This is a genomic window from Streptomyces sp. NPDC002133, assembly GCF_040296405.1.
Lineage (GTDB): Bacteria > Actinomycetota > Actinomycetes > Streptomycetales > Streptomycetaceae > Streptomyces.
In genome coordinates this window covers 170,278-224,227 of record NZ_JBEOXF010000007.1, presented here as the reverse complement: position 1 = coordinate 224,227, position 53,950 = coordinate 170,278, and the positions used below count along the sequence as shown (strand labels likewise).

47 protein-coding genes (1 of these 47 cut by a window edge) are annotated in these 53,950 nt (G+C 71.6%); 19 read left to right on the top strand and 28 right to left on the bottom strand.

All coding sequences use genetic code 11. From position 1 onward, the window contains the following. Both ABT078_RS11660 and ABT078_RS11655 read left to right on the top strand, forming a co-directional pair. Positions 1-761 (top strand): zinc-dependent metalloprotease (locus ABT078_RS11660; protein WP_351226405.1); only part of this gene is annotated, 761 nt, incomplete at its 5' end. After that, positions 758-1,279, top strand: coding sequence for an NUDIX hydrolase (locus ABT078_RS11655; RefSeq protein ID WP_351226403.1), 522 nt, complete (start codon positions 758-760; stop codon positions 1,277-1,279). The genes ABT078_RS11660 and ABT078_RS11655, both read left to right, overlap by 4 nt. A 76-nt stretch (positions 1,280-1,355) precedes the next feature. On the opposite strand, the gene ABT078_RS11650 is transcribed toward ABT078_RS11655, so the two are convergent. From ABT078_RS11650 to ABT078_RS11635, 4 genes are all read right to left on the bottom strand, one after another. Beyond that, a complete protein-coding gene (locus ABT078_RS11650) occupies positions 1,356-2,111 on the bottom strand; it encodes an AIM24 family protein (RefSeq protein ID WP_351226401.1) in 756 nt (251 codons plus the stop codon). Between the two features lie 19 nt (positions 2,112-2,130). Next, positions 2,131-2,811: an AIM24 family protein gene (locus ABT078_RS11645; RefSeq protein WP_351226399.1), complete on the bottom strand. Its 681-nt coding sequence runs from the start codon at positions 2,809-2,811 to the stop codon at positions 2,131-2,133. Between the two features lie 13 nt (positions 2,812-2,824). Next, positions 2,825-4,444, bottom strand: coding sequence for a TerD family protein (locus tag ABT078_RS11640; RefSeq protein ID WP_351226397.1), 1,620 nt, complete (start codon positions 4,442-4,444; stop codon positions 2,825-2,827). Between the two features lie 111 nt (positions 4,445-4,555). Beyond that, entirely contained in the window at positions 4,556-5,152 is a 597-nt protein-coding gene (locus ABT078_RS11635; protein WP_351226395.1) for a M48 metallopeptidase family protein, read from the bottom strand. 234 nt (positions 5,153-5,386) lie between these two features. On the opposite strand from ABT078_RS11635, the gene ABT078_RS11630 reads away from it, so the two are divergent. Together ABT078_RS11630 and ABT078_RS11625 are read left to right on the top strand one after the other, a co-directional pair. Further along, on the top strand, positions 5,387-6,541 hold the full coding sequence (locus tag ABT078_RS11630; protein ID WP_351226393.1) for a ThiF family adenylyltransferase: 1,155 nt from the start codon (positions 5,387-5,389) through the stop codon (positions 6,539-6,541). Positions 6,542-6,583: 42 nt separating this feature from the next. After that, positions 6,584-8,020, top strand: a complete 1,437-nt coding sequence (locus ABT078_RS11625; RefSeq protein ID WP_351226391.1) for an ABC1 kinase family protein — start codon at positions 6,584-6,586, stop codon at positions 8,018-8,020. A gap of 42 nt (positions 8,021-8,062) precedes the next feature. Here ABT078_RS11625 and ABT078_RS11620 read toward each other — a convergent pair whose 3' ends face one another. From ABT078_RS11620 to ABT078_RS11600, 5 genes are all read right to left on the bottom strand, one after another. After that, positions 8,063-8,260: a hypothetical protein gene (locus tag ABT078_RS11620; protein WP_351226389.1), complete on the bottom strand. Its 198-nt coding sequence runs from the start codon at positions 8,258-8,260 to the stop codon at positions 8,063-8,065. 124 nt (positions 8,261-8,384) lie between these two features. After that, positions 8,385-8,708, bottom strand: a complete 324-nt coding sequence (locus ABT078_RS11615; protein WP_351226387.1) for a putative WhiB-interacting protein — start codon at positions 8,706-8,708, stop codon at positions 8,385-8,387. Further along, complete coding sequence (locus ABT078_RS11610; protein ID WP_351226385.1) at positions 8,705-9,073, bottom strand: WhiB family transcriptional regulator; 369 nt, start codon at positions 9,071-9,073, stop codon at positions 8,705-8,707. Before ABT078_RS11610 ends, ABT078_RS11615 begins: the two co-directional genes overlap by 4 nt. A 170-nt stretch (positions 9,074-9,243) precedes the next feature. Beyond that, positions 9,244-9,576: a hypothetical protein gene (locus ABT078_RS11605; RefSeq protein WP_351226383.1), complete on the bottom strand. Its 333-nt coding sequence runs from the start codon at positions 9,574-9,576 to the stop codon at positions 9,244-9,246. 165 nt (positions 9,577-9,741) lie between these two features. Further along, positions 9,742-11,922, bottom strand: coding sequence for an ATP-dependent DNA helicase UvrD2 (locus ABT078_RS11600; RefSeq protein WP_351226381.1), 2,181 nt, complete (start codon positions 11,920-11,922; stop codon positions 9,742-9,744). Positions 11,923-12,161: 239 nt separating this feature from the next. Here ABT078_RS11600 and ABT078_RS11595 point away from each other — a divergent pair, with 239 nt between their 5' ends. Further along, the gene (locus ABT078_RS11595) at positions 12,162-12,404 is read left to right on the top strand and encodes a mycoredoxin (protein ID WP_351226379.1); all 243 of its coding nucleotides are present in this window, start codon (positions 12,162-12,164) and stop codon (positions 12,402-12,404) included. 13 nt (positions 12,405-12,417) lie between these two features. Here the strand turns inward: ABT078_RS11595 and nudC are convergent, their stop codons facing one another. The 5 genes from nudC to ABT078_RS11570 all read right to left on the bottom strand — a co-directional run bounded on the left by nudC (position 12,418) and on the right by ABT078_RS11570 (position 22,610). Next, a complete protein-coding gene (gene nudC, locus ABT078_RS11590; protein WP_351226377.1) occupies positions 12,418-13,365 on the bottom strand; it encodes an NAD(+) diphosphatase in 948 nt (315 codons plus the stop codon). A 37-nt stretch (positions 13,366-13,402) separates the two neighbouring features. Continuing rightward, positions 13,403-14,800 (bottom strand): dipeptidase, encoded by a 1,398-nt coding sequence (locus ABT078_RS11585; RefSeq protein WP_351226375.1) that lies wholly within the window; start codon positions 14,798-14,800, stop codon positions 13,403-13,405. A 10-nt stretch (positions 14,801-14,810) separates the two neighbouring features. Next, positions 14,811-18,557 carry a UvrD-helicase domain-containing protein gene (locus tag ABT078_RS11580; RefSeq protein ID WP_351226373.1) on the bottom strand — a complete coding sequence of 1,249 codons (3,747 nt, stop codon included), beginning with the start codon at positions 18,555-18,557 and terminating at the stop codon, positions 14,811-14,813. 46 nt (positions 18,558-18,603) lie between these two features. Beyond that, entirely contained in the window at positions 18,604-22,020 is a 3,417-nt protein-coding gene (locus tag ABT078_RS11575) for an ATP-dependent helicase (RefSeq protein WP_502981204.1), read from the bottom strand. Positions 22,021-22,229: 209 nt separating this feature from the next. Beyond that, complete coding sequence (locus ABT078_RS11570; RefSeq protein ID WP_351226369.1) at positions 22,230-22,610, bottom strand: MGMT family protein; 381 nt, start codon at positions 22,608-22,610, stop codon at positions 22,230-22,232. A 140-nt stretch (positions 22,611-22,750) separates the two neighbouring features. Between ABT078_RS11570 and ABT078_RS11565 the strand changes: the two genes are divergently transcribed. The 3 genes from ABT078_RS11565 to ABT078_RS11555 all read left to right on the top strand — a co-directional run bounded on the left by ABT078_RS11565 (position 22,751) and on the right by ABT078_RS11555 (position 29,001). Continuing rightward, positions 22,751-25,627: a lysylphosphatidylglycerol synthase domain-containing protein gene (locus ABT078_RS11565; protein WP_351226367.1), complete on the top strand. Its 2,877-nt coding sequence runs from the start codon at positions 22,751-22,753 to the stop codon at positions 25,625-25,627. Positions 25,628-25,743: 116 nt separating this feature from the next. Further along, a complete protein-coding gene (locus ABT078_RS11560) occupies positions 25,744-27,372 on the top strand; it encodes an alpha/beta hydrolase (RefSeq protein ID WP_351226365.1) in 1,629 nt (542 codons plus the stop codon). A gap of 87 nt (positions 27,373-27,459) precedes the next feature. Continuing rightward, entirely contained in the window at positions 27,460-29,001 is a 1,542-nt protein-coding gene (locus ABT078_RS11555) for an alpha/beta hydrolase (RefSeq protein ID WP_502981203.1), read from the top strand. Between the two features lie 122 nt (positions 29,002-29,123). On the opposite strand, the gene moeZ is transcribed toward ABT078_RS11555, so the two are convergent. The 7 genes from moeZ to ABT078_RS11520 all read right to left on the bottom strand — a co-directional run bounded on the left by moeZ (position 29,124) and on the right by ABT078_RS11520 (position 37,907). Next, positions 29,124-30,302, bottom strand: a complete 1,179-nt coding sequence (gene moeZ / locus ABT078_RS11550; RefSeq protein ID WP_351226361.1) for an adenylyltransferase/sulfurtransferase MoeZ — start codon at positions 30,300-30,302, stop codon at positions 29,124-29,126. A gap of 63 nt (positions 30,303-30,365) precedes the next feature. Next, entirely contained in the window at positions 30,366-31,124 is a 759-nt protein-coding gene (locus tag ABT078_RS11545) for a spherulation-specific family 4 protein (RefSeq protein WP_351226359.1), read from the bottom strand. Beyond that, positions 31,112-32,083 (bottom strand): SDR family oxidoreductase, encoded by a 972-nt coding sequence (locus ABT078_RS11540; RefSeq protein ID WP_351226357.1) that lies wholly within the window; start codon positions 32,081-32,083, stop codon positions 31,112-31,114. Before ABT078_RS11540 ends, ABT078_RS11545 begins: the two co-directional genes overlap by 13 nt. A gap of 166 nt (positions 32,084-32,249) precedes the next feature. Further along, positions 32,250-33,476 (bottom strand): hypothetical protein, encoded by a 1,227-nt coding sequence (locus ABT078_RS11535; RefSeq protein ID WP_351226355.1) that lies wholly within the window; start codon positions 33,474-33,476, stop codon positions 32,250-32,252. Further along, complete coding sequence (locus ABT078_RS11530) at positions 33,469-35,220, bottom strand: DUF3492 domain-containing protein (RefSeq protein WP_351226353.1); 1,752 nt, start codon at positions 35,218-35,220, stop codon at positions 33,469-33,471. Before ABT078_RS11530 ends, ABT078_RS11535 begins: the two co-directional genes overlap by 8 nt. Before the next feature lie 240 nt (positions 35,221-35,460). After that, positions 35,461-36,936, bottom strand: a complete 1,476-nt coding sequence (locus ABT078_RS11525; protein ID WP_502981202.1) for a DUF3152 domain-containing protein — start codon at positions 36,934-36,936, stop codon at positions 35,461-35,463. A gap of 8 nt (positions 36,937-36,944) precedes the next feature. Beyond that, positions 36,945-37,907 carry an alpha/beta fold hydrolase gene (locus ABT078_RS11520; RefSeq protein WP_351226351.1) on the bottom strand — a complete coding sequence of 321 codons (963 nt, stop codon included), beginning with the start codon at positions 37,905-37,907 and terminating at the stop codon, positions 36,945-36,947. 268 nt (positions 37,908-38,175) lie between these two features. On the opposite strand from ABT078_RS11520, the gene ABT078_RS11515 reads away from it, so the two are divergent. The 4 genes from ABT078_RS11515 to ABT078_RS11500 all read left to right on the top strand — a co-directional run bounded on the left by ABT078_RS11515 (position 38,176) and on the right by ABT078_RS11500 (position 40,094). Continuing rightward, positions 38,176-38,427: an Rv3202a family protein gene (locus tag ABT078_RS11515; protein ID WP_351226349.1), complete on the top strand. Its 252-nt coding sequence runs from the start codon at positions 38,176-38,178 to the stop codon at positions 38,425-38,427. A 164-nt stretch (positions 38,428-38,591) separates the two neighbouring features. Beyond that, positions 38,592-39,233, top strand: a complete 642-nt coding sequence (locus ABT078_RS11510) for a TetR/AcrR family transcriptional regulator (protein ID WP_351226347.1) — start codon at positions 38,592-38,594, stop codon at positions 39,231-39,233. Between the two features lie 153 nt (positions 39,234-39,386). Further along, on the top strand, positions 39,387-39,614 hold the full coding sequence (locus ABT078_RS11505) for a DUF3107 domain-containing protein (protein ID WP_351226345.1): 228 nt from the start codon (positions 39,387-39,389) through the stop codon (positions 39,612-39,614). A 210-nt stretch (positions 39,615-39,824) separates the two neighbouring features. Continuing rightward, positions 39,825-40,094 (top strand): hypothetical protein, encoded by a 270-nt coding sequence (locus tag ABT078_RS11500; protein ID WP_351226343.1) that lies wholly within the window; start codon positions 39,825-39,827, stop codon positions 40,092-40,094. Positions 40,095-40,150: 56 nt separating this feature from the next. Here the strand turns inward: ABT078_RS11500 and ABT078_RS11495 are convergent, their stop codons facing one another. Next, positions 40,151-40,900 (bottom strand): ferritin-like fold-containing protein, encoded by a 750-nt coding sequence (locus tag ABT078_RS11495; RefSeq protein WP_351226341.1) that lies wholly within the window; start codon positions 40,898-40,900, stop codon positions 40,151-40,153. Between the two features lie 459 nt (positions 40,901-41,359). On the opposite strand from ABT078_RS11495, the gene ABT078_RS11490 reads away from it, so the two are divergent. Both ABT078_RS11490 and ABT078_RS11485 read left to right on the top strand, forming a co-directional pair. Continuing rightward, a complete protein-coding gene (locus tag ABT078_RS11490) occupies positions 41,360-42,988 on the top strand; it encodes a DEAD/DEAH box helicase (RefSeq protein WP_502981206.1) in 1,629 nt (542 codons plus the stop codon). A gap of 273 nt (positions 42,989-43,261) precedes the next feature. Further along, positions 43,262-44,104, top strand: a complete 843-nt coding sequence (locus tag ABT078_RS11485) for an alpha/beta fold hydrolase (RefSeq protein WP_351226337.1) — start codon at positions 43,262-43,264, stop codon at positions 44,102-44,104. On the opposite strand, the gene ABT078_RS11480 is transcribed toward ABT078_RS11485, so the two are convergent. Beyond that, positions 44,095-44,991 (bottom strand): NYN domain-containing protein, encoded by an 897-nt coding sequence (locus ABT078_RS11480; protein ID WP_351226335.1) that lies wholly within the window; start codon positions 44,989-44,991, stop codon positions 44,095-44,097. The two genes, ABT078_RS11485 and ABT078_RS11480, sit on opposite strands and share 10 nt — an antisense overlap. Positions 44,992-45,130: 139 nt before the next feature. On the opposite strand from ABT078_RS11480, the gene ABT078_RS11475 reads away from it, so the two are divergent. After that, on the top strand, positions 45,131-45,283 hold the full coding sequence (locus tag ABT078_RS11475; protein ID WP_351226334.1) for a DUF8834 family protein: 153 nt from the start codon (positions 45,131-45,133) through the stop codon (positions 45,281-45,283). Between the two features lie 108 nt (positions 45,284-45,391). Here the strand turns inward: ABT078_RS11475 and ABT078_RS11470 are convergent, their stop codons facing one another. From ABT078_RS11470 to ABT078_RS11460, 3 genes are all read right to left on the bottom strand, one after another. Then, on the bottom strand, positions 45,392-45,997 hold the full coding sequence (locus ABT078_RS11470) for a MarC family protein (protein ID WP_351226332.1): 606 nt from the start codon (positions 45,995-45,997) through the stop codon (positions 45,392-45,394). A 134-nt stretch (positions 45,998-46,131) separates the two neighbouring features. Further along, positions 46,132-46,998, bottom strand: a complete 867-nt coding sequence (locus tag ABT078_RS11465; protein ID WP_351226330.1) for a PHP domain-containing protein — start codon at positions 46,996-46,998, stop codon at positions 46,132-46,134. A 198-nt stretch (positions 46,999-47,196) separates the two neighbouring features. Then, positions 47,197-47,835, bottom strand: coding sequence for a DUF6758 family protein (locus ABT078_RS11460; protein ID WP_351226328.1), 639 nt, complete (start codon positions 47,833-47,835; stop codon positions 47,197-47,199). 184 nt (positions 47,836-48,019) lie between these two features. Here ABT078_RS11460 and ABT078_RS11455 point away from each other — a divergent pair, with 184 nt between their 5' ends. Then, positions 48,020-49,321: an MFS transporter gene (locus tag ABT078_RS11455; RefSeq protein ID WP_351226326.1), complete on the top strand. Its 1,302-nt coding sequence runs from the start codon at positions 48,020-48,022 to the stop codon at positions 49,319-49,321. Here ABT078_RS11455 and ABT078_RS11450 read toward each other — a convergent pair. Beyond that, positions 49,308-49,892, bottom strand: a complete 585-nt coding sequence (locus ABT078_RS11450; protein WP_351226324.1) for a suppressor of fused domain protein — start codon at positions 49,890-49,892, stop codon at positions 49,308-49,310. The two genes, ABT078_RS11455 and ABT078_RS11450, sit on opposite strands and share 14 nt — an antisense overlap. A gap of 450 nt (positions 49,893-50,342) precedes the next feature. On the opposite strand from ABT078_RS11450, the gene ABT078_RS11445 reads away from it, so the two are divergent. After that, entirely contained in the window at positions 50,343-51,458 is a 1,116-nt protein-coding gene (locus ABT078_RS11445; RefSeq protein WP_351226322.1) for a magnesium and cobalt transport protein CorA, read from the top strand. Positions 51,459-51,471: 13 nt separating this feature from the next. Continuing rightward, on the top strand, positions 51,472-52,002 hold the full coding sequence (locus tag ABT078_RS11440) for a hypothetical protein (protein WP_351226320.1): 531 nt from the start codon (positions 51,472-51,474) through the stop codon (positions 52,000-52,002). 220 nt (positions 52,003-52,222) lie between these two features. On the opposite strand, the gene ABT078_RS11435 is transcribed toward ABT078_RS11440, so the two are convergent. Next, positions 52,223-53,011, bottom strand: coding sequence for a hypothetical protein (locus tag ABT078_RS11435; RefSeq protein ID WP_351226318.1), 789 nt, complete (start codon positions 53,009-53,011; stop codon positions 52,223-52,225). Positions 53,012-53,206: 195 nt separating this feature from the next. Between ABT078_RS11435 and ABT078_RS11430 the strand changes: the two genes are divergently transcribed. Continuing rightward, positions 53,207-53,950, top strand: the 5' portion of a protein-coding gene (locus ABT078_RS11430; protein ID WP_351226316.1) for a magnesium transporter MgtE N-terminal domain-containing protein. The gene runs 528 nt beyond the window's last position; the window shows 744 of its 1,272 coding nt (coding positions 1-744); its start codon is at positions 53,207-53,209; the stop codon falls past the right edge of the window.

Here is a 53,950-nt window from a genome sequence, read left to right as displayed (position 1 = left end):
CCGGCAAGGCCGCACTGCTCCCGCTGAACGTGGAGGCGTTCGGCAAGGACCTCGGCGTGACCAAGGACGAGGTGCGGCTGTATCTCGCCCTGCGCGAGGCCGCCCATCAGCGGCTGTTCGCCCACGTGCCGTGGCTGCGCTCGCACTTGTTCGGTGCGGTCGACGGATACGCGCGCGGGATCAAGGTCGACACGACCAAGCTCGAGGACGTCGTCGGCCAGTTCGACCCGACGCACCCGGAGCAGCTGCAGGAAGCGCTTCAGCAGGGCATGTTCCAGCCGGAGGACACCGCGGAGCAGAAGGCGGCACTCGCCAGGCTGGAGACGGCGCTCGCGCTGGTCGAGGGCTGGGTCGACGCCGTTGTCCACGATGCCGCGAAGAACCGGCTGACCTCCGCCGACGCCCTGCGCGAGACGCTGCGCCGACGCCGGGCGTCCGGAGGCCCCGCCGAGCAGACGTTCGCCACGCTGATCGGTCTCGAGCTGCGTCCGCGTCGGCTGCGGGACGCCTCGCGGCTGTGGGCGTCGCTGACGGACGCCCGCGGGCTCGACGGCCGCGACGGCCTCTGGGGGCACCCGGATATGCTGCCGACCGCGTCCGACCTGGACGACCCGGACGGCTTCGTGCACCGCGAGCACCTGGACTTCTCGGAGCTGGACAAGATGCTCGGCGAGGCCGCCAAGGGGCAGGGCACCGAAGGCCGGGGCACCAAGGGTGACGACAAGCCCGGCCGGAGCGACGAGGACGAGACCGACAAGTGAGTCTGTACGACGACGCCGTCCGCGTACTGAAGGAGTACGAGGACCAGGAAGAGCTGCGGCAGACGTATCTGGATCATCTTGCCGCCCATCCCGACGGCATGTGGAAGGCGTGCGAGGCCGGGCATCTGACGGCCAGCGCGCTGGTGATCGATCCGGAGCGCGGCCGGGTACTGCTGACGCTGCACAAGAAGCTGGGCAGGTGGCTGCAGATGGGCGGCCACTGCGAGCCGGGGGACGCGACGCTGACCGCGGCTGCGCTGCGTGAGGCGACGGAGGAGTCCGGGGTGCGCGGCCTGACGCTGCTGACGGGCGGTCCGGTGAGGCTGGACCGGCATGCGATTCCGGCGCCCTGCCACTGGCATCTCGATGTGCAGTACGCCGCGCTGGCGCCGTCGGGCTCCGTGGAGGAGATCAGCGACGAGTCGCTGGACCTCCGCTGGTTCGCCTACGACGACGTGGCGGACGTGGCCGACCAGTCGGTGGTGCGGCTGTTGGAGCGGACGCGCGCGCGGCTGTAGCCGCCGGAGAGTGGGCTGCGAGCCGACGGGTATGGGGTGGTCGCCGATGGCGACCGCCCCATACCCGTATGTGCGGCTAGTTCCAGGCGTTGTTCTGGTTCTGGCCGTGGGAGCCGTGCTGGCCCATGCCGAACTGGGCGCGCGCGCCCTGGCCGATCTGGGCGTTCTGCGGCGGGAGGACCTCGCTGGGCTGGACGAGGGCGAAGCCCTGCCCGAGGAAGCTCAGCTCCCAGCCCTCCCCCGTGTTGCCCCGGCGGCGCCAGACGCCCGTGGAGTGAGTCTGGGACTGCATCTGCACGCGCAGCGAGGACGACCAGGCGACGATCGCGTCGGCGTCCACGTTGACGTACTTGTCCGGGGTGACCTGCATCATCAGCGGCTGGCCCGAGGTCATCAGGGCGACCTTGCCCCGCCCCGAGATGTTGAGCTGGTACTTGCCGGAGCCGGAGATGCCGTACTGGCTGTCCACCGCGATCACCTCGGTGTGCAGTCCGGAGTCGAGTGCCAGCACATACGCGCTGTCGACGGTCATGCCCTCCTGATCGACATCCACCACGTGGATGTACTGCGCGAGGTTGGCCAGGTAGACCGTGCCCTGGCCGGAGCAGCGCATCAGGTCGAGACCCTCGCCGGTGCGCGCGCGGGCGCGCCGCTGGTTGCTCGTCTGGTACTCACCGTCGAAGTCGATCAGTCCCTGGTAGGCGACCATGGCGCCCTTGCGGGCCAGTACGTCGTCGTGCCCGGTGAGCGCGACCCGCAGGAGCTGCGGGTTCTGGACGGCGTACCGCTCCTGGGACTGCTGTTCCGTGTAGCTGAAAAGCGGGCTCTGCATGGTGTGTTCTCGCTCCCCCTCAGCCCCGGATCCGCAGGCGGTCGGTGCTGTCCTCGCTCGGCTGTACGACGACGATGCCCTGGCCGGAGAAGGCCATCTGGTACGCCTCTCCGCTGCCCCGCCCGATGAGGGACGATGCCTTGAAGCTGCGCTTGCCCTTCACCTTCAGGTTCGGCGACCAGGCGACGAGGGCATCCGGGTCGACGTACGTCTCGTCCTCGCCGCGGCCGCAGTCGACGACGATCGGGGTGCCGCGGGAGGTCAGCGCGACCCAGCCGGTGCCCGCGATCTCGACGTTCCACAGACCCTGCCCGGCGAACTTGGCGAGGCCCTTGACGCGCTCGACGCCCCACTGGAGGTGGGCGTCGAAGGCGAGCACGTTGGTGCCGTTGACGGAGATGGAGTCGTTGTTGAGGTTGATGACGACGACGTCCGCGCCGTAGTCGGCGAGGTAGAGCAGTCCGTCGCCGGAGCACTTCATGATGGGGGCCCCCTCGCCGCTCACCCACTGGGAGGCGATCTGCCGGACCGCGGGGGGATTGGGCTCGTACTGGACGAAGCCCTCGTAGGCGACCATCGAGCCGGTGCGTGCGTACAGGTCCTGACCGGTGGCCATGGCGACCTTGAGCATCGTGCGGCCGTGGTTCTCCATGCGGGCCGTGACGGGGGTCGGGGCGTAGCCCGCGAGCTGCTGGTTCATTGTCCGGGCTCCCTCAGACCTCGTACGGCTGGACGACGATGAAGTTGCCGGGAGCGCCCCGGAACTGCAGGTTCACGGTCTCTCCGCTGTGGCCGGGGTAGGCGTTGCGGCGGAGCCGCACCTGGCTGGAGAGGATCACCTGGGACGCGGACGACCAGGCCACGATGGCGTTGGAGTCGGCGAACGTGGTGGGCGTGACGGGGAGCACGACCGGGATGCCGTGCGTCTTCACGACGACCGTTCCGGTGCCCTGGAACTGCATCGTGAACAGGGCTCCGCCGGGGATGCCGTGTCCTTCGATGCGACGGACCTCGTGCTGGAGCGACTCGTCGAACGCGAGGACGTTCTCCGCGGAGACGCAGATTCCGTCGCCCTGGAGCTCGATGGGGTGCAGATGCGCGCCGTCCTCGGCGAGGAAGACCTGGCCGCGGCCCGTACAGCGCATGAGCTGCATCTCCTGGCCCGTGGCGTTGCCGACGACGCGGCCGGCGAAACCGGCGCTCTTGTAGCCGAAGTCGACCTTGCCCTGGTACATGACCATGCTGCCCTGGCGGGCGAGCACGGGCGTGCCGCCCATGGCGAGGTCGACCCGCATGATCTGCTGGTTCTGCGGGGTCCAGCGCTGGCCGGTCGGCTGCTCCTTGTACGGCTGGAGGGCCGCCTGGAGTCCGGCCCCGGTCTGGGGCACTCCCTGCGGGACGCCCTGGGGCACTCCGGGCTGACCGAACGCGGCGGGCTGCTGGCCGTACGGAGCGGGGGCGCCCGGGACCTGCCCGGGGACCTGGCCCGGGACCTGCCCGAACTGCGGCTGCTGCGGGGGCTGTCCGTACGGGGACGGCGGGGCCTGCGGCGGAACCGTGCCGGCGGGCGGGGTCATGGGTGCCGCGATCGTCGGCGCGGCGTGCATCTGCGGGTTCACCGGCGCGGGGGTCGGGGCAGCCGCAGGTGCCGGGACCTGGGCAGCCGGTGCGCCGAACGCCGGGGCGGGCTGCGGGGCTTGAGGAGCCGGGGGCACGGCGGGCGCACCGAACGAGGGAGCCGGGGTCGAAGCCGGCGGGGCGAACCCGGGGGCGGCCTGTTGCGGCTGCTGCGCCGCGGGCTGCTCCTCCGCGACCTCGCCGCCGAAGTTCTTCAGCAGCGCATCGAGACCGCCGTCGAAGCCCTGGCCGACGGCGGCGAACCGCCACACGTCCTTCAGGTAGAAGTCGCCCAGCATCACGGCACGTTCTGTGGAGAACTCCGAGCCCGTGAAGGCGTACCTCACGACCTCCTCACCGCCCGCCACGATCCTGATGTACCCGGGGCCGACCTGGGACATCTGCCCGGCCCCGTCGATCGTCGCCGTGAACGAGAGCTTGTGGATGCTCGCCGGGATGCGGTCCAGCGTGACCCGGAACGACTCGGCGTCACCGGCCTGAGGGCCGAGCAGTTGGATGGACTCCTCGGGCGACTTCGGCTGGTTGAAGAAGATGAAATACCGGTCGTCCGAGAGCTGCTCGTTGGCGTCGAGACCGAAGCAGCTGATGTCGAAGGTCAGTCCGGGCGCGGCGATCTGTACGCCTACGTACAGATCGGTCCCCGGAGTAAGATCACTGATCTTGGCCTTGTGGCCTCGTTGGAATTCCCTGGCCATACGTAACGACCGTCCCCCATCCCGACGAAATACGAACACGTCGCGTCAGGCTAACTGCTGGGAACGACAATGAGCCAAGTCGGGACAGCTTCGATACAGGATCGGTGAAACTCACTCTCCGCGCGCGGCCGGCAGATGCGGGAGACGCTCCGCCGCGACCACACCTTCGAGGTAGCCCCGGGCACGTTCCGTCCGCGGATACGCCTCGAGGAGACGCCAGAAACGTGGCCCGTGACCAGGTACGAGCAGGTGGGCGAGTTCGTGGACGAGCACGTAGTCGACGACGTACTCGGGCATGCCCTGCAACCGGTGCGAGAGGCGGATGCTGCCCTCCGCCGGAGTGCACGACCCCCAGCGGGTGTTCTGGTTGGTCACCCACCGCACCGACGTGGGACGGGCGCGCCCCCCGAAATACTGCTCCGACAACCGTTCGGCGCGCTCGGCGAGTTCGGCGTCCCCCAAGGTCCGCTTGCTCTCCTGGGCGGCGAGCTTGTCGAGCATCACCGACACCCAGCGCTGCTCCTCCGCCTCGGACATCCGGGCCGGGATGAGGACGATGGTCCGGTCGCCCTCCCGGTACGCGGATACCGTTCTCCGGCGCCGGGCGCTTCTGCGGACCTCGACCGCGCTGGTCGCGGAGGAGCGGGGCGGATGTCGGGTCGCGCTGCGCTGCTGGCTTTCGGCGCTGTGCGGTCGGTCGGCGGACACGCCCCGACGTTACCCGCTGCCAGTGCGGTAAGTCCCGCCCCCGGGTCGCTTCACGCTTGATCCACTTGACTCGTGCACCATTTGAACGACTAATACCCCATGCCTGTGGACAACTTTCCGCACCTGCTGCCGGGTCCGTGCATTCTGAGGCCGGAATGATCCGCCCGAAAGACCGACGGGTGGAACGGTGACGGAACAGGGTCCGGAAAGGACCGGTACGGGGGCGGTGCGGATATGCATCCGATGGTCAAGCCGGCGCTTCGGCGTGCCTGGCGGAATCTTCAGTGCGTGCAGTTCGGTGCCACGCCGGCACATGCGGTGGTGGTCGGTCCGGTGGACACGGCCACCGGGAGCCTGCTCTCGCTCTTCGACGGGACGCGCGGGCTGCCGCGGCTGCGCGAGGAGGCCAGGGCGATAGGGCTGCCCGCCGGCCAGGTGGACGCGCTGCTGGGCCGGTTGACGGAGGCGGGTCTGGTCGACGACGCGACGGGCGGCGGACCAGGGGCCGATGCGTTGCGGCGGCGGGCGGGGGCCACGGTCGACCGGCTGAGATCGGACCTCGCCTCGCTCTCCGTCGTCCATCCGGAACCGGGTGGCGGGATGGCCAGATTGGCCGCCCGGGGTGCCATGCGGGTCCAGGTGCGGGGTGCGGGCCGGGTCGGGGCGGCGCTCGCGGCGCTGCTGTCCGCCTCGGGTGTGGGACAGGTCGAGGTTCTGGACGGTGGGCGTGTGCAGCCGTGGGACGTGGCGCCCGGTGTGCTTCCCGCAGAGGCGATCGGCGAGCGCAGGCACGTGGCGGCGGGACAGCTGGTGCGCGGGGCAGCTCCGGTCAAGGCGCCCCGGACGGTGCGGCGTCCGTCCGGTGGTCCGCCGCTCGACGAGCCGCCGCTCTCCCTGGTCGTCGTCGCTCCGCGTGACGGCCTCGCGGCGTACGCACCGGATGCGGCGGCCGCCGAGGAGTGGATCGCGACCGGGACTCCCCATCTGTACGCGGGAGTTGTGGAGGCGACCGGCGTGGTGGGGCCACTCGTCCTGCCGGGCGGCACCGCGTGTGCGGGGTGCATGGAGCTGGCCAGGGCGGAGCGGGATCCGGCGTGGCCGCGCCTGCTGGCGCAGTGGCGCTCGGGCAGCCGCGGCGAGCCGGCAGAGCCCTGCGATCTGGGTCTGGCCACCGCGGTCGCCGGGCTGGCGGCGGCACACGCGACGGCGTTCCTGGACGGCGATCTGCCGGCCAGCACGGGGACGCGGTGGGAGGCGTCACTGCCGCTGCTGGACTGGCAGTCGGAGCAGATCACAGGGCACAGGGACTGTACCTGCGGTGCGGCCGGGCAGACTGAGGGGGAGCGCGCCTCGGGGGTCGGGACACCGCAGGACACAATGGCCGGGTAACCGCCGCACGCGGCACGGCAGTCTGGGTTTTGGAGGGGCGCAATGTCTGATCTTCCCCGGAAAGCGGTCACCCGCACCGCCAAGTTGGCCGCACTGCCCTTGGGTTTCGCCGGCCGGGCCACCTGGGGCCTGGGCAAGCGGATCGGCGGCAAGTCCGCGGAGATCGTCGCCCGCGAGCTGCAGCAGCGCACGGCGGAGCAGCTCTTCAAAGTTCTCGGTGAGCTGAAGGGCGGTGCGATGAAGTTCGGGCAGGCCATGTCCGTCTTCGAGTCGGCGCTGCCCGAGGAGGTCGCCGGGCCCTACCGGGCCGCGCTGACCAAGCTCCAGGACGCCGCTCCCCCGATGCCGACGAGCACGGTCCGCGAGGTGCTGGCGGAGCGCCTGGGCGAGGACTGGCGGGAGCTCTTCCTGGAGTTCGAGGACAAGCCGGCGGCGGCCGCGTCGATCGGCCAGGTGCACCGGGCGGTCTGGCACGACGGGCGCGAGGTCGCGGTGAAGGTGCAGTATCCGGGGGCCGGTGAGGCGCTGCTCTCGGACCTGACCCAGCTGAGCCGGTTCGCGCGCCTGCTGGGCCCGCTGATCCCGGGGATGGACATCAAGCCGCTGATCACGGAGCTCCGGGACCGGGTCTCGGAGGAACTGGACTACGGACTGGAGGCGCAGGCCCAGCGGGAGCACGCGGCGGAGTTCGCGGGCGATCCGGACGTGGTGGTGCCGGATGTGGTCCATCAGGGCGACCAGGTGCTGGTGACCGAGTGGATCGACGGGATACCGCTCGCGGAGGTGATCGGCGACGGAACGCAGGAGCAGCGGGACCGCGCCGGGCAGTTGCTGGCCCGCTTCCTCTTCTCCGGCCCGGCGCGCACGGGGCTGCTGCACGCGGATCCGCACCCAGGGAACTTCCGGCTGCTCCCCGCGGACGACGGCGACGGCGACGCTGAGGTGGACGGGGCCGACGAGCGCGGCGACGGCGGGTGGCGGCTGGGCGTGCTGGACTTCGGAACGGTCGACCGGCTTCCGGGCGGGCTGCCGGCCACGATCGGTGATTCGCTGCGGATGACCCTGGAGGGCGAGGCCGAGGCGGTCTACGGGCTGCTGTGCGAGGAGGGGTTCGTCAAGGAGTCGATCGACCTCGACCCGGACGAAGTGCTCGAGTATCTGCTGCCGATCATCGAGCCGGCCGAGGCGGACACGTTCACCTTCACCCGCAGCTGGATGCGGAACCAGGCGGCGCGGATCGCCGACCCCCGCTCCCCCGCTCACCAGTTGGGCAAGCAGCTCAATCTGCCGCCCGCCTATCTGCTGATCCATCGTGTGACGCTGAGCACCATCGGGGTGCTCTGCCAGCTGAACGCGACGGTGCGCCTCCGCGACGAGTTGGCGGCATGGCTGCCGGGCTTCGTGCCGGAAGCGGAGACGGAAACGAAGATGGCCATGGACCCGGAGGCGGACGACGACGAGGTGCTCGCTCAGGCCTGAGCCACCGATGCCCCGTCACCACGGGTTCGCCACTCGGGCCCGTCACCACCAGGTGGAGTCGAGCCGTCCCTCGATGGCCCTGATGTTGGCGCGGGCGCAGTCGTCGCAGAAGTAGTGGCGCCGGCCGTTCTCCACGGAGCAGATCCAGGTCGGTGGAGTGCCCTCGGCGACCTTGCCGCACCGGGAACACACGGCGTTCTCGGCACCCGGCTGGACAGGGTGATGAGTGTGCTGGTCCACCTCGTGACGATAACCCCGTACGAGGCGGCCGGCGGAAACAACGCACCGCGGGGGCCGGTCCGTTCGGACCGGCCCCCGCGACAGGAGCTGTGCACGGTGTGTGCGGCCGTGCTGTGGCTGTCGGCTACTGCATGACGGCCATGGCCAGCGCACGGCGGGCACGCATCGACACGCGCTCGGCGCGCCGCTGCATCCGACGGGCGGCGACCAGGCGCGCGGCCTGGCGTTCCACGTCGGCTTCCCGCAGGCGCTCGTGCATATGCGCACGAGCCAGGGCTTCTGGGATGAGTTGCATCTCACGGGTCCTGTTCTGACGCGAGGCGTTCGCGCCGATGGTGGTGACAGCTGGGGTGGCGGAGCCGGACGGCTCGCTCGTGGAAGAGGTCATCGGGGCCTGCTTCTGGGGATCGTGCGTGAGGGGACGGTCGATGGTGCCGGCGGCGATCATGCCGCGACCGGGTTCTTGCGCGGGCGGCCACGCGGCCGCTTCCGGGCGACGACGACACCCTGGACGAAGAGCTCTCCGCCCCAGACACCCCACGGCTCACGCCGCTCCTTGGCGCCTGCGAGGCAGGCCTCCATCAGCGGGCAGGTCCGGCAGAGGGACTTGGCGTACTCGACATCCGCCGGCGACTCGGCGAAGAAGACCTCCGGGTCGTAGGAGCGGCAGGGGACGGGTACGCCGAGGTTCTCGATGGCGTCGTCGAGCGCGGTCAGCGCGGTGAGCGGGGTCAAGGTGGAGTCCTCCGTGAGGCCGGGCGGGGGGATCGTTTCGGAAGGCGGTACGGACGGGGCGTGCGCTTCGAGTTGCACGGTGGTGTTTTCCTCGTCTGGTCGGTCCGGTCTGTTGACCGGGCTTCGGCTGGTACCGGGTCTTGCTGGTCCCGAGGCCCCTTCGCTCTGTTTCCTCATCGGGGAAAACAGAAGGGCCGCGGATCCCTGGTGGGGTTCCGCGGCCCTGAAGGCGCCGGCCTGATGGTGGATCAGGCTGGATCACTCCAGGGTTCGAGCCCACGGAAGGCCCACATGGTGTGGTGCTGCGTCGTCTGCTTCTTGGTGCCGGCACTGGCCGCCGCAAAGGCATAGGCCTTCGCCTCTGCCGCTGCTACTCCTGCTTCCAGTGCCTTGGTCGGTCGCTCATTGCGCTCCCGGACGGGCAGACCCGCAGGGACGGAGACCGGAAGGACGGCCGAGAAGCCGGACAGACCGGTGCCAATGAACGCCGAACCGGAGAGACCGAGCGAGCAGGCGGAGACGACCGAGCGATCGGTCATTTTGGCGGTGGTGCGGATGAAGCTGGTGTTGATGCTGATCACTGGAATCGCCTCCTCTCGGCGTCTCTGGGACCGGCCGGGGCCGATCACACGTATTCGGATAAGTACAGCACGAGCGCAGCGCTTCAGAGAAGCCGCTGTTCTCGTGGTTAAGAACCTATGGGGATGACTGGGGCGGGCGCAAACTATTTTTTCGACGAGTTTGCATCAGTCGCTCTCGTCTCCCCTCTCAACCTCCTGGCCTGCACAGATGGCCAGGACGTCGGTCCCGAAGCGCTCCAGCTTCCGCCCGCCGACGCCGGAGATGCCGGCGAGCTCGCCCTCGCTGCCGGGGACGGCCTCCGCGATCGCCATCAGGGTCTTGTCGGTGAAGACGCAGTATGCGGGCTGGCCCAACTCCCTGGCCTGCTCGGAGCGCCACTCGCGGAGCCGCTCGTACAGCGCCTCGTCCATGTCGGACGGGCAGTCCTCGCAGCGCATCAGCTTCATCTCACCGGCGTCGGTGAGCGTCTTGCCGCACACCCGGCACAGAACGGGCCCACGCCGCTTGCGCCGTCCGGCGGAGCCGCCGCCGCGCTCGATGCCACCGTCGCCGCCCGCACGGCCGGCCCCGGGCGCTGCGGAGCCCGGCCGGAGTCCTGCCAGGAAGCGGGTGGGACGGCGGGAGGCCCGGCCGCCCGGCGAGCGGGACAGCGCCCAGGACAGCGACAGATGGAGCCTGGCCCGGGTGACCCCGACGTAGAGCAGCCGGCGCTCCTCCTCCACCTGCTCGTCGGTCTTGGCGTAGGTGATCGGCATCATGCCCTCCGTGAGGCCGACCAGGAACACGGCGTCCCACTCCAGGCCCTTCGCGGAGTGGAGCGAGGCGAGCGTGACGCCCTGAACCGCCGGGGCGTGCTGGGCTGCCGCCCGCTCGTCGAGCTCGGCGACCAGATCGGCCAGCGTCGCCTCCGGCTTCACGCGGGCGAAGTCCTCGGCGAGGCGGACCAGCGCGGCAAGGGACTCCCAGCGGTCCCGGACGGCACCGGAACCGGCCGGGGGCTCGGTCGTCCAGCCCTTGGTCGAGAGCACCGCGCGGACCTGGGACGCCAAGCCCTCCGCGTCGTCCAGCAGCGAGTCGTTCCCCCCGGCCCTGGCGGCGCCGCGCAGGGCGACCCCGGCCTCCCGGACCTCGGCACGCTCGAAGAATCGCTCGGCGCCACGCAGTTGGTACGGCACACCCGCGTCGGCAAGGGCCTGCTCGTAGACCTCCGACTGCGCGTTGACCCGGTACAGCACCGCAATCTCCCCGGCCGGGACTCCGGCGGCGATCAGATCGCGGATGCGGCGGGCGGTGCCCTCCGCCTCGGCAGGCTCGTCCGCGTACTCCGTGTAGGCCGGCTCGGGACCCGGGTCGCGCTGCGAGATCAGCTCGAGCCGGTGCTCGGCTGCGCGTCCGCGGGCCTGGCTCAGCAGACCGTTGGCAAGGTGCACCACCTGCGGGGTGGAGCGGTAGTCGCGGACGAGCTTCACCACCGTGGCATTCGGGTGGCGGGTGCGGAAGTTCAGCAGGTGGTCGGGGGTGGCTCCGGTGAAGGAGTAGATCGTCTGGCTCGCGTCGCCGACGACGCACAGGCTGTCCCGGTCGCCGAGCCACAGATCGAGCAGCCGCTGCTGGAGCGGCGACACGTCCTGGTACTCGTCCACCACGAAGTGCTGGTACTGACGGCGGATCTGGTCGGCGATGTCATGACGGTCCTGGAGGATGCCGACCGTGAGCAGCAGCACGTCCTCGAAGTCGATCACCGAGCGGTCGCGCTTCAGCTGCTCGTACAGCGCATAGATCTGGCCGATCTCCGCCGGGTCGCGCGGAGCGTCCCTGAGTGACTTGGCGACCGCGGCGGGATAGTCGGCGGGCACGGTCTGGGTGACCTTGGCCCACTCGATCTCGCTGGTCACGTCCCTGAGCTCATTACGGTCGAGTCGGATCCGGCAGCGCGCGGCGGCCTCTGCGACCAGCTGGATCTTCCGCTCCAGCAGCCGCGGCAACTCACCGCCTACGGCTTTCGGCCAGAAGTACTGGAGCTGGCGCAGGGCCGCCGAGTGGAACGTGCGGGCCTGCACTCCGCCCGCGCCGAGCTGGCGCAGCCGGCCGCGCATCTCCCCCGCGGCGCGGTTGGTGAACGTGACGGCCAGCACACTCGCGGGCTGGAGTATCCCCGCCCGCACCCCGTACGCGATGCGATGCGTGATTGCGCGCGTCTTGCCCGTACCGGCGCCCGCCAGGACGCACACCGGACCGGTCAGGGCGGTCGCGACCTCGCGCTGCTCGGGGTCGAGCCCGTCGAGCACCGCGTCCGCCGACTCGGGGACCTGAGGGAAGAGTGTGGAGTGCGTTGCTGCTGTCACCCCGCCATGCTGCCAGGTCGGGCGAGATCAACGGGACGGTTGTCCACAGGGGAGCCGCATCGGTCGTACTAATACAGGTTCTCGTGCGGGGCTCATGCACGGCTCGTGCACGCGGCTCGTGTACGGGGCCGCACCCGCGGGGCATCATGTGCGCAGTCCCATGCGGGGCCGGGAATGGTGGCCGGGTCGCGTACGTTCGAGTAACCGGACATCCCACGAGCCAAAGGAGCGGGACGAAGATGCAGGGTTCTCTGACGATGTACAGCACGACCTGGTGCGGCTACTGCCGCCGGCTGAAGAGCCAGCTCGACCGGGAAGGCATCTCGTACGTCGAGGTCAACATCGAGGAGGACCCGCAGTCCGCGGCCTTCGTCGAGAAGGCCAACGGTGGAAACCAGACGGTCCCCACCGTTCTCTTCGCCGACGGTTCGACCCTGACCAACCCTTCGTTGGCTCAGGTCAGGCAGAAGATCGGCGCCTGAGCGCAGCCGGGCGTCAGGCGGCAGCACCCGGCTTCGGCAGGGGCTTGCCGTACCAGAGCTCGATGAGGCGGGCCGCGATCGAGATCCCGTAGGGGGGCAGCACCTCCCCGGACTCGAATGCGGCCCGCAGGTCTTCCCGTGAGAACCAGCGCGCTTCGTGGAGCTCCTCACCGTCGACGTTGATCTCCGACGAGGTGGCGCGGGCCATGAAGCCCAGCATCAGGCTGTACGGGAAGGGCCAGGGCTGGCTGGCTACGTACTCGACGTCTCCGACGGTGACACCGGCCTCCTCGAACACCTCGCGGGCCACCGACTGCTCGATGGACTCACCGGGCTCGACGAAGCCCGCGAGCGTCGAGAAGCGGCCCTCCGGCCAGTGCACCTGCCGGCCGAGCAGCGCGCGGTCCTCCTCGTCCGTGACCAGCATGATGACCGCGGGGTCGGTGCGCGGGTAGTGCTCGGCGCCGCAGGCCGGGCAGCGGCGGATGTGTCCGGCGGCGGCGATGACCGTGCGCTCGCCGCAGCGGGAACAGAAGCGGTGCATCCGCTGCCAGTTCTCCAGGGCGACCGCGTGCACCATCAGCCCGGCGTCGCGCGGGGACAGCAGGAGTCCGGCCTCGCGCAGCCCGGCGGGGCGCGCGGACTGGTCGATGCGCCCGGGCAGGGTGTCCTTCTGCAGCGCGAAGTAGCTGACGCCGTCCTGGTCCGTGCCCAGGAAGTAGCGGTGGGTCTCGGTGACGGGGGCCTCGAAGGCCGGGGTCATGACGAGTTCGGTGCCGCCGTCGGGGGTGTCATCGATGAGCACCTGCCCGCCGGAGACCACGAACACCCGGGTCGTCGGGTGGCTCCAAGCCGCGGCCAGCCATGCCTCGTCGAGTCGGTGATGCGCCGCGCGGTCGATGCCGCTCGGCGCGGTGAGGCCGATCGGACGACCGTCGGCGACGTGATCGAAGGTGCTCACAGGTACTTCCCACTCCCCCTGGCGATTCGGTGGTTTGTCAGCGGAGGGCGCCGGCCATGTCGCCCCAGAGATGGGCGGTGGCCTCGACGCCCTTGAGCAGCAGGTGCAGTTCGACTTTCTCGTTGGGCGCGTGCCATCCGTCGGACGGGACGGAGATCCCCAGGAACAGCACGGGTGCACCGAGCACGTCCTGCAGATCGGCTGCCGGCCCCGAGCCGCCCTCGCGGGTGAAGCGCACTTTCCGGCCGTCGAAGGCGCGGCTCATGGACCGGGCGACGGCCTGCAGGGCTGGGTGGTCCAACGGCGTCAGACAGGGGCGGGTCGCGGCACCGAAGGTGATCTTGTGCCGGACCCCCGCGGGGATCCGGGACGCGACCCAGGCGCGGATCGCCTCCTCGATCCGGTCCGGGTCCTGCCCCGCGACCAGGCGGAAGGAGAGCTTCAGCTGCGCGGAGGACGGAATGATCGTCTTTCCGCCGGGTCCCTGGTAGCCGCCGCCGATGCCGTTGACCTCGGCGGTCGGCCGGGCCCAGACGCGCTCCAGAGTGGTGTGGCCGGCCTCGCCGAGGGTCGCGTACGACGTGGCCGTACGCAGCCACTCGGCCTCGTCGAAGGGCAGCTCGGCGATGAGCTCGCGCTCGGCGTCGGTCAGCTCGGCGACGCCGTCGTAGAAGCCGGGGATCGCGACGTGCTCGTTCTCGTCGTGGAGCGAGGCGACCAGGCGGGCGGCGATCGTGGCGGGGTTGGGCACCGCCCCGCCGAAGGAGCCGGAGTGGATGTCCTGGTCGGGCCCGTACAGCTCGATCTCGCAGTCGGCAACGCCGCGCATGCCGGTGCAGACGGTGGGAGTGGTCTCGGACCACATGCCGGTGTCGGAGACGATGACGGCGTCGGTGGCGAGACGGTCTCTGTGCCGCTCCACGAGGTCGCGGAAGTGGGGCGAGCCGGACTCCTCCTCGCCCTCGACGAGGAGCTTGAGATGGACGGCGGGGGCGGTGCGACCGGTGGCGGCGAGGTGGGCGCGCACGCCCAGGGTGTGGAAGAAGACCTGGCCCTTGTCGTCGGCCGCGCCCCGCGCGTACATCCGGCCGTCCTTGACGACCGGCACGAACGGGTCGGTGTGCCAGCCGTCCTCGCGGGCGGCGGGCTGCACGTCGTGGTGGCCGTAGACCAGGACGGTCGGGGCATCCGGATCGTCGGAGGGCCACTCGGCGAAGACGGCCGGGGCGCCGTCCGTCTCCCAGATCTCGGCGACCGGGAAGCCGGTCTCCTTGAGCTTCACCGCGAGCCAGTCGGCGCTGCGCCGCACGTCCGCGTCGTGCTCCGGCTGGGCGGAGACGGACGGGATGCTCAGCCACTCGGCGAGGTCGTCGAGGAAGGCGGCGCGGTGCTGATCTATGTACGCGCGGACGGCGCCGTCCGGGGTGTCGCTCATGGTGTTGAGCCTAACCGGCGCTCGGAGTGGACTCGTCGGCCCGGTCGTGCGCGGGGGGCTCCAGACGCCGGTCCTCGAGCGCCGGGTGCCCGCCGGCAGGCCCGTCCGCGGGCAGGTCCTCGCCGGCCGGGTCCTGGAGGAGGATGCGTTCGAGTCCGGTCCGGTCCGGGAGGGCGCCGGGGCGGACGACCTCCCCGGTACGTACGTACACGAAGGCCGCGTCGACGGCTTCCGGCGGGATGCCGTGCTGCTCGGCCCAGGCGAGACGGTAGACCGCGAGCTGGAGCGGGTCGGCGTCGCGGGCCCGGCCGGTCTTCCAGTCGACGATCTCGAACATGCCGGTTGCCGCGTCGCGGTAGACCGCGTCGATACGGCCCCTGACGACGCGGCCCGCGAGCGTGACCTGGATCGGCACCTCCACGCGGTAGGGCGTGCGGCGCGCGTACGGAGTGCGCTCGAACGCCTCCTTGAGCGCGGCGAGATCCCGCTCGTCGGCGATCTCCGCCTCGTCCGGGTCGTCCGGGTCGCGGCCCGGCAGCTCGTCGGGCCCGAGCATGGGCAGCGGCAGCTCCTCGAACCGCGACTCCACCCAGGCGTGGAACCGCGTGCCCCGGCGGGCACCGCGCTGCGGCGGACGCGGCATGGGACGGGCCAGTTCCTGGGCGAACCCGTCGGGGTCGGCGGCGAGCCGCAGCAGCTGCGAGGCCGAGAGGGACGGCGGTACGGGTACGTCGCGCACCGCGGCGCGGGCACGGCGGAGCTCGCCGGTGAGGGTTTCGAGATCACGGTCCCAGGACGCGATCGTGCGGGCGTCCTCGGGGGTGAGCCGTTCGGCGCGACGCTGGGCGGGGAGCCGGGGGGCGAGGTCCTGCCCCGGGGCAGCGGCCGGTCGACGCAGGTCCGGGTTGCCCGGGTGGCCCGGGTGGCCCGGAAGGCGGCGCTCCGGCACGGGGGCCCCGGAACCCGCCTCGTCGCCAGGGGCAGGGACATCAGAGGCAGCAGAGGCATCGAGGGCGTCGGGCGCATCCGGGTCTTCGGACCACGGCTCGTCCGCCCACGGTTCCTCGGGCCACGGCTCGTCGGCCCGAGGCTCCTCACGCCGCGGAACGTCGGCCTCGCCGAGCTCGGCGTCCCAGGCGTCCTCCTCGAGAGGGGCGAGCTCGGCCGGCCAGGGGTCGTCCTCAGGCAACTCCCGCCCGTCCGGCGCATGCCCCGAGAGAGCGTCCAGATGCGTGAGCACCAGGTCCGCGGCCGCGCGTCGCCGCGCTGCAGCCGTAGGGTCCAGTGGCAGGGGCCAGACGTACTCCTGTGCATGCTCATGGAGCGCCGGGTTCTCCGCGTCCTCGTCCGGCTCGTCGGCCCATGCCTCGATCTCGCCGAATCCCGCCGCGCAGTGCTTGTGAAGGGCCTGCAGGAACGCGGACGGGCCGCGGCGACGCTTCTGGGTGGGGCCCCACCAGTGGGCCGAGCCGAGGAGCAGCGAGCGCGGGCGGGTGAAGGTCACATAGCCCAGGCGTAGCTCCTCGATGTGCTGATGGTCCTTCATCTCCTCCTTGAAGGCCTTGAGCCCCTTCGCGTCCCAGGACGCGACGTCCGGGAGCGTTCCGGCGTCGCCGCGCAGCGCGTGCGGCAGGACCTTCGCCCGGGCGGTCCAGGACTCACGGGAGCGGGTGCTCGGGAACTGGTCCACGACGAGCCCGGGCACGGCGACGACGTCCCACTCCAGTCCCTTGGACTTGTGGGCGGTGAGGACCTTCACCGTGTTCTCGCCGCCGGGCAGCGCGTTGTCGAGGCCCTTCTCGTACTGCTCGGCGGTGCGCAGGAAGCCCAGGAAGGCGAGCAGAGTCGCCTCGCCGTCCAGGGAGGCGAAGGACGCCGCCGTGTCGAGGAAGTTGGCGAGGGTCTCGCGGCGGCGGGCCGCCAGGGCGTGCGGGGAGGCCGACAGCTCGACCTCGAGTCCGGTGGTGGCGAGGACCCGGTGCAGGACGTCCATGAGCGGGTCGGCGAGCGAGCGGCGCAGGTCGCGCAGCTCCTTTGCGAGGTGGGCGAAGCGGACGCGGGCATCGGCGGAGAACGGCAGGCCGTCGTCCGGTTCGTTCGCCTCCAGGAACGTGTCGAGCGCGTCGGCGAGCGAGATCACCTCGGACGGATCGGTGCCCTCCACGGCTGCCGCCAGACGCTCGTCGGGGTCGGTGCCGTCGTCCTCCCGGGCGCGGTGGACGAGGAGACGAGCCCTGCGGCCCAGGAGGGCGAGGTCGCGGGGGCCGATGCGCCAGCGCGGCCCGGTGAGGATCCGTACGAGCGAGGCGTTGGCTCCCGGGTCCTGCAGGACGTCGCAGACGGCGACCAGGTCGGCGACCTCGGGCAGTTGCAGGAGTCCGGAGAGGCCGACGACCTCGACGGGGACGTCGCGGGCGACGAGCGCGCCCTGGACCTCGGCGAAGTCCCCTGCCGTGCGGCAAAGGACCGCGATCTCACCCGGCTCCTTGCCCGTGCGCACGAGGTGGGCGATCGAGTCGGCGAGCCACTCGATCTCCTCCGCATGGGTGGGCAGCAGCGCGATCCGTGCGGAACCGTCACGCTCGGCACCGGGCGCGGGCCGCAGCGCCTCGACGCCTTCGTGCATCGCGCGCAGGGGCTCGGCGAGACCGTTGGCGAGGTCCAGGAGGCGGCCGCCGCTGCGGCGGTTCTCGCTCAGCGAGAAGCGGGTGGCGGGGCTGCCGTCCGCGTGCGGGAAGTGCTCCGGGAAGTCGTCCAGGTTGGCGACGGACGCGCCGCGCCATCCGTAGATCGCCTGGCAGGGGTCGCCGACCGCGGTCACGGCATGCCCCGTGCCCTCCTCCGCATCCCCGACCCCGCCCTCCGGGACTCCGTCCTGGGGAGACCTCTTGCCGAACAGTCCCGAGAGCAGCAGCCGCTGGGCCACGGAGGTGTCCTGGTACTCGTCGAGCAGGACCACCCTGAATTCGTCCCGCAGGACGCGGCCCACCTCGGGGCGGGTGAGAGCGAGCTCGGCGGAGAGGGCGATCTGGTCACCGAAGTCGAGCAGATCGCGGGCGCTCTTCGCCGCGCGGTAGCGGACGACGAGGTCGAGCAACTCTGCGCGGGCGGCGGCCGCCTCGGGGACCTTGCGCAGGTCGGCGTTGGTGAGCCTGGCGGACTCCAGGGTGTGCAGGAGCCCGGAGTCGTACGCGAGCAGGTCCTCGGGGCGTACGAGATGCTCGGCCAGCTCCGCGTCGAGCGCGAGCAGATCGCTGACCAGGGCGGGAAAGGACTTGGTCAGCGCGGGATACGGGCCCGGGGCCTCGCGCAGCACGCGTGCGGCGAGCTGGAACCGGGTGGCGTCGGCGAGCAGTCGCGACGTCGGCTCCAGGCCGATACGGAGGCCGTGGTCGCTCAGGAGCTGCCCGGCGAAGGCGTGGTACGTGGAGATACGGGGCTCGCCCGGGGGGTTGTCCGGGTCGATCACGTCCGGGTCCGTGACTCCTGCCCGTACCAGCGCGGTGCGGACGCGCTCGGCGAGCTCGCCGGCCGCCTTGTTGGTGAACGTCAGGCCGAGGACCTGCTCGGGGGCCACCTGCCCCGTGCCCACGAGCCACACCACGCGCGCGGCCATCACCGTCGTCTTCCCCGAACCGGCTCCGGCCACGACGACCTGCGGGGCGGGCGGTGCCGTGATGCAGGCCGTCTGCTCCGGGGTGAACGGGATGCCGAGGAGCTCCTTGAGCTGATCGGGGTCGGTGATGCGTGCGGACACCTCAGAGAGGCTAACGGGGGCCACTGACAGCGCTGCCCCGCCGGTCTCACTCCACGACGTGACGCCCCTCGGGCTGCGCGCTGCACGACGCGCGGAAGGCGCACTGACCGCAGTGCGTGCCCGTGGTGGGGGTGAAGCGTTCGTCGAGGACGCGGCCCGCGGCCGTGGCGAGGAGATCGCCGACCCATTCGCCGGTGAGCGCCTCCTGGGACTGGATCTTCGGCAGGGAGTCGCCGCCCTCCTTCTTGGAGGCGGGCTGACGCAGTTGTACGAGTTCGGCGCCACCGGGCTCGGGGCGGCGGCCGTCGAACACGTCGTCGACGGCGCCTTCGCGGACGGCGAGCTGGTAGACGGCGAGCTGGGCGTGGTGGGCGACCTCGTCCCTGGTGGGTGCCTGCTTGCCGGTCTTGAAGTCGACGACGTACGCACGTCCCTGCGCGTCCTGCTCGACGCGGTCCATGGAGCCGCGGATCCGTACTTCGTACGCCCCCGCCGCGAGGGTGACGTCGAAGTCGTGCTCGGTGGCGGCGGGTGCGCGACCGCCACGGTCCATGACGTGCCAGCGCAGGAAGCGTTCGAGGGCGGTGCGCGCGTGCTCCTTCTCCTGCTGGGACTTCCAGGGGGCGTCGAAGGCGAGCGCGTCCCACACGGAGTCGAGGCGCTCCATGAGGACGGCGAGATCGGCGGGGGTACGGCCGGAGGCCACCTCGTCGGCGAGTACGTGGACGACGTTGCCGAAGCCCTGGGCGGCGGTGGCGGGGGCGTCCGCCTTGACCTCGCGGCCCAGGAACCACTGCAGCGCACAGGTGCTGGTGAGCTTCTCGAGCGAGCTCGGGGAGAGTGCCACGGGCTGGTCGCGGTCGCGGAGGGGCACGCTGCTGTGGGTCGGCTCGTTCAGTCCCCACCAGCGGTACGGGTGCGCGGCGGGGACGAGCGGCTGGTCCTCGTCGTCGGTGAGCGCGGCAAGGCGGGCGAGGCGGCGGGCGGCGGCTTCACGCAGCTCTTCGGAGGCTTCCGGATCGACGGTGGTGGCGCGCAGCTCGGCGACGAGCGGGGCGACGGCGAGGGGCCGGCGCGGTCGGCCGGTGACGTCCCGTGGCTGGGCGCCGAGTTCGGTGAGGAAGCGGGAGGGCTGGTCGCCGTCGTCGGCCGGTGCCTTGACCGCGGTGACGACGAGGCGGTCGCGGGCGCGCGTGGCGGCGACGTAGAAGAGGCGGCGCTCCTCGGCGAGGAGGGCGCCGGGGGTGAGGGGCTCGGCGAGGCCGTCGCGGCCGATGCGGTCCGCTTCGAGCAGGGAGCCACGGCGGCGGAGGTCGGGCCAGAGACCTTCCTGCACCCCGGCGACGACGACGAGGCCCCATTCGAGGCCCTTGGAGCGGTGGGCCGTCATGAGGCGTACGGCTGCGGGGCGGGCGGCCCGCCGGGTGAGGGTGTCGGCGGCGATGTCCTGCGCCTCCAGCTCCTCCAGGAAGTTGAGGACGCCGCGGCCGCCGGTGCGTTCCTCGGCGCGCGCGGCGGTCTCGAAGAGGGCGCAGACGGCGTCGAGGTCGCGGTCGGCGTTGCGGCCGGCGGCGCCGCCGCGGAGGGAGGCGCGCTGGAGGCGGTGCGGCCAGGAGGTGCCGTTCCAGAGTTCCCAGAGGGCCTCCTCTGCGGTGCCGCCGCCGTCGAGGAGCTCGCGCGCCTTACGCAGGAGCGCGCCGAGCCGCTGCGCGCCCCGGGCGTACGCGGGGTCGTGGGCGGTGAGTCGCTCGGGCTCGGCGAGAGCGCGGGCGATGAGCGTGTCCGAGGGCGCAGGGAACTTGTTGCCGGCGGCGCGCTCCTCGTCGCGGAGGGCGCGGCCGAGGCGGCGGAGGTCGGCGGTGTCCATGCCACCGAGCGAGGAGGTGAGGAGGGTGAGGGCGGTTTCCGGATCGAGGAGGGTGAGGGCGGTTTCCGGATCGAGGGGGGTGAGGGCGGGGACGGGGTGCCCGGGCGCTGCGTCGGGGTCGTCCGTTCGCCCCTCACCCGGAACAGCGTGGGCCGGAACAGCGTCGGCGGGGACGGACGGGGTGGCCGGGGGCGTCGCCGCGGTGCGGAGGGCGGTGAGGAGGGGGGTGACGGCGGGTTCGTGGCGGAGGGGAAGATCGTTGCCGTCCGTTTCCACGGGCACGCCGGCGGCGGTGAGGGCGCGGCGGACCGCGGGCAGGCTGCGGTCGCCGGCGCGGACGAGGACGGCCATGTCGTTCCAGGGGACGCCGTCCTCGAGGTGGGCGCGGCGGAGGACGTCCGCGATGTTGTCCAGCTCGGTGGACGCCGTCGGGTACGTGCAGACCTCGACCCGGCCGCCCGCACGGGCCGCCGTCAGTTCGCGGTGGGCGCGGACCTTCTCCGAGGGCAGCCGCGTCAGTGGCATGCGCTGCGTGAGCAGGCGCGTCGCGGCCAGGAGCGCCGCCCCCGAGCGGCGGGATGCGGTGAGAACGGCGACCGGCGCCGGACGGCCGTCCCTGCGCGGGAACGTCTCCGGGAAGTCGAGGATCCCGTTCACGTCCGCCCCGCGGAAGGCGTAGATCGACTGGTCCGGGTCGCCGAACGCGACCAGGGTCCGCCCGCCGCCGGCGAGCGCGTGCAGCAGCCGCACCTGCGCGGGATCGGTGTCCTGGTACTCGTCCACGAAGACGGCGTCGTACGCGGGCAGGGGGACGTCCCCGGCCAGCAGCACGGCGCGGTGGACCAGCTCCGCGTAGTCCAGCACGCCCTGCATGTCGAGGACGTCCAGGTACTCGGCGAGGAACGCGGCCGCCGCTCCCCAGTCGGGCCGCCCGGCACGCCGCGCGAAGGCCGCGAGCGCGTCCGGGCCGAGGCCCAGCTCACGGCTCCGGGCGAGTACGGCCCGTACCTCGTCGGCGAAGCCCCGCGTGGTGAGGCAGGCCCGGAGCTCGGCGGGCCAGCGCGCCCCGCCGCGCCCCTCGCGTTCCAGGTCCAGGTGTCCGGCCAGCAGGTCGCGTACCGCCACGTCCTGCTCGGGACCCGACAGCAGCCGCAGCGGTTCCGCGAACAGGTCCGCGTCCTGGTGGGCGCGGACCAGCGCGTAGCAGTACGAGTGGAAGGTGGTCGCCTGCGGCGCCCGCGCGCCTCCCAGCCGCAGCGCCATCCGGTCGCGCAGTTCGACCGCCGCCTTGCGGCTGAAGGTGAGGACCAGCAGCCGCTCAGGATCCGCTCCCCGCGCGATCCGCGCCGCCACCGCCTCGACCAGCGTCGTCGTCTTCCCCGTCCCCGGCCCCGCAAGCACGAGCAGCGGTCCCCGTTCATGGTCAACCACCGCGCGCTGGGAGGCGTCCAGGAGAGGGGGATCCACCGGGCCCGGCGGGGTACGCACCAGCCGGTACGCACCCGGGGTCCTGCCTCGACCCCCTTGCGGGCGTGGGGGGGTCCCCTGCCGTACCCGACGGTGCGGTGTACGCCCGTTGGAGGGGGAGGAACTCACGTGGATCGCCGGTCCTGGTGGGTGTGCTGGTGGTGAGGGGTCAGGGGCCGGTGCGCAAGCGCGGGCCGCGTGGGTACGAAGGTGCCGAAGACGGTTCCGACGACGCTACGCCAGGTCGCGCCCGGGTCGCAGGGAGTCCGGTCCGGACCTTGTCGGGTACTCCGTACGTGTCTCGGAGGACTCATCGCACCGCCGAATGGCGGAAGCTGTCAGGTGTGAGCTTCTGTGTCCGTCGCGTCCGCGTCCGTCGCGTCCGCGACGCCGTCCCAGCGCGCCCGCCGTATGTCGAGGCGGGGCACATGGCCCTCCGTGCTGCGCGAGGCCTCCCTCAGCGGGGTGCCCTCGGCACGGTAGTGCTCCAGAGCGCTCAGCTCGTGGACGGGCAGGAGCACCCCGTCCGCGCGCACCACGCGCCACCAGGGCACCGCTCCGCCGTACAGCGCCATGACACGGCCGACCTGGCGTGGCCCGCCCTCGCCGAGCCACTCGGCGACATCGCCGTACGTCATGACCCGGCCCGGCGGGATACGGTCGGCGACGTCGAGCACCCGCTCCGCGTATTCCGGCAGTTCCGGCACCTCATCGCTCATCCGGCCCATCCTGCACCATGGCACCGACAGCGGGCCTGCACCCTGATGCCCCCCTCTGTCGGTGCGGCATGCCACCATCATCCGGGCGGTGACTGGTGATACGAGACCAAGAAGAGACAGACGCGACGAAGGAGCGGGGCGTGCGGCCTGCGACGGCGGCAAGCACCTCCGGCTCCGAGTCGCGCCCGGAAACGCGGACGCCGGGCCCCGGCAAGGAGGCCGGGCAGGGCCCGGACACGTCCGAAACGCCCGCCGCACCCGAAGCCCCCTCCACACCCGGCCCGCAGGGTCCGCACGGTCCTCCCGACCCGCAGCCCGCCCCGGCCGACTCGTACGCCCAGCAGGCGCCGCACGCCCCTGAGCACGACGAGGACGCCCCCGCCGAGCGCGTCTCCGGTGACGAACCCCTCCTCCCCGCCCGTGTGCACCGCCCCTCCGACCTGACGCGGCTGCTCATGGGCGTCCTGGCGATCGTCGTGGTCCTCGCCATCGCCGCCTTCGCCCACGGCACCACGTCCGGCCTGGAGTCGGACATCTCCAAGGGCACCGGCCAGGCCCCCGACCTGCTGGTCAAGCTCGCAGGTCTGGTCTCCAGCATCGCCGTGCTGCTCGTCCCCGTCGCCTTCGCCATCGAGCGGCTGATCAAACGGGACGGGCTGCGCATCGCCGACGGGGTACTCGCCGCCGTACTCGCCCATGGCGTGACCCTCGCCACCGACCTCTGGGTCGCGGAGGCCGCGCCCGGCCAGATCCAGGACGCGCTGACCCAGCCGCAGACCGGCGGCGGGCTCACCGATCCGGTCCACGGCTATCTCGCGCCCGTCATCGCCTATATGACGGCCGTCGGCATGGCCCGCCGCCCGCGCTGGCGCGTGGCGCTGTGGGGTGTGCTGCTGCTCGACACCTTCGCGATGCTGGTCGCGGGCTACACCACACCGTTCTCGATCATCCTCACCGTGCTGATCGGCTGGACGGTGGCGTACGGCACGCTCTACGCGGTCGGCTCCCCGAACGTACGGCCGACCGGCCAGACCCTGCTGGCGGGTCTTCGCCATGTCGGTTTCCGCCCGGTCACGGCGATGCGCGCCGAGGACGTACCGGACTCTCCCCCTCGCTCCGCCGGCGGGACCCCCACCGACCAGGGCGACCGCGGCAGACGCTACCTCGTCACGCTGGAGGACGGCCCACCGCTCGACGTGACGGTGGTCGACCGGGAGCAGCAGGCGCAGGGGTACTTCTACCGGGTGTGGCGCAGGCTGACGCTGCGCGGCATCACGACCCGCCGCTCGATCCAGTCGCTGCGCCAGGCGCTGGAGCAGGAGGCACTGCTCGCGTACGCCGCGATCGCCGCGGGGGCCAACGCGCCCAAGCTGATCGCCACGTCCGAGCTCGGCCCGGACGCCGTGATGCTGGTGTACGAGCACCTCGGCGGCCGCACGCTGGACTCCCTGTCGGACGAGGAGACCACCGACGACATCGTACTCGGCGCGTTCCGGCAGGTCAGGGCGCTGCAGTCGCGGCGTATCGCGCATCGCAGGCTGACGGGTGACGCGATTCTGGTGGATCGTTCCGGCGCGGTGGTGCTGACCGATCTGCGCGGCGGCGAGATCGCGGCCGGCGATGTGGTGCTGCGCATGGACATCGCCCAGTTGCTCGCCACGGTCGGTCTGCGGGTGGGTGCCGAGCGCGCGGTGGCCGCGGCGGTCGAGGTGCTCGGCCCGGACGCGGTCGCGGACTGTCTGCCGCTGCTCCAGCCGATCGCGCTGAGCCGCTCCACCCGCGCGACGCTGCGGCGGCTCGCCCGGGAGCGTTCGCAGCGCGAGCGCGAGGCGGTGCTGGCGGCGGCGGAGTCTGCCAAGCAGGCCAGGGCCGAGGCCTCCGTCGGAGAGGGTGGCGACGAGGCGGGCGTCAGGGTGGACAAGGGCGACAAGAAGGCCGCCCGCAAGTCGCTGCGCGCCGAGAAGCAGGCCGAGAAGCGGGCCATGGACGAGGCGCTGGACGAGGCCCGCGAGGAGGACCTGCTGGCCCAGATCCGCCGGCAGGTGCTGCTGATCCGGCCGCAGGCGCCGGTCGAGCCGGCCAGGCTGGAGCGGATCAAACCGCGCACACTCGTCAGTCTGATCGCCGGGGCCATCGCCGCGTACTTCCTGCTGTCGCAGCTCACCAGGACCGACCTCACCGTGGTCGCCGAGGCGCACTGGGGCTGGGTGGCGGCCGCGGTCCTCTTCTCGGCACTGAGCTACATCGCGGCCGCGATGAGCCTGCTGGGCTTCGTACCGGAGCGGGTGTCGTTCCTGCGGACGGTCTTCGCTCAGGTCGCGGCCTCGTTCGTGAAGATCGTCGCCCCTGCGGCGGTCGGCGGTGTCGCGCTCAACACCCGCTTCCTCCAGCGCTCCGGCGTGCGTCCCGGGCTCGCCGTGGCGAGCGTCGGCGCCTCTCAGCTCTTCGGGCTCGGCGCGCACATTCTGCTGCTGCTCTCGTTCGGCTATCTGACAGGCACGGAGAAGACGTCGTCGCTCACCCCGTCAAGGACCGTCATCGCCGGTCTGCTGACCGTCGCCGTGCTGCTCCTGGTGGTGACCGCGATCCCCTTCCCGCGGAAGTTCGTGGCGACGCGGCTGCGGTCACTGTTCGCCGGGGTGGTGCCGCGCATGCTGGACGTCCTGCAGCGGCCGGTGAAGCTGGCCACCGGCATCGGCGGGATGCTGCTGCTGAGCGGCACGTTCGTGATGTGCCTGGACGCGTCGATCCGGGCGTTCGACAACGGCAACCAGCAGCTCAGCTACGCCAGCATCGCCGTGGTCTTCCTGGCGGGCAGCGCGCTGGGGTCCGCGGCGCCGACACCGGGCGGCATCGGTGCGGTCGAGGGCGCGCTGACGATCGGCCTGATCGCGGTCGGTCTGCCCGCTGAGGTCGCGGCGCCGGCCGTGCTGCTGTACCGGCTGCTGACGCTCTGGCTGCCAGTGCTGCCGGGGTGGCTGGCCTTCAACCAGCTCACCCGCAAGGGTTCGCTCTAGCGGCTGCGGCCGCCGCTCCCTGTGCAGGGGTGGACACCGGGCCGCCAGGCCCCGTGTCCACCCGCATGGCCCGCCGTCGACAGGCGGACGACCGCGGCACCGCGCACGATGGGCTCATGCCCACCTCCTCCCCCGACGGGCCCACACCCCCCGACCGGCACACCACCCCGGCCACCCGCCGCGCCGCCGGCGTCCGGAGGGCCGGCACCGTCCTCGCCGCCGCGACCGCCGCCGTACTGCTCGTCACGGCCGGCTGCTCGGACACCGGCGACGGCGGCAAGGAGAAGCAGGGCAGTCAGGACCTGGGCGCCCAGAAACTGGACTGGCAGCCGTGCCCGCCCCCCTCGGAGGCGGAGGGCGGCGGCCCGGCCCCCTCGCCGCTGCCCGGCGGGACGCCGTGGGAGTGCGCCTTCATGGACGCGCCCCGCGACTACGCGGATCCGGACGGCGAGACGATCGAACTGGCCCTCATCCGTGGCAAGGCCCGGGACCAGTCCCGGCGGATCGGCTCCCTGATCTTCAACTTCGGCGGCCCCGGCGGCTCCGGGGTCAGTGGTCTGCCCGCATCCGCCAAGGACTACGAGAAGCTGCGCGAACGCTACGACCTGGTGAGTTTCGACCCGCGCGGCGTAGGCCGCAGCGAGGCCGTCGAATGCGCGGACAACAGGCAGCTCGACGAGTACTACGCACAGGACTCGACGCCCGACGACGCCGCCGAGGAGAAGGCGTACACGAACCGGCTGCGCACGTACGCCGACGGCTGTGAGAAGAACTCCGGCGAGGACCTGCCGTACGTCGGCACCACGAACGCCGCCCGCGACCTGGATCTGATGCGGCAGGTCCTCGGCGACGACAAACTCCACTACCTGGGCTTCTCGTACGGCACCGAACTCGGCGGCGTCTACGCGCACCTGTTCCCCAAGAACGTCGGCCGGGCCGTCTTCGACGCCGTCGTCGACCCGAACAGCTCCGCCGAGGAGGGTTCGCTCGGCCAGGCCAAGGGCTTCCAACTGGCGCTCGACAACTTCACCAAGGACTGTGTCGCGCGCGGTGACGCGTGCCAGCTGCCGGGCAGCACTCCGCAGGAGGTCCAGCAGTTCATCATCGATCTGCTCGCGCGGCTCGAGAAGAAGCCGATCCCGGCCACCGGCGACCGAGAACTCACCCAGACCCAGGCGACGAACGGCATCGCCCAGGCCCTGTACTCCAAGGAGTACTGGCCGCTGCTGGAGCAGGGCCTCGACGAGGCGGACGGCGGCAACGGCGCGCTGCTCCTCGCCTTCTCCGACGCGATGAACGGACGCGACAGGCAAGGCCGCTACAGCAACATCCAGGCGGCCAACGCGGCGATCAACTGCGTCGACTTCAAGGAGCGGTACTCGCTCGCGCAGACGAAGGCCAAACTCCCCGAGTTCCGCAAGGCGTCGCCCGTCTTCGGCGACTATCTCGGCTGGGGCCTGATGGGCTGCTCCGAGTGGCCGGTGTCCGGGCAGTGGGAGCACCCCGACGTCTCCGCCCCGGGTGCGGCCCCGATCCTCGTGATCGGCACCACCGGGGACCCGGCGACGCCTTACGCGGGTGCCAAGGCGATGGTCGAGGCACTCGGCAAGGGCGTCGGCATCGAGATGACGTACCGCGGCGAAGGTCACGGGGCGTACGGCAGCGGCAACGCCTGTGTGAAGAACGCCGTGGACGGCTACCTGCTGGAGGGGCGGGTCCCGGCCGCCGGGACCGCCTGTCAATGACGATATCCACAGCGATGGTCACTGTCCGTGATGACACCTAGGATGGCAGGCAGTCGGATCAGTCGGGTGATACTCCGGGGGCCTGGAATGACATGGCGTACGAGGGTGGGGGCAGCGGCCGTCGTGCTGGCGGTGGCCGGCGGAGCGCTGACGGCCTGTGACAGCGACCCGAGGGGCACCGGTCGAGGAGGCGGCACAGGGCAGGGAGCCCCGGCGCCGGTGCGCGACGGCGACGCGGCGAGCGGACTGCCCGACGCGCTCACGAAGCAGCGCCCCGACTGGCAGCCCTGCGAGGGCGGCGGCTGGACCTGCGCCGAGGTGAAGGTCCCGCTCGACTACGACGCCCCGGACGGCGAAACGATCTCCGTCGCGCTCATCCGCCGCGAGGCACGGGACAAGGACAAGCGCCTCGGTTCGCTGCTGTTCAACTTCGGCGGTCCGGGCGGCTCGGGAGTGGACAGCCTGCCCGGCTTCGCGGATGAGTACGGGAAGCTCAACTCCCGCTACGACCTGGTGAGTTTCGACCCGCGCGGCGTCGCGGACAGCTCCGGTGTCGTCTGCCGCGACGACAGGGAGCAGGAGCGGGCCGCGTCCCGCGTCGACCTCACGCCCGACACGCCCGCCGAGGAGACGGAATTCTTCAAGGACGCCGAGAGCTTCGGGGCGGGTTGCGCCGCCCGTTCGGGCAAGGTCCTCCCGCACGTCGGCACGTCGGACGCCGCGCGCGACATGGATCTCATCCGCCATGTCCTGGGCGACCGCAAGCTCAACTACTTCGGCATCTCCTACGGCACGGAGCTCGGCGGCACGTACGCCCATCTTTTCCCGGAGAACGTGGGGCGGACGGTGCTGGACGCGGTGGTGGACCCGACGGCCGACGCGATCGGTCACGCCCGGAACCAGACCACCGGCTTCCAACGGGCCCTGGACAACTACCTCATGAGCAGGGGCGAGGACCCCGAGGCGGGTTCACAGCGCATAGCAGGGCTCCTGGAGCGGATCGATCGCCGGCCGCTGCCCGCCGGCGGCAACCGTGAGCTGACGCAGAGTCTCGCCATCACCGGAATCGCCATGTCGCTCTATTCCACAAGCCTGTGGCCCGAGCTGACCCAGGGCCTCGAAGAGGCCGAGCAGCGCGGCCGCGGCACAAAACTGCTTTCGCTCGCCGACTTCTACAACGACCGTGACAAGAGCGGGCATTACAGCACACAGAGCCACTCGCAGCGGGCCATATCGTGCGCGGACGACAAGCAGCGGCCCACGGCGGCGGAGGCCAAGTCGCTGCTGCCCGAATTCCGGGAGATATCCCCGGTGTTCGGCGAGTTCCTGGCGTGGGACACGGCGGGCTGGTGCGCGAAGTGGCCGGTGCCGGGCGAGCGTGAGACCCCGGAGGCGAGCGCGAAGGGGGCGGACCCGATTTTGGTGGTCGGCACGACCGGCGACCCGGCGACGCCGTACGAGGGCGCGCGGCGGATGGCGGACGAGCTGGGCGAGGGGGTCGGGGTGCTGCTCACCAACAAGGGCGAGGGCCACGGTGGTTACAGCCCCGGGAACCGGTGTGTGACCGCCGTCGTGGACAGCTATCTGCTGGACGGCAAGGTCCCGGAGGACGGCAGGACCTGCGGTTAGGCGCCGCCCGGCCGCTCGCGCGGGGCGCGCGGCTCACGTGTCCCGGCATGCGAAAGGGACCGGCCCTTGTGGGCCGGCCCCTTCCAGCGAAGTCCGGTGCTGTGGAGTCCGGTTCCGACGAGCTAGTAGACGGGCTTGTCCGGCTCGATCTGGTTGACCCAGCCGATCACGCCGCCGCCGACGTGCACCGCGTCCGCGAAGCCCGCGGACTTGAGCACGGCGAGGACTTCCGCACTGCGGACACCGGTCTTGCAGTGCAGGACGATCTTCTTGTCCTGCGGCAGCCCCTGGAGGGCGTTGCCCATCAGGAACTCGTTCTTCGGGATCAGCCGCGCACCGGGGATGGAGACGATCTCGTACTCGTTCGGCTCGCGGACGTCGATGATGTCGATGTTCTCGCCGTCGTCGATCCACTCCTTGAGCTGCTTGGGAGTGATCGTCGAGCCGAGGGCCGCCTCCTGGGCCTCCTCGGACACGACGCCGCAGAAGGCCTCGTAGTCGATGAGCTCGGTGACGGTCGGGTTCTCACCGCAGACCGCGCAGTTCGGGTCCTTGCGGACCTTGACCTGGCGGTACTGCATCTCCAGGGCGTCATAGATCATCAGTCGGCCGACCAGCGGCTCACCGATGCCGGCGAGCAGCTTGATGGCCTCGTTGACCTGGATGGAGCCGATGGACGCGCACAGCACGCCCAGCACGCCGCCCTCGGCGCAGGAGGGGACCATGCCCGGCGGCGGGGGCTCCGGGTAGAGGCAGCGGTAGCAGGGACCGTGCTCGGACCAGAAGACGGAGGCCTGACCGTCGAAGCGGTAGATCGAACCCCACACGTACGGCTTGTTCAGCAGCACGCACGCGTCGTTCACCAGATAGCGGGTGGCGAAGTTGTCCGTGCCGTCGACGATCAGGTCGTACTGGCTGAAGATGTCCATCACGTTCTCGGCCTCGAGCCGCTCTTCGTGAAGGACCACGTCGACGTACGGGTTGATGCCCTTGACGGTGTCACGCGCGGACTCGGCCTTGGAGCGGCCGATGTCCGCCTGGCTGTGGATGATCTGGCGCTGCAGGTTCGACTCGTCGACCTCGTCGAACTCCACGATGCCGAGCGTGCCCACCCCGGCCGCGGCCAGGTACATCAGGGCCGGCGAGCCGAGGCCACCGGCGCCCACACAGAGCACCTTGGCGTTCTTCAGCCGCTTCTGCCCGTCCATCCCGACATCCGGGATGATCAGGTGGCGGGAGTACCTGCGGACCTCGTCTACGGTGAGCTCGGCAGCCGGCTCGACCAGGGGTGGCAGCGACACGGGGACTCCGTTGGTCGTTACGTCAGTACGATTGTTCTGGCTGTAACAGTGCCACGCGCCTTCTCATTCCGAGACACCCGGTCCAATCCGCGAGACGATTTCGTCCCAGTAGCCGGGCAAGGCGTCAAACGCTCCACTTTGTCCGGCGCCCGTGGCCACCCGGTCGGTGAAGAAGATCGTGCCCGCGCCCTGCCAGCGGGCGATCCGCATGGCCTCGTCCAGATGGGTCCGCGGCACACCGTGCACGAAGTGCACGAACCGCTCGGGCGGGTAGTCCGCGGTCCACTCCGCGACCTGCGACCAGCGGTAGTCGGTCCAGGGCCCGGAGAACGTCACCAGTTGGTCTGCCACCTCCGCGTAACCCGGGTATGGGTGTGTCCCGTGGCCGAGTACCAGGTGACCGCCGTCGATGACGGCCTCCAGCGTGGCCGTCACGCGCCGCACCCCGGTGAGATCCGCGCGCTCGACCGGGCAGCGGTCCAGCAGGAAGCCCCCGACCCGGTACCAGTCGAGGTAACGGTGGGCGTCGGCGACGATCTCGCCGAAGGGGCGACCGCCGTGGGCGAGGTCGAGATGGCCCAAGACCCGGACTCCGGCGTTGGTGAGCCTGCCGGCGGCCTCCAGGCAGTGCGGGTCGGGGCGGGTGCCGGGGCCTCGGTCCGAGACATTGAGCACGGCCCAGTGCAGCGGGGTGCCCGGGCGGGTCAGCTCGGCCCATTCGACGGGGGCGAGCAGCGGGTGGGCGTATCCGGGGACACCGAAGCCGAGTCTCTCGGCGCCGGTCGCGGAGAGCGTGTCTCCGGTCGTGATCAGATACGGCATGCCGCCTCCATCCAGATGTCCGCGAGGGACTCCTCCAGGTTGATCCGCGGCCGCCAGCCGAGCCGGTCGCGGGCGGTGCGCACATCCGCCTGCTGCCAGCTGCCGCAGCCGTCGGGGTACGGGTACGGGGTGACGCCGAGGTGCTCGGCGAGGGACTCCGGGCCGCGGGGGGCGCCGATGGCGGCGTGGCCGGGGCGGACCGGGTGCGTGTCGAGCTCGTGGAGGGCGCCCGCGTATCCGGCAACCCTGGCCAGTACGGCGGCGGCGTCCCGGAGCCGTACGGCGCGGCCGGTGCCGATGTTGACGACGCCCTGCGCGGCCGAGAGCGAGGCGGCGTGCACGGCCCGCGCGACATCCCGCACGTCGACGAAGTCACGCTGCACACCGAGACCGCTGAGCTTCAGCTCGCCGTCGCCGGACTGCATGGCGCGCCGCATCGCCTCGGCGAGCCGGCCGAGGGGGGATCCGGCGGGGGTGCCGGGGCCGACGGGCGAGAAGACCCGCAGGACGACGGCGTCCAGTCCCGAGCCGAGCACCAGCTCGGTCGCGGCGAGCTTGGAGACGCCGTACGGGCCGCCGGGCCGCGGGACCGCGTCCTCGGCTGTGGACGAGCCGGGCTGCGAGGGCCCGTACTCGGACGCGCAGCCGAGCTGGACGAGGCGGGCGTCGCACCCGCTGCGGCGCAGGGCCTCGCAGACGGTGGCGACGGCCACGGTGTTGTGCCGGGTCAGGTCGCGGGCGCCGCCGCGGGTCGCGCCGGCGCAGTTGATCACGACTCCGGGGTGGACGGCGTCCAGGAAGCGCGTGAGCGCGCCCGGGCTGCCGCCCGCGAGGTCGAACCGTACGTCGGCGTCGTCGCCGCGCCCCAGGGCGGTGAGGTGCACGGCCGGGTCGGCGAGCAGCCGGTCGGCGACGAAGCGGCCGAGGAAGCCGTTGGCTCCGAGCAGTAGCACCCTCATAGCGCGGCTCCTCGGCGCCGACGGGCCGTGCCGGCCGTTGCCGGCTCTGGGTGGTACGGGTTCATGTCGTGCTTCTCCTCAGCGTGTTGCGCGATGGGTCGATCGGGCGGTACGCCCGCGGCGTCGGCTCCGCGGGAGTGCGTGGGGGGTGTGGGGGTGTGGGGTCTCATGTGGTGTGGGCCGAGGCCCGGGAGAGGGCGGCGGTCGCGTGGACCAGCAGCCCCAGGGCGGCGGCGCCGCAGGCGAGAGCCGGTACCGCCCCGGGGCCCCAGGCCGTGACGGCGGCCTCGACGGGCCGGGCCAGGAAGGCGCAGCCGGGGAGACGTCCGCCGAGGACGGTGGCCAGGGCGACCGTTTCGACGGCAGCCGCGGCGGCGAGCCCGCTGACGGCGGACGCGGGGAATCCGTGGACGGTGAGCAGCCGCGCGAGGAAGAGCAGCAGTCCGAGGGCGACGGCGGGCACGAGGTCCACGGCCAGCACCAGACCGGTGAGCACCAGGAGTGAGGCGAGGGCGACGGCGTACAGCGTGACGGTCGCGAAGAGCAGGGGCCGCACCCCGGCGGCGAACTCCTCCAGTCCACGGCTGGCGCCGAGCCTGCGGCGCGCCTGCACCGAGAACAGCTGGGCGCTCCAGGCCGCGGGCAGGACCGCGAGCGCGAGGCCGACGAGCGGGCCGGGCGTCATCGGCCATGTGTCGTACGGCCCGCCGTCGACGAGCTGCTCCAGCAGGCCGCCGCCGGCCACCGCGTACGCGAGCAGCCAGCCCACCCACAGACCCGCGAGCCGCACTGTGCGCCCCGCGACCCGCAGCGACCCGCGGCGCAGACCGTACGCGAGCGCGCCCGCGAGCCCCATGGCCCCCGCCGCACCGGCACCGGCCCGTGTCCCGCCGCTCGTGAAGTGAAGTGCGACGGCGGCGGCGACGGCGACGGCGCCCGGCAGCAGCGCGGGGAGCACGGCCCGCGCGGGCAGCGCACGCGTGCCCGAGCACGCCCCGAGCCCTTCGCCGGCCATGGGGCCCGGGCCTGCCTCCCCGCGCGGCACGCGCGCATACAGCTCGTCGGCCAGCGAGAACACATCCCGGTGCCGGAACCTCGCGGCGGTCCGGTCGGTCACTCCGTGCGCCTCCAGCCCGGCGGCGATCTCCAGGGGATCGACGGCGCGCTCGCACAGCTCGCGGTGCCGGTGCATGAGCGCCTTCACGGGGTCGGCGGGCCCGCGCCGGACCGGGGCCGGCCGACGGTCGGCGGTCGGCTTGCGGTCGGGGACCGGCGGCTTGCGGTCGGGGACCGGCTTCCCTCGGGAAGCTCCGGCGCTGTCGGCGGTTCTGATGGGCTCCGCCGTTCTGGGGGTCTCCGCGGTTCTGTCGCTGTCGGCGGTGGTGTCAGGCATCGGGGGCTCCTGGGCTGGCCGCGCCGGCCAAGGGAGTTTCCGCCCATGTGGGCTGGGCGGACCGTGCGCCGGTCCAGTGGCCCGGGACGTACGCCTCGGCGGGTGTGGCAAAGGGGAGAGGGTCGGCGTCGCGCATCCGCGGGCTGTGCGAGAGGAGCTCCAGGTAAATGCCGCGAAATGCCGCGAGATTCTGCTCGACCGTGAAGAGTTCGAGCGCCCTCGCCCGCGCCGCGGCGCCGAGCCGCTCGCGGCGCTCCGGGTCACGCAGGAGGGCGAGGCACGCGTCGGCAAGCGCCCGCGGATTGCGCGGGGGCACCACGAGCCCTGTGCCGCCGATGACTTCGACGACCGCGCCGACGTCCGTGGACACCGTCGCGCGCCCGCAGAACATGGCTTCGACGAGGCTGATCGGAAAGCCCTCGACGACGCTCGACAGGACGATCACGGCCCCGGAGGCGTAGGCGTCCGCCAGTTCGGGCGCCTCGGGACCGCCGATCTCCTCGAAGGAGACGGGGTTCTCGCCGACCGCGTGCGCGTCGGCCGCCTCGTCGGGGAAGAGCTGCGCGGCCAGTGCCCGGCAGTGCGCCAGATACGCGGTGGCCTCTGGGCCCTGCGCGGGCGCGCCCAGGATCCGCAGCCGCGCGTCCCGCTCCTCCTTCCGCACCTCGGAGAAGGCGTGGAGGAGCGCGATCAGGTCCTTGGAGGGTTCGATGCGGCCGACCCAGACGAGCGTGTGCGGATCGCCGCCGAACTCCCCCTCCCCCACCGCCGCGAAGCGGTCCGCCTCCATCCCGGGGTAGACCGTGCGCAGGCGGGCGGGGTCCGCGCCGCACTTCTCCTGCCAGCGCCGGGCGTGGGTGTTGCCGGGGGTGATGACGGACGCCTGCCGGTACACCTCGGCGGCCAGCAGCCCGTGGAACGCCGCCAGCAGGGCGCGCACCCCGGCGCTGGCGAAGCCGGGAGCGCCGGGTGACCGGGAAGCCCCGGGGGCCCCGGGGCCGCCGGAGGATCCACCGGACGAACCGGACGGTCCCTGCGCGTCGGAAGCGCCGCCGGCCCCGGTGTCGCCCGACGCGAGATAGTGCGCCCGCAGCTGCACCCCGTACTCCGTGACCAGCAGCGGCACCGCGAAGAAGCGTTTGGCCAACAGCCCGGGCAGCGCGGCGGATCCGCCGGACGCGGCATGGCACAGGTCGACCGCACCCAGCGAGTCGCTCCCGTACCAGTCGAGCGACAGAGGCCGCAGCGCGCGCTCCAACTGGTCCGCGAAGGCCAGGTAGTCGGGCACCGTCGTGCTGTGCAGCGCGCGGCGTGCTCCGGGTGCGCGGCACGCGGACTCCAGGATGCGCACGGCGAGTTCGGAGCGCAGCGCGGCATACATCCCGCCGTGCTCCCTCGCCAGCTCGGCAAGTCCGTACAGCCCGTCGGCGAAACGGTCGAGGCGGCCCTCGTCGCTGCCGCACACCGCCGCCGCCAGCTCCCTGAAGTGCCCGCCGAAGCGCTTCCGCTCGCGCCGTGCATGGCTGCGGCCGTCGTCCTCGGGCGCCCAGAGGGGCGCGGTGTGCACCCGCTGCACCTGCGGTGGCAGCGCGATCCAGCCGCAGTCTTCCTGCTGGGCGCTGCGGCTGAGCGCGTAGACGTCGAATTCGTGCTGCGCGAGCCCGCGCACGAGCCGGTCGCACCACAGCCTGGACTCACCCGTCGCAAACGGATAACCACCATCCGTAAGCAGTCCGATCCGCACGAGCGCACCCCCGATCTCCCTTGTGGGCGGCCGCCTCTGGTCCGGCGGCTCGCGGCGGGACGACGTTATGCGGATATGCCGGTGGCGCGATGGACGGTTGTCCGTCGCGCCACTGGAAGGGGTGAATGCACGTAACTTTCCCGGCACCGTAGCGTTCGGTCGCGCTACGGTCCGGTCTCGTCACGCTCCGTCAGTCGCCACCGGGGAGGCAGAACCGGCCCGGTCGTCGGGCCGGTGCACTCAGTCGTCGCCCGGATGCACCCAGGGGTTCGGGCGGCACTGGACGCCGTTGACGTCCAGCGACTTGGTCTGCTGCTGCATCACGGGGGCGAGCGCGCCGGGTGTGCGGCAGTTCACGTGGCTGTGCCCGAGCCGGTGGCCCACCTCGTGGTTGATCAGCATCTGACGGTACGCCAGCATCGCCTTGGCGCCGTACGTCTCCGAACCCTGCGCCCAGCGGAAGGCGTTGATCATCACGCGCTCGGTGGAGGCGGAGTCGCAGGAGACGTTGTCGACGGTGGTGTCCAGTCCGGACTTGGCGCACCAGGTCGCCGTGGTCCCCGGGCTGGCCAGGGTGATCACGAACTCGGGCTCGCCGGAGGAGATGCGCTCGAAGGTCATGGCGCCGTTGTGCGCCCAGCTCCGGTCGTCGTTGAGCGTCTGCTGGACGGCCTGCGCGAAGAGCTTGCCGTCCAGGCCGAGGCCCTTCTCGACGTCGATCCGGTAGCGGATCCTCTGCCCCTTGCCCGGCGCCTTGTCGAAGCCCGCCACCGCCTCGAACTCACCGGAGCCCTTGAGCCCGGGGTCGAGCGGGAACTGGCCGGCCATCAGCTCCGCATACGTGGGCGGGGCGGCCGGCACCTGCGGTGCGGCCTCCTGCGGCGGGACGAGTCGGTTGTCCGAGCGGGACGCGGAACCGTCCTCACTGCCCCGGTCCGTCTCACCCGCGGCCTTCGAGCCGATCGCCTCCGGACCGGTGTCGGTGACCTGTCCGGCGACGACGACCGCGAGGACGGTGGTGACGGCTGCCGCCGCGATCCCGGTGAACGTACGGCCCTTGGCGGGCTTGGCCGGGGCGTCGGAGTCGGCGGCCGCGTCGGAGTCGGGCGATCCGGTGTGCGGCGGAGCCGCGGAAGCCGTTGTCCGCGCCTCCTGCTGCCGCTCGGGTTCGTCGAAGGCCTCGACGAACTCCCGCCGCGGGCCGGGGATGCGGGCACCTGCGCCGATCGGCGGGCCCTGCCGTCCCTGCGGGGGGATCACGGGGTGCTGCCCCGTCGTGGTGGTGGTCTGGCCACGCGGCACGCCCTGCCAGTCGCCGTAGCGGCCACCGTTCTGCGGCGCTCCCCAGCCGCCGCCGGGCTCCCGCTGCTCGGGATGGCCGCCGCGCACCTGCGGTACACCGTGCGCCGGGGTGCCGTACGCAGGAGTGCCGTGGGCCGGGGTGCCGTAGTCCTGGGATCCGTACCCCTGCGTTCCGTACGCGGGCGTCCCGTGCGCCGGGGTGCCGTACATGGGTGTCCCGTGCGCGGGTGTGCCGTAGCCCCCGGTGCCGGAGCGCTGCTCGGGATCGGCGGGTCCGGACCGCCTGCGCCGGCCCGTGGGCGTCGCCGTCGTGGGCGCCGGAACGGTCGTCGTCGTACCCGTCCCCTGGTTGGTGCCGGGGTTGCTGTTGTCGGCGGCCTTGGGTGCGGGGCCCTTGCGGCTGTGTCGTCCCACGCCCCGGATCAGCTCCTACCGCTGTCGTCGTCGAGCAGTTCCCGTACGGCCTCGGCGACCGTCTCCGGATACTCCATCATGGCAACGTGCCCGGCGTCCGGGAGGGTCAGCAATCGGGAGTCCCGGAATGCCTGGGCCGCCTTGCGGGCCATCCGGTACGCGACGAGCTGGTCCCGGCAGCCGTACACCAGCAGGGTCGGCGCGAGTACGCGCTCCGCCTGCCGCCACAGTCCGTGCTGCCCGCCGAGCGTATAGGCATCCACGATCCCGCGTGTGCTGCGCGCCATCGCGTCCCAGAAGTACGGCAGTTCGAGCCGCCGCTCCATCTCCTCCACGGCGTGGCGGAGGCCCTCATCGGTGGCGTTGCCGGGGTCTCCGTAGCAGAGCGCCACCACTCCGCGGACCCGCATCTCCGCCGTCCAGTCCTTCGTCAGCCGGGTGAACAGCCGGGCGGCGCCCGGCGCCGCGAGCAGCGCGGTGGACCAGGCGGAGCGCTGGACACGGAGCTCGGGCAGGGCCGGGGAGATGAGGGTCAAGGTGCGGACGAGGTCGGGACGGACGGCCGCGACGCGTGTGCAGACGGCACCACCGAGCGAGTTCCCGATGAGATGGACGGGGCCGCGGCCGTCGGCGTCGAGCATGCGGATGACCGCCCGGGCGTGCCCCGTCACCGAGTAGTTGCCGTCGTCCGGTGGCGGGGAGTCCCCGAAGCCGGGCAGGTCGACGGCCTCGCCGTCCACCCGGTCCTCGAGCACGCGCATCAGCACGGTCCAGTTCTGCGACGAGCCGCCGAGGCCGTGGACGTACAGCGCGGGAGGCAGTCCGGTGCGGGCCGGGGGCCGGGCACGCACGGTGAGCGTCAGTCCGGGCAGTGCGACGCGGCGCAGCTCCTCGCCCTCCGCGACCCGGACGGCACGAACCCGCGGAGCCGGTGCGGCGGCGCGGGTCTCCGGCAGCTCGGTCCAAGACATGAGGCAATGTTACGAGACGATCACGCGGCAAATCCTGTGTTCGCAGTCACACACCGCGAAGGCCTCCGCATGGCCCACGGTGCCCCCGCCGATGCGCGCCGCACACCCCGTGCGGCACTCAGCGCGGTGAGTGCGGCACACAGCGCGCCGGACTGCGCGAAGTCCGGCGGATGCCGCATAGCGCTGGGCAGACGGAGCTCCTACGCTCGTAGGACAAGGGCAGACGCCCCGGCCCCTGCTGCACGGAAAGCACAGGAAAGGGATCCAGATGGCTGTCGATCCGACGGACCCGGAAACCTTCTCGGAAGACGATCAGGGCCAAGGTATTGCTGTCGACGACCTCGATGAACTCGCGGATCTCGATCAGGAGGTCCCCGAGGCCGATGCCGCCGAGCAGCACACGGAGCTGCAGCAGCGGAAGGACGAGCCGCTGAAGCGGATCGGCTCGAACGAGGCCAACGAGGCGGATACCGCGGAACAGGCGCGCGTGGTCGCACTCGACGAGGACGACTACCGCTGAATTGTTCGGTTTACCGAGCACCCCCGGCTACCGCGGTCGTCCGGTACGTGAAATTCTGCGCTCGCACCGCGCACACCACGGTTACCCAAAAGTACGATGGCGACCGCGGGGCACGGACCGCGGCACAGGACACTGTGCATGTGACATCGAACGTGGGAGGCGGCGTGACAGCCATCGAGCAGACAGAGGCGGCGCGCCCGCGAGGCACGCGCCTGCCGCGCCGCGCCCGACGCAACCAGTTGCTGGGCGCGGCCCAGGCGGTCTTCGTCGCCCAGGGCTACCACTCGGCCGCGATGGACGACATCGCTGAGCGGGCCGGGGTCAGCAAGCCGGTCCTGTACCAGCACTTCCCCGGGAAGCTGGAGCTCTATCTGGCGCTGCTGGACCAGCACTGCGAGGCGCTGCTGCAGGCCGTGCGGGGTGCGCTGGCGTCGACGACGGACAACAAGCAGCGCGTCGCGGCCACGATGGACGCCTACTTCGCGTACGTGGAGGACGAGGGCGGCGCCTTCCGCCTGGTCTTCGAGTCGGACCTGACGAACGAGCCGGCCGTGCGCGAGCGCGTGGAGCGGGTGGAGCTGCAGTGCGCTGAGGCGATCTCGGACGTCATCGCCGAGGACACCGGGCTGTCCCAGGACGAGTCCATGCTCCTGGCCGTGGGGCTCGGCGGGGTCTCGCAGGTGGTGGCGCGGTACTGGCTGTCGAGCGGGTCGGCGATCCCGCGGGACACGGCGGTGCAGCTGCTGACGTCGCTGGCGTGGCGGGGTATCGCCGGGTTCCCGCTGCACGGCAGCGAAGGCCACTGAGCGGCCCCGTTCGGCGCCTGTTCGCCACGGGCGCGGACGGTGTTCGCTGCGGGCGTGCACGGCTGGGCCGTGGCACGTCCCCTCACCGGGCTAATGTGTGCAGCGTACGGCGCGGCTGACCGCGCATCGCTGACCGTTCGGAGGGACATAGCCGTGGAGGTCAAGATCGGCGTGCAGCACGCGCCCCGGGAGATCGTTCTGGAGAGCGCCCAGACCGCCGAGGAGGTCGAGCAGGCAGTGGCCGACGCGCTGGGCGGCAAGTCGCAGGTGCTCAGCCTGACGGACGACAAGGGCCGCAAGGTGCTCGTACCGGCCGACCGGATCGCGTACATCGAGATCGGCGAGCCGGCCACGCGCCGCGTCGGCTTCGGCGCGCTCTAGTCTCTTCAGTCGCGCTTCGACGCGAGGAAGGGCCCGGCGGGGTTTCCCGCCGGGCCCTTCCTCGTGTACCTGCGCGTGTCCGTCTCCGTGTCTGTATCCGAGTCCGTCTCCGCGTCTCTGCCGGGAACGTGGAGGATTGCGTTCCGGCGGCTTCGGGTAGGACGGGCTACGACCCGATCCGCCCGCCCGGCGTCCGTGAGGTGATCCGTGGTGATCCTGGAAGCTCTCGGCTCCCTGCTGCTCGGAATCGCTCTCTCCTGGGCAGCTGTGCGGCGGCTTCCGGACCGGCTCCCCGCACCGCGCGTGGTGTATGTCACCGGTACGCTCGGCGCTCTCTTCGGGGCTTATCTGACGCACTCGGCGCTGGGGCCCGGTTATCTCCTCGGCACCCTGCTGGGGGCGCTGTTCGTCGGGGGCGTCACGCTGTCGCTGCTGATCCGTCCGAGGGCCCGCCGACTGCGGCGATCAGCCGCGGCCTGACACGGGCCCCTCCCTCGTCATCTGCGTACGGACACACCCACGCGAGCAGGCACGGCTCAGGACGCGAGTCCCAGCGCGGCCATCCGCTTGGTGTGCGCCTTCGTGATCCGGGCGAACATCTCGCCGACGGCCGCCAGGTCGAAGCCGTCCGCGACCCCGCCGACGAGCATCGTGGAGAGCGCGTCCCGCTCCGCGACGACCCGCTGCGCCTGCGACAGCGCCTCGCCCATCAGCCGGCGCGCCCACAGCGCGAGCCGTCCGCCGACCCGCGGGTCCGCCTCGATCGCGGCGCGCACCTTCTCGACCGCGAAGTTGCCGTGGCCGGTGTCGTCGAGCACCGCCAGCACCAGCTTGCGGGTGTCCGAATCCAGCCGGACCGCGACCTCGCGGTAGAAGTCACTGGCGATCGAGTCGCCGACGTACGCCTTGACCAGGCCCTCCAGCCAGTCCGACGGCGCGGTCAGGCGGTGGAACTCGTCCAGCGCCGCCGCGAACGGCTCCATCGCCGTGGTCGGCTCGACGTCGATCGCGGCGAGCCGGTCCCGCAGCTGCTCGAAGTGGTGGAACTCGGCGGAGGCCATCTTCGCCAGCTCCGCCTTGTCGGCGAGCGACGGTGCGAGCTTCGCGTCCTCGGCGAGCCGCTCGAAGGCCGCCAGTTCGCCGTACGCGAGGGCGCCCAGAAGATCCACGACCGCAGCGCGGTACTGGTGGTCGGCGGAGGCCGCGGCCCAGTCCTGGGCGGCGATCCCGGTGGGTTCTTCGGCGGTGTCGTTCGCCGGTGCGATGGCGTTGTCAGGCGTCTCCATGAAGCGCACAATAGCCCGCCGCCCCGGCGGCGGAAGGCCCTGGTCAGCACCCGCCGCGACACGGTTCGCAGGAATTCGCCCAACACACATGCGCGATTCCGGGGTACAGTGGTATTAAGCCTGCCGGATATCTCGGCGGGCGTCTGAATGAGGATGCCCGGTCGGTGGCCCGATCGGCTCCGACCCGACAGCCCTCTGTGCGCATTTCGCCACACGAGGGACCCCTCAGCGGCACGAGCGCTCGAGCGACGGCAGTGGTCCCGCGCCTTCCGGCCAACCCACGGCCGGTCCGGTTCCCAGGAGCGGTTGGACCCCCAGCGTTCGCCTCGCGCCGCGTCTCACAGAAGAGGCAACACCCTGACTACCCAGGCCATGACTTTCCGAGAGCTCGGGATCCTTCCCGAGACCGCCGAGGCCCTTGAGGCCGTCGGCATCATCAACCCCTTTCCCATCCAGGAAATGACGCTCCCTGTCGCGCTCGCGGGCACGGACGTCATCGGCCAGGCCAAGACCGGCACAGGCAAGACCCTCGGTTTCGGCCTTCCGCTGCTGGAGCGCGTCACCGTCCCCGCGGACGTCGAGGCGGGCCGGGCCAAGCCCGAGCAGCTTACCGACGCCCCGCAGGCGCTCGTCGTCGTTCCCACCCGCGAGCTGTGCACGCAGGTCACCAATGACCTGCTGACGGCCGGCAAGGTGCGTAACGTCCGCGTTCTCGCGATCTACGGCGGCCGTGCGTACGAGCCGCAGGTCGAGGCGCTCAAGAAGGGTGTCGACGTCATCGTCGGCACGCCCGGACGCCTCCTCGACCTGGCGGGCCAGCGGAAGCTCGACCTGTCGCACGTACGTGCGCTCGTCCTCGACGAGGCCGATGAGATGCTCGACCTGGGCTTCCTGCCCGACGTCGAGAAGATCATCCAGCTGCTGCCGGCCAAGCGCCAGACCATGTTGTTCTCGGCGACCATGCCGGGCGCGGTCATCGGTCTCGCGCGCCGCTACATGTCGCAGCCCACGCACATCCGCGCGACCGCGCCGGACGACCAGGGCGCGACGGTCGCGAACATCACACAGCGCGTCTACCGCGCGCACTCCATGGACAAGCCGGAGATGGTCTCGCGCATTCTGCAGGCCGACGGCCGCGGTCTTGCGATGATCTTCTGCCGTACGAAGCGCACGGCGGCGGACATCGCGGACCAGCTCGCCCGGCGCGGCTTCGCGTCCGGCGCCGTCCACGGCGACCTGGGCCAGGGCGCGCGCGAGCAGGCGCTGCGTGCGTTCCGCAACGGCAAGGTCGATGTGCTGGTGTGCACCGACGTCGCCGCGCGCGGCATCGACGTCGAGGGCGTCACGCATGTCATCAACTACCAGTCGCCGGAGGACGAGAAGACGTACCTCCACCGGATCGGCCGCACCGGCCGCGCGGGCGCGTCCGGCACGGCCGTGACACTGGTCGACTGGGACGACATCCCGCGCTGGCAGCTCATCAACAAGGCGCTGGACCTGAACTTCAACGACCCGGTCGAGACATACTCCACGTCGCAGCACCTCTTCGAGGAGCTCGGCATCCCCGCCGGGACGAAGGGCGTCCTCCCGCGCGCCGAGCGCACCCGCGCCGGTCTCGAGGCGGAGGAGCTGGAGGACCTCGGCGAGACGGGCGGCCGCGGGTCGCGTTCCGGGTCGCGTACGAAGACGGAGGAGCCTCCGGCTCGTACGCGCACGCCGCGCCAGCGGCGCCGTACGCGCGGCGGGACGCAGCTGGACGAGGCGGCACCGGCGACGCCGGCCGAGGCCGTGGAACCCGCCGAGCCCGCCGAGCCCGACGACGCCCCGCGCACGCCGCGCCGTCGCCGCCGCACCCGTGTGGGTGCGGGTGCGGGTGCAGTTGTGGCCGAGGCTCCCGTCGCCGTGGAGGCCCCTGCTGCCGAGCCGACCGCGGACGAGCCCGCCACGCCGCGTCGCCGCCGCACGCGCTCCGCGGCCGCCGCGCCCGCCGCGGAGGCCACTCCGGTCGAGGCGGCCGTCGCGGAGGAGCCCGCCAAGCCGCGCCGCCGCCGCACGCGCTCGAAGGCCGCGACCCAGCCGGAAGCCTGATCGACCGTCGGCTCCGCCTGCCCCACGAGGGCCCGCACCCCGAGGTGCGGGCCCTCGCGCACATCCGGCACCGTGTCACCATCCCTCGGTCCCGGGCGGCCCGGGGCTCTGTCCCGCGTGGCGGAGCCGCAGCCGATGCCGCCGGGAAGGGCGGCGGTGCCATGTCCTGTTTCGGCTGTTCCGCCGCGGACGCCCGCCTGCCCGTGCCCGGCACAGGCGCGCTGGGCGGCCCGAGGCACTGGACGGGACTTCGGGGTCGGTAACCTCGTCCGCATGAGTCGGCCGCCCACCTTCGTGCCCCCCGTCTGCGCCCGTGCCCGGATGCTCGAGACCTCGCGCGGCGCTTTCGCCGTGCTGGACGCCCTGCCGGGCGCAGGGCGGGAGGTGAAGGGCACCGCGATGCTCCTGCCGGGCTACACCGGGAGCAAGGAGGACTTCATCGCGATGCTGGAGCCGCTGACCGCCGCCGGATACCGGGCCGTCGCGGTCGACGGCCGCGGGCAGTACGAGAGCGACGGTCCCGAGTCACAGGAGGCGTACGCCCAGGAGGAGTTGGCGCGCGACGTGCTCGCGCAGGCCGACGCGGTCGGCGGACCCGTGCATCTCGTCGGGCACTCGCTCGGCGGACAGATCGCCCGCGCCGCGGTGCTCACCGATGCGCGGCCGTTCGTCACGCTCACCCTGATCTCGTCGGGGCCCGCCCGGATCACCCCGGGCCAGCGCAGCAAGGTCAAGCTGTTGAGCGACGCCCTCGTCACCATGAGCATGGCCGAGGTCTGGGAGGCGATGCGCGCAATGGATCCTCCGGAGGAGGCCGAGACCGACGGTGAGGATCTGCGGCGGCGCTGGCTGCGGCACAACCCGTCCCAACTCCTCGCCACAGGAGGCCAATTGACCGTGGAGCCGGACCGCGTCGACGAACTCGCCGCCATACCGATCCCCAAGCTCGTCGTGTCGGGCAAGCGCGACGACACCTGGCCCGTACCGGAGCTCGACGACATGGCGGTACGGCTCGGCGCGCATCGCACGGTGATCGCGGGCGCGGAGCATTCGCCCAACACGGACCGGCCGGCGGGGACGGCCGACGCGCTCATCGCCTTCTGGCGTCAGTACTGACCCTGGAGGTGCTGCCAGAACCCGTCGCGCAGGGCGCGCCGCAGGTGCGCGTATCCACGCAGTGAGTGCTGCAGCAGCTTCTCCGCCTCGATGAGCAGATCCTGGTCGACCGGGCCCGGCAGATACGGATGCCCGGGCAGCAGCTCGGCCATCGGAGCCCTCCCGCGCTCGGCGAGCCAGGTCGCCGCGATCTGCGCGCCGACGAAGCGGACGTCCTCGCGGGACGGCGGAGGCGTGTCGTCCTCGTACGTGGTGACGGGTCGCCGGGTGACGTACGGCCGGCAGAAGTCGAGGTCGAAGGTGCGCTGGCTGTCGACCTCCCAGAGCAGCGGCTCCGCCTGGTTGCGGCCGTCGGCCGCCTCGATCCCCCACAGATGCACCCGCGCCCCGTACCCCTGGGCGGCCTCGACGGCGGAGACCAGGTCCTCGTCGCCGCCGACGAGTGCGGCGTCGCTGATCGCCCGGTGACGGGCGAGCGACTCCAGGTCGGAACGGATGAGGGAGTCGACCCCCTTCTGCTGGTTGTTCGCGTTGAGGTTGCCGAGCCGGACCTTGACGTCGGGGAGCTCGGCTATGGACTGCTGCTCGGACGTGTGGATACGGCGCCTGGCGCCGTCGTACCAGTAGACGCGCAGCAGCCGGCTGTCCGCGAAGATCGTGCGGGCCTTGTCGATGAATGCCTCGATGAGCCCCTCGGCGTCGAGATCGAAGTTGCGCCGGTCCTCGGTTCCCGTCACAAGCAACCCGGCCGCAGCATAGACGTAACCGGCGTCGACGAAGATGGCATGCGTGGACGGGGTCTTCGCGACCTCGGCGAGCATGCGCTTGAGCAGCTCGTTGGTGCGCTCAAGGCGGGCGCTGATGCTGGTGAGCTCATCGTCGTTCATTTGGAACCCATTGTGAGCAGGCCCGGCGATACCTGCCAGTAGTTAGCCATCCGAAAAATTTCTTTAGCGTAGGGAATGTTTGCACTCTGCATCCCGTTGAAGCCAATGGAACACAGACGGACAGAAGGGAGAAGCCTTTATGCGCTTCGAGATCATGCGACTCGACGACGTCGACGGCACCGCCGTGGACAGCACCGTTGTGGACGCTGCCTCCGTCAACCGGATGGTCCAGCAGGCCGCCGCGATCGGCCAGCGTATCTACATCCGGCCCGCCGACACCTGCGCCTCGTAACACCTGGCAGCGGTCCGGTCGGCAGCCTGACAGCAGTTCGCCCCGTACGGAAGCTTCCGTACGGGGCGATGTTCTGCCCGGACCCTGCCGGGACGAAGCCAGGACTCCTCAGGAGCCCTGGATCACCTGGGTGACACCGTTGATGATCTGCTGCACGGCGATCGCCGACAGCATCATGCCCGCGAGCCTCGTCACCAGGACGACACCGCCGTCCTTGATGACCCGGATGATCAGCAGCGAGTACCGCAACGTCAGCCAGAGCACGACGTGCATCGCGACGATCGCCGCCCACACCGAGATCTGCTGCCCGGCCCCGTCCGCGTGCTGCACCGCGAGGATCACCGAGACGATCGCACCGGGCCCGGCCAGCAGCGGCATGCCGAGCGGGACGAGCGCGACATTGACGTCCTTCGTCTGCTTGGGCTCGTCGGTCTTGCCGGTCAGCAGGTCGAGCGCGATGAGCAGCAGGAGCAGACCGCCCGCGATCATCAGGGCGGGGACGGAGACATGGAGGTACGCGAGGATCTGCTGGCCCAGGATGCCGAAGACGGTGATGACACCGAAGGCCACCGCGACCGCCTGCCAGGCCATCCGCCGCCGGACCTTCGCGGGGCGGCCGGAGGTGAGAGCGAGGAAGATCGGGGTGATCCCGGGAGGATCCATGATCACGAAGAGGGTGAGGAACAGGGAGCCGAAAACGGCGACGTCGAACACAGTGCTGCCTTGCGGGGTGATGTCGGGGTGTCGGGGTACTGGATGGCGCCGGGGCGCAGCAGAGCGCCGAAGGGCGCGAGGGCGCAGAGACCCGCGCACGGGCAGCCCAGGGAGCCCGCGCGAGGGGGCCGCTGTCAGCGGCCGGATGTTCCGCCCGTGCCCGGGACCGGGAACGCGCCGGTCGCACGGCGCGTGATCTCGCCGTAGATCTCCGGGTCGGTCGTGAAGTCGCCGAGCCGGCAGGTCTTGCGGCTGCCGTGGTAGTCGCTGGAGCCGGTGGCCAGCAGGCCGAGGTCGGCGGCAAGTCCGCGCAGCCGGGCCCGCGTGGGCTCGTCGTGGTCCATGTGGTCGACCTCGATGCCGTCGAGACCTGCCGCGGCCAGCCGCGCGATGGTGTCCTCGGGAACGACCTCGCCACGCGTGACCGCAAGCGGATGGGCGAAGACGGTGACGCCGCCGGCCGCCTTGACCAGGCGGACGGCCTCGAACGGGTCGAGCTCGTGCTTCTCGACGTATGCGCGCCCGCCGTTCGCGAGCCAGTCGGGCGTGAAGGCGGCGGAGACATCGGGAACGACGCCGAGTTCGACGAGCGCGGTCGCGACGTGCGGGCGGCCGACGGCACCTTCACCGGCTATCCGGGCCACCTGCTCCCAGGTGATCGGCACACCCAGCTCCCGGAGCTTGGCGACCATGCCCTGGGCGCGCGGCACCCGGTCGTCCCGTACGAGTTCGCGCTCGCGCGCCAGTTCGGGCTCGTCGGGGTCGAACAGGTAGGCCAGCATGTGGAGGCCCACACCCTCGGTGCGGCACGAGAGTTCGGCGCCGGTGACGAGGGTGAGGCCTTCGGGGAGCGCGGCGATCGCCTCGGCGTGGCCGCCGACGGTGTCGTGGTCGGTCAGCGCGACGACGTCGAGCCCGGCGGCCGCGGCGTTGCGGACCAGCTCGGCCGGGGTGTCCGTACCGTCCGATGCCGTGGAGTGGGTGTGCAGATCGATGCGCACGACGCATGACTCCAGGACTCGGGGCGGGCAGGGGGACACTCAATCCTAACGGGGAATCGAACATCTCCCGGACCACGGCATGGCGTGAAAGCCGTCACGACTCACGACCGCGGGCGCCGCGCGACCGGCCTCACGGCCCACCGCCTGCCGCGCCGGCCGGGCCGGTCGCACGGCCGGCCGTACGAGACCGGCGCTTCGTCACGAAAGCAGCCGCGGCGACAGCGCCCCGCACGGCAGCAGCTCCACCTCCGAGCCCGCCTCCCGCAGATCGGTGAGTATCAGCTCGTCGTACATCAACAGGCCGGTCGACTCGGGCCACACGATCGCCCACAGCCACAGCCCCATCGCCTCGCCCGCGAAGACCGCGCGGTCCTCCGGCGCATCGTTGACGTGCCAGAGCGGTGTCGGCCTGCCCGCGGCGAGGACCTTGGCCTGGGGTGGCTTGTCCACGGTCATGTGCGGCCCCGGGTCGGGCCCGTCGATCCCCGCGAAGCGGGCGCCGAGGCCGACGCCGAGTTCCTCGGCGACCAGCAGCAACTCCCCCACACCGCCGAGCGGTCCGGGACCCGAGCAGGCGACCGCGGTCGCGCGGCCTCCGCTGCGGTCGTCACCCGCGTACGCGACGCCGGTGAAGAGCCAGCCGACCGGAAGCGGCCAGGGCATCCACACCGGCACCTGGGCACGGGCGACCACGACGCTGAGGGCTTCGACGCTGGGCGGAATCACCGGCTGCAGCGGATGCACGGAACCGTGCACATCGCACTGCCACGTGTCGGCGAAGAGACCGGGCGCCCTCACCCGGCCACCGCACTTCGGGCAACTGGGTTCGCCCCTCATAGCGCCCAACGGTCCTACCCGCTCGGCGTCGCGTCAAGGACGATCACCCGTCCGGCACTTCGGTTTCACCCGGCCTCACCAGGAAGAACTAGATGCATCTTGCATTTATTAGATTGTCTAACTTATTATTTGCATGGCACACCGAATTGACCGGGCAGGCACCCGGAGAAGCGGAGGAGCACCCATGCGCGGAGAGGACCCGTTCGACGGAGGCGGCATCCTGCGCCAGCCCAAGGCCGTCTGGGCCACGGCCGGGGCGTCCGTCGTCGCCTTCATGGGCATCGGCCTCGTGGACCCGATCCTGCCCTCCATCGCCGAGGGCCTGGATGCGACACCGAGCCAGGTCTCGCTGCTGTTCACCTCGTACTTCCTGATCACCGCGGTGACCATGCTCGTGACCGGTTTCGTGTCCAGCCGGATCGGCAGCCGCAGGACACTGCTGGCCGGACTCGCGCTGGTCGTGGTCTTCGCCGCGCTCTCCGGCACGTCGGGGTCGGTCGGCGAACTCGTCGGCTTCCGGGCGGGCTGGGGACTGGGCAACGCGCTCTTCGTGTCGACCGCGCTCGCGGTCATCGTCGGTGCGGCCGCCCATCCGACAGGGGCCTCGCGAAGCGATGCGGCCCCGGGCGGTGGCGGAATGAGGGAGGGAGCCGCCGCGATCCTGCTGTACGAGTCGGCACTCGGCCTCGGCATGGCCTGCGGGCCGCTGCTCGGAGCCCTGCTCGGCGACGCCAGTTGGCGCTACCCGTTCTTCGGCACGGCCGCCCTGATGGCCATCGGCTTCCTGTGCATCGCGGCCTTCCTCAAGGAGCAGCCGAAGCCCGAACGGAAGACCTCGCTGCTCGATCCGCTCAGGGCGCTCGGCCACGGCGGGCTCGCGTCCGTGGCCGCCGCGGCCTTCTTCTACAACTACGCCTTCTTCACGGTGCTGGCGTTCACCCCGTTCGTGCTGGGCCTGTCGCCGTACCGGTCGGGGGCCGTCTTCTTCGCCTGGGGCGTCCTCCTCGCGGTCTTCTCGGTGCTGGTCGCGCCACGGCTGCAGGAGCGGTACGGCTCGCTCAGGGTGCTGGGCGGCTCACTGTTGCTGCTCGCGGCGGACGTGGTGGTGCTCGGGTACGGGGACCGCACGACGGCCGTCGTCTGCACGGTCCTGTCCGGCGCCTTCATCGGCGTCAACAACACCGTCTTCACGGAGCTGGCGCTCGGCGTCTCGGACGCTCCGCGACCGGTGGCGAGCGCGGGCTACAACTTCGTCCGCTGGTTCGCGGCCGCAGCGGCCCCGTATCTGGCGCCGAAGATCGCGGAGTGGAGCGACATCCGCACGCCGTTCGTGGTCGCCGGCGTCGCGGCGGTGATCGGCGCGGGCGTCGTCGGGGCGCGGCGGGCGTCGCTGGTCGACCGCGCCGAACGGCCATCGGGCCGATCGGGGACCCAACTCGGCCATGAGATACGTCACTTCGCCGGCTCTGACGTCACGTCAGGGTGACGGATGCGCGGTGCGGATCGCGCAAGTCCGTCCCGTGCTTCAGCCACCGCCCCTGGAGCTCCCCGGCACCGTGCACCCGCTTCCACGCGGCCTCGTTCGGCGTCATCGGCAGCAGCGGCAGGAAGCGCACCGGATCCATGGGCGGATCCAGCTCCAGGTCCTCGACCAGACCACCGGACTCGGCCACCAGGACGGACGAGAACGGCGCCTGCGGCCACAACGGCTCACCGAGGTCCATGGAGTTGCCGGGTGCCACAATCACGCCCTCGACCTGCGGTGACGACGCCAGCACCGCGAGCGGGCGCAGCACCTTGTCGGTGTCGGCGAGCCCGGCCCGCACCGACAGGAGGAGCTCCGCACGGGGTCCCTTCACGGGATCGGCGAGCGGGTCCCCGGGGTCGTTCATCGGCTGGGCGGACATGCCCAGCGTCGCGTACCGGACCACGTCTCCGTCGATGAAACGGAGCACCTCGATCCGGTCCGTACCCAGAAACGTCATCCCGGCGCGCGCGTCCGGTTCGCCGAGCGCGCTGCGCAGCCGGGCCTCGACCAGAGCAAGAACTTCTCCCATCCCGCGAGCATAGATCGCGTCAGGAAGGGGCAAACAAAGGGATTGATCCTCAGTCGGCTGATAGGCTGAGCCGCCTGTTCGGGACAGCACGCTGAAGTGTGACTCTGGATCCCGACCACACGTCATCCCCCACGGGGGACCGGCCGGAGGAGGTGGGGCTGCGGTGGATCGAAGTCGACCGTGCAGTACCAACCGCTCTTCCGCGCGACTCCTCGCCGTCTGACACCGTCCGCCCTGTACGGGCACCGTCCGGACCCGAGGGCTTCCCGCACCGCCGCATCCTTGGCACCGCGCACGACGGAAGAGCACTTCGTTTTTGCCTGACTGTCTGTAGCGAACGCCGTCACCGTGTCCCGCGGTGCCGCCCGCTTTGCGGACGTATCGAGAAACGTCCCCATTCCGGGCAGTGCCACGCCGCGCGCCGACGGCCTCTCCGTGAAGGAGCCTGCCATGTCGATGATCCGTGACCTGCGCGAAGCGGTCCGCCCGACGCTGCGCAAGAACAGCGGTCCGTACAGCTCGTACGACACCACCCGTGACCCCTCGGCCTCCAGCGCGGTCGTCGACTGCGCCGTCTACCGCGACGGCAGACGAGTGAAGGACGAGGCGTGCCTCACCCCGCACGAGGCGATGCTCCGGGTCCGCGAGGGCGGCGGCTTCGCGTGGATCGGGCTCCACGAGCCGACGGAGGAGGAGTTCGCGGGAATCGCCGCGGAGTTCGGGCTCCACCCGCTGGCCGTGGAGGACGCCGTCCACGCCCACCAGCGCCCCAAGCTGGAGCGGTACGACGACACGCTCTTCACCGTCTTCAAGACCATCCACTACGTCGAGCACGCCGAGTTGACGGCGACCAGCGAGGTCGTCGAGACCGGTGAGGTGATGTGCTTCACCGGACCCGACTTCGTCGTCACCGTGCGGCACGGCGGACAGGGCTCGCTGCGCAACCTCCGGCACCGGCTGCAGGACGACCCGGAGCTGCTCGCCAAGGGCCCGTCGGCGGTGCTGCACGCCATCGCCGACCATGTCGTGGACGGGTACATCGCGGTCGCGGACGCCGTCCAGGTCGACATCGACGAGATCGAGATCGATGTCTTCTCGGCGCCGTCGAAGGGCAGCACGCGCGGTACGGACACCGGGCGGATCTACCAGCTCAAGCGCGAGGTGCTGGAGTTCAAGCGGGCGGTGACCCCGCTGCTGCGGCCCATGCAGCTGCTGAGCGAGCGGCCGATGCGGCTCGTCGATCCGGACATCCAGAAGTACTTCCGCGATGTCGCCGACCACCTGGCCCGGGTGCAGGAGCAGGTCCTCGGCTTCGACGAACTGCTGAACTCGATCCTCCAGGCGAACCTGGCGCAGGCGACGGTCGCCCAGAACGAGGACATGCGCAAGATCACGTCCTGGGCGGCGATCATCGCCGTACCGACGGCGGTGTGCGGCGTCTACGGCATGAACTTCGACCACATGCCGGAGCTGCACTGGCGGTACGGGTACCCGATGGTGCTGGTCGGCATCGCCGTCGTCTGTCTCACCATTCACCGCACACTGAAGCGCAACGGCTGGCTCTAATAGGCTGCAGCACATGAACGACGCTCAGCTCGGCAACGACGCGCTGCTAGGCCCTGCCCTCGTCGAGGAGGCCACCAAGAAGTCCGGCCTCATCTGGGTCCGGGGCACCGGACCGTCCCGGGCCCTGTGGCACGCGTGGCTCGACGGCGCGGCACATGTCGTCGGCGACGGACCGGGTGAGCAGCCGCTGCCCGGGCTGACGGACGGCTCCACCGCCGAGGTGACCGTACGCAGCAAGGACAAGGGCGGCCGGCTGGTCGCCTGGACCGCCGCGGTGAGCGAGCTGACGCCCGGCTCGGAGGCATGGGAGGCCGCGGTCGCCGAGCTGAAGGGCAAGCGGCTGAACGCGCCGGACGGCGAACGGATGACGGAGCGCTGGGCGCGGGAGTGCCGGGTGCTGCGGCTTGAGCCGCGCGAGTCGAGCACCCGGCATCCGCAGGGGTCCCTGGCGGCCACCCCGCTCCCCACGACGGCGACCACTCGCCACCCGATCCCGGCGGCCCTGCCGCGCCTCCTGCGGCGGCGCCGCAGGCAAGCGGGCTGACGCCCGCAGCCGAGGCACGGGGCGCGGGCCCGCGCGCCTGCGGCGGGCCTTTCTCCCCACCCCGCCCCTTCCCGAAGCCGGGGGCTCCGCCCCCAGGCCCCTCTACGCCCTGCGGCGCATGGCGATGGGTACCGGACCCACCGGGCGGTACCGGGCTGCTCGGAACACCGCGCGCAGGGCGGCAGGGCCCCCGGGGCTCGGTGCGCCGGGCCGGCGCGGGTCAGTTGTTGGTGCCCGGGAGTTCGCGGCCGTAGTCGACCGTCTCCTCCTTCGTCGGAGCCGCGAGCTCGAAGTCCTCGTTCCAGTCGCCGAGCGTCAGGACGCCCGCGCCGCCCGCGCGGGCGAACTGGATTGGGTACGGGGTTCCCTTGAGGGAGACGTCGAGCGTGCCGCCGTGGCCCTCACTGCCAAGGACCTTGATCGTGCGGATGCCGCCGATCGTGTCGCGGTCACCCTTGCTGAGCTTCCCCTGCAGCCCGAGGAGCCCCTCCAGCAGGACGTCCATCTCGGTGAAGCCGCGCAGCTGCTTGTACGAGGGGTCGTCGTCCGGGACCTTCACGTACATGTCGTCCAGCTTGTTCGCGGCGGCCGTGTCCTCCTTGCTCGGCGGCTCGGAGGCGCCGCCGTCGGAGTCCGAGTCCGCGTGGGCCCAGAAGCTCGCGTCGGCCTTCAGATAGAGCGCGTCCTCGACCCGCAGCAGCTCGAAGGTCGAGTTCTTCGTGGTGACCGAGCCGATCCCGCCGCTCTTCTTGAGCCGCATGTTCAGCTTGTACGTACCGCCTTTGGAGACCAGCGTCCCGGAGAGGCGTACCGCCTGCGCGGCGTTCGCCGCGGCCTTCGCCTTCGCCTCGATCGCCGGCGCCTCCAGCTTGCCGAGGCCGTTCGTGCCCGCGTCCGGGTCCTCGCCGGCACAGGCCGTGAGGGCGGCAACCAGCCCCATGCAGAGTGCGACGGGAAGCGCCGCCCGACGGACGGCCAAGGCCGCGGCGGCCGGGTTGAGAGCGGTCACGTGCGCACTGCCTCTCGTACGTGTGGGGGTTGGCAAGACCGCAGCGTACCCGGGGTCGTAGCACGATCTGGAGGGGAGCCGTCCGGACCGCTCTCCTGGGCGGCATGGAACGCCACGGGCTAGCCTGAAGCCGTTGAACAGCAGCATTTCAGGGCATTTCTTTCGGCATATCTCGGTACGGAGGAGGCGCGGAGCATGGCGGCAGGCGCCCCCCGGATCTTCGTCTCGCATCTCGCCGGAGTCCCGGTCTTCGACCCCAACGGCGAACAGGTCGGGCGCGTGCGCGACCTCGTCGCCATGCTCCGCGTCGGCGGCCGACCGCCGCGGCTGCTCGGCATGGTCGTGGAGCTGCTCAGCCGCCGCCGGATCTTCCTCCCCATGACCCGGGTGACCGGCGTCGAGTCCGGTCAGGTCATCACCACCGGCGTCGTCAACATGAGGCGCTTCGAGCAGCGCCCGACCGAGCGCCTCGTCCTCGGCGACCTCCTGGACCGGCGGGTGCAGCTCGTCGAGACGGCCGAGGAGGTCACGGTCCTGGACGTCGCCATCCAGCAGCTCCCCGCCCGCCGCGACTGGGAGATCAACAAGGTCTTCGTACGGAAGGGGAAAGGCGGGGCACTGCGCCGCAAGGGGGAGGCACTGACCGTCGAGTGGTCCGCTGTCACCGGCTTCTCGCTGGAGGAGGAGGGGCAGGGCGCGGAGAGCCTGCTGGCCACCTTCGAGCGACTGCGCCCGGCGGACCTCGCGAACGCACTGCACCACCTCTCCCCCAAGCGGCGCGCCGAGGTCGCCGCCGCCCTCCACGACGACCGCCTCGCCGATGTCCTGGAGGAGCTGCCGGAGGACGAGCAGGTGGAGATCCTCGGCAAGCTGCAGGAGGAGCGGGCGGCGGACGTGCTGGAGGCGATGGACCCGGACGACGCGGCCGATCTGCTCTCC

What these genes read in the sequence shown, in the direction of transcription:
- ABT078_RS11650 (WP_351226401.1), bottom strand. Translation starts at nt 2,111, where the DNA reads ATGCAGAGCCCGCTTTTCAGCTACACGGAACAGCAGTCCCAGGAGCGG.
- ABT078_RS11645 (WP_351226399.1), bottom strand. Translation starts at nt 2,811, where the DNA reads ATGAACCAGCAGCTCGCGGGCTACGCCCCGACCCCCGTCACGGCCCGC.
- ABT078_RS11640 (WP_351226397.1), bottom strand. Translation starts at nt 4,444, where the DNA reads ATGGCCAGGGAATTCCAACGAGGCCACAAGGCCAAGATCAGTGATCTT.
- ABT078_RS11630 (WP_351226393.1), top strand. Translation starts at nt 5,387, where the DNA reads ATGCATCCGATGGTCAAGCCGGCGCTTCGGCGTGCCTGGCGGAATCTT.
- ABT078_RS11625 (WP_351226391.1), top strand. Translation starts at nt 6,584, where the DNA reads ATGTCTGATCTTCCCCGGAAAGCGGTCACCCGCACCGCCAAGTTGGCC.
- ABT078_RS11615 (WP_351226387.1), bottom strand. Translation starts at nt 8,708, where the DNA reads ATGATCGCCGCCGGCACCATCGACCGTCCCCTCACGCACGATCCCCAG.
- ABT078_RS11595 (WP_351226379.1), top strand. Translation starts at nt 12,162, where the DNA reads ATGCAGGGTTCTCTGACGATGTACAGCACGACCTGGTGCGGCTACTGC.
- ABT078_RS11585 (WP_351226375.1), bottom strand. Translation starts at nt 14,800, where the DNA reads ATGAGCGACACCCCGGACGGCGCCGTCCGCGCGTACATAGATCAGCAC.
- ABT078_RS11570 (WP_351226369.1), bottom strand. Translation starts at nt 22,610, where the DNA reads ATGAGCGATGAGGTGCCGGAACTGCCGGAATACGCGGAGCGGGTGCTC.
- ABT078_RS11560 (WP_351226365.1), top strand. Translation starts at nt 25,744, where the DNA reads ATGCCCACCTCCTCCCCCGACGGGCCCACACCCCCCGACCGGCACACC.
- ABT078_RS11555 (WP_502981203.1), top strand. Translation starts at nt 27,460, where the DNA reads ATGACATGGCGTACGAGGGTGGGGGCAGCGGCCGTCGTGCTGGCGGTG.
- ABT078_RS11545 (WP_351226359.1), bottom strand. Translation starts at nt 31,124, where the DNA reads ATGCCGTATCTGATCACGACCGGAGACACGCTCTCCGCGACCGGCGCC.
- ABT078_RS11540 (WP_351226357.1), bottom strand. Translation starts at nt 32,083, where the DNA reads ATGAGGGTGCTACTGCTCGGAGCCAACGGCTTCCTCGGCCGCTTCGTC.
- ABT078_RS11535 (WP_351226355.1), bottom strand. Translation starts at nt 33,476, where the DNA reads ATGCCTGACACCACCGCCGACAGCGACAGAACCGCGGAGACCCCCAGA.
- ABT078_RS11520 (WP_351226351.1), bottom strand. Translation starts at nt 37,907, where the DNA reads ATGTCTTGGACCGAGCTGCCGGAGACCCGCGCCGCCGCACCGGCTCCG.
- ABT078_RS11515 (WP_351226349.1), top strand. Translation starts at nt 38,176, where the DNA reads ATGGCTGTCGATCCGACGGACCCGGAAACCTTCTCGGAAGACGATCAG.
- ABT078_RS11495 (WP_351226341.1), bottom strand. Translation starts at nt 40,900, where the DNA reads ATGGAGACGCCTGACAACGCCATCGCACCGGCGAACGACACCGCCGAA.
- ABT078_RS11490 (WP_502981206.1), top strand. Translation starts at nt 41,360, where the DNA reads ATGACGCTCCCTGTCGCGCTCGCGGGCACGGACGTCATCGGCCAGGCC.
- ABT078_RS11485 (WP_351226337.1), top strand. Translation starts at nt 43,262, where the DNA reads ATGAGTCGGCCGCCCACCTTCGTGCCCCCCGTCTGCGCCCGTGCCCGG.
- ABT078_RS11480 (WP_351226335.1), bottom strand. Translation starts at nt 44,991, where the DNA reads ATGAACGACGATGAGCTCACCAGCATCAGCGCCCGCCTTGAGCGCACC.
- ABT078_RS11475 (WP_351226334.1), top strand. Translation starts at nt 45,131, where the DNA reads ATGCGCTTCGAGATCATGCGACTCGACGACGTCGACGGCACCGCCGTG.
- ABT078_RS11460 (WP_351226328.1), bottom strand. Translation starts at nt 47,835, where the DNA reads ATGAGGGGCGAACCCAGTTGCCCGAAGTGCGGTGGCCGGGTGAGGGCG.
- ABT078_RS11455 (WP_351226326.1), top strand. Translation starts at nt 48,020, where the DNA reads ATGCGCGGAGAGGACCCGTTCGACGGAGGCGGCATCCTGCGCCAGCCC.
- ABT078_RS11450 (WP_351226324.1), bottom strand. Translation starts at nt 49,892, where the DNA reads ATGGGAGAAGTTCTTGCTCTGGTCGAGGCCCGGCTGCGCAGCGCGCTC.
- ABT078_RS11445 (WP_351226322.1), top strand. Translation starts at nt 50,343, where the DNA reads ATGTCGATGATCCGTGACCTGCGCGAAGCGGTCCGCCCGACGCTGCGC.
- ABT078_RS11440 (WP_351226320.1), top strand. Translation starts at nt 51,472, where the DNA reads ATGAACGACGCTCAGCTCGGCAACGACGCGCTGCTAGGCCCTGCCCTC.